The organism is Nesterenkonia ebinurensis, assembly GCF_008711175.1.
Taxonomy (GTDB): Bacteria; Actinomycetota; Actinomycetes; order Actinomycetales; family Micrococcaceae; genus Nesterenkonia; species Nesterenkonia ebinurensis.
In genome coordinates this window covers 56,088-113,537 of the sequence record NZ_VWNF01000032.1, presented here as the reverse complement: position 1 = coordinate 113,537, position 57,450 = coordinate 56,088, and the positions used below count along the sequence as shown (strand labels likewise).

52 protein-coding genes and 1 tRNA gene (1 of these 53 cut by a window edge) are annotated in these 57,450 nt (G+C 64.6%); 34 read left to right on the top strand and 19 right to left on the bottom strand.

Annotated features, from left to right (window positions below; all coding sequences use genetic code 11):
- The first annotated feature begins 60 nt into the window (after positions 1-60).
- A complete protein-coding gene (locus F0311_RS09910) occupies positions 61-843 on the top strand; it encodes an SDR family NAD(P)-dependent oxidoreductase (protein WP_150461786.1) in 783 nt (260 codons plus the stop codon).
- A gap of 241 nt (positions 844-1,084) precedes the next feature.
- Here the strand turns inward: F0311_RS09910 and F0311_RS09905 are convergent, their stop codons facing one another.
- Together F0311_RS09905 and F0311_RS09900 are read right to left on the bottom strand one after the other, a co-directional pair.
- Positions 1,085-1,378, bottom strand: coding sequence for a phosphotransferase (locus F0311_RS09905; RefSeq protein ID WP_150461785.1), 294 nt, complete (start codon positions 1,376-1,378; stop codon positions 1,085-1,087).
- A 477-nt stretch (positions 1,379-1,855) separates the two neighbouring features.
- Entirely contained in the window at positions 1,856-2,443 is a 588-nt protein-coding gene (locus F0311_RS09900; protein WP_150461784.1) for a TetR/AcrR family transcriptional regulator, read from the bottom strand.
- A gap of 90 nt (positions 2,444-2,533) precedes the next feature.
- On the opposite strand from F0311_RS09900, the gene F0311_RS09895 reads away from it, so the two are divergent.
- From F0311_RS09895 to F0311_RS09875, 5 genes are all read left to right on the top strand, one after another.
- Positions 2,534-3,382 (top strand): SDR family NAD(P)-dependent oxidoreductase, encoded by an 849-nt coding sequence (locus F0311_RS09895; protein WP_150461783.1) that lies wholly within the window; start codon positions 2,534-2,536, stop codon positions 3,380-3,382.
- Between the two features lie 305 nt (positions 3,383-3,687).
- Entirely contained in the window at positions 3,688-3,915 is a 228-nt protein-coding gene (locus tag F0311_RS09890) for a hypothetical protein (protein ID WP_150461782.1), read from the top strand.
- A 159-nt stretch (positions 3,916-4,074) separates the two neighbouring features.
- Positions 4,075-4,800: a TetR/AcrR family transcriptional regulator gene (locus tag F0311_RS09885; protein ID WP_150461781.1), complete on the top strand. Its 726-nt coding sequence runs from the start codon at positions 4,075-4,077 to the stop codon at positions 4,798-4,800.
- Complete coding sequence (locus F0311_RS09880; RefSeq protein ID WP_150461780.1) at positions 4,797-6,062, top strand: FAD-binding oxidoreductase; 1,266 nt, start codon at positions 4,797-4,799, stop codon at positions 6,060-6,062. Before F0311_RS09885 ends, F0311_RS09880 begins: the two co-directional genes overlap by 4 nt.
- Positions 6,063-6,092: 30 nt before the next feature.
- A complete protein-coding gene (locus tag F0311_RS09875) occupies positions 6,093-6,851 on the top strand; it encodes an SDR family oxidoreductase (RefSeq protein ID WP_150461779.1) in 759 nt (252 codons plus the stop codon).
- A 207-nt stretch (positions 6,852-7,058) separates the two neighbouring features.
- Here the strand turns inward: F0311_RS09875 and F0311_RS09870 are convergent, their stop codons facing one another.
- Positions 7,059-7,661, bottom strand: a complete 603-nt coding sequence (locus F0311_RS09870; protein WP_150461778.1) for a TetR/AcrR family transcriptional regulator — start codon at positions 7,659-7,661, stop codon at positions 7,059-7,061.
- Between the two features lie 168 nt (positions 7,662-7,829).
- Between F0311_RS09870 and F0311_RS09865 the strand changes: the two genes are divergently transcribed.
- Positions 7,830-8,726, top strand: a complete 897-nt coding sequence (locus F0311_RS09865) for an SDR family NAD(P)-dependent oxidoreductase (RefSeq protein WP_150461777.1) — start codon at positions 7,830-7,832, stop codon at positions 8,724-8,726.
- 163 nt (positions 8,727-8,889) lie between these two features.
- Here the strand turns inward: F0311_RS09865 and F0311_RS09860 are convergent, their stop codons facing one another.
- Positions 8,890-9,792: an NADP-dependent oxidoreductase gene (locus tag F0311_RS09860; protein ID WP_150461776.1), complete on the bottom strand. Its 903-nt coding sequence runs from the start codon at positions 9,790-9,792 to the stop codon at positions 8,890-8,892.
- Between the two features lie 253 nt (positions 9,793-10,045).
- Between F0311_RS09860 and F0311_RS09855 the strand changes: the two genes are divergently transcribed.
- The gene (locus tag F0311_RS09855; protein WP_150461775.1) at positions 10,046-10,402 is read left to right on the top strand and encodes a MerR family transcriptional regulator; all 357 of its coding nucleotides are present in this window, start codon (positions 10,046-10,048) and stop codon (positions 10,400-10,402) included.
- A 177-nt stretch (positions 10,403-10,579) separates the two neighbouring features.
- Here F0311_RS09855 and F0311_RS09850 read toward each other — a convergent pair whose 3' ends face one another.
- Positions 10,580-11,503 carry an SDR family NAD(P)-dependent oxidoreductase gene (locus F0311_RS09850; protein ID WP_150461774.1) on the bottom strand — a complete coding sequence of 308 codons (924 nt, stop codon included), beginning with the start codon at positions 11,501-11,503 and terminating at the stop codon, positions 10,580-10,582.
- A gap of 99 nt (positions 11,504-11,602) precedes the next feature.
- On the opposite strand from F0311_RS09850, the gene F0311_RS09845 reads away from it, so the two are divergent.
- From F0311_RS09845 to F0311_RS18050, 4 genes are all read left to right on the top strand, one after another.
- Positions 11,603-12,268: a TetR/AcrR family transcriptional regulator gene (locus F0311_RS09845; protein ID WP_150461773.1), complete on the top strand. Its 666-nt coding sequence runs from the start codon at positions 11,603-11,605 to the stop codon at positions 12,266-12,268.
- 175 nt (positions 12,269-12,443) lie between these two features.
- Positions 12,444-12,983 carry a nitroreductase family protein gene (locus F0311_RS09840; protein WP_191089859.1) on the top strand — a complete coding sequence of 180 codons (540 nt, stop codon included), beginning with the start codon at positions 12,444-12,446 and terminating at the stop codon, positions 12,981-12,983.
- Between the two features lie 63 nt (positions 12,984-13,046).
- A complete protein-coding gene (locus F0311_RS09835; RefSeq protein WP_223881249.1) occupies positions 13,047-13,670 on the top strand; it encodes a hypothetical protein in 624 nt (207 codons plus the stop codon).
- Between the two features lie 129 nt (positions 13,671-13,799).
- Positions 13,800-13,955, top strand: coding sequence for a hypothetical protein (locus F0311_RS18050; RefSeq protein WP_191089891.1), 156 nt, complete (start codon positions 13,800-13,802; stop codon positions 13,953-13,955).
- Positions 13,956-14,085: 130 nt separating this feature from the next.
- Here the strand turns inward: F0311_RS18050 and F0311_RS09830 are convergent, their stop codons facing one another.
- Both F0311_RS09830 and F0311_RS09825 read right to left on the bottom strand, forming a co-directional pair.
- Complete coding sequence (locus F0311_RS09830) at positions 14,086-14,643, bottom strand: CGNR zinc finger domain-containing protein (protein WP_150461771.1); 558 nt, start codon at positions 14,641-14,643, stop codon at positions 14,086-14,088.
- A gap of 73 nt (positions 14,644-14,716) precedes the next feature.
- Positions 14,717-15,613, bottom strand: coding sequence for an alpha/beta fold hydrolase (locus tag F0311_RS09825; RefSeq protein ID WP_150461770.1), 897 nt, complete (start codon positions 15,611-15,613; stop codon positions 14,717-14,719).
- Positions 15,614-15,891: 278 nt separating this feature from the next.
- On the opposite strand from F0311_RS09825, the gene F0311_RS09820 reads away from it, so the two are divergent.
- Complete coding sequence (locus tag F0311_RS09820; RefSeq protein ID WP_150461769.1) at positions 15,892-16,536, top strand: TetR/AcrR family transcriptional regulator; 645 nt, start codon at positions 15,892-15,894, stop codon at positions 16,534-16,536.
- Positions 16,537-16,692: 156 nt separating this feature from the next.
- Here F0311_RS09820 and F0311_RS09815 read toward each other — a convergent pair whose 3' ends face one another.
- Entirely contained in the window at positions 16,693-17,724 is a 1,032-nt protein-coding gene (locus tag F0311_RS09815; protein WP_150461768.1) for a 6-phosphofructokinase, read from the bottom strand.
- A gap of 115 nt (positions 17,725-17,839) precedes the next feature.
- Entirely contained in the window at positions 17,840-19,045 is a 1,206-nt protein-coding gene (locus F0311_RS09810; protein ID WP_150461767.1) for a pyridoxal phosphate-dependent aminotransferase, read from the bottom strand.
- Between the two features lie 111 nt (positions 19,046-19,156).
- Between F0311_RS09810 and F0311_RS09805 the strand changes: the two genes are divergently transcribed.
- The 5 genes from F0311_RS09805 to rplA all read left to right on the top strand — a co-directional run bounded on the left by F0311_RS09805 (position 19,157) and on the right by rplA (position 21,805).
- Positions 19,157-19,229, top strand: a tRNA-Trp gene (locus F0311_RS09805).
- A 64-nt stretch (positions 19,230-19,293) separates the two neighbouring features.
- Entirely contained in the window at positions 19,294-19,557 is a 264-nt protein-coding gene (secE, locus tag F0311_RS09800; protein WP_150461766.1) for a preprotein translocase subunit SecE, read from the top strand.
- A complete protein-coding gene (nusG, locus tag F0311_RS09795; RefSeq protein ID WP_150462013.1) occupies positions 19,503-20,312 on the top strand; it encodes a transcription termination/antitermination protein NusG in 810 nt (269 codons plus the stop codon). Before secE ends, nusG begins: the two co-directional genes overlap by 55 nt.
- 188 nt (positions 20,313-20,500) lie before the next feature.
- Positions 20,501-20,932 carry a 50S ribosomal protein L11 gene (gene rplK / locus F0311_RS09790; protein WP_150461765.1) on the top strand — a complete coding sequence of 144 codons (432 nt, stop codon included), beginning with the start codon at positions 20,501-20,503 and terminating at the stop codon, positions 20,930-20,932.
- 171 nt (positions 20,933-21,103) lie between these two features.
- Positions 21,104-21,805 carry a 50S ribosomal protein L1 gene (gene rplA, locus F0311_RS09785; protein WP_150461764.1) on the top strand — a complete coding sequence of 234 codons (702 nt, stop codon included), beginning with the start codon at positions 21,104-21,106 and terminating at the stop codon, positions 21,803-21,805.
- Between the two features lie 37 nt (positions 21,806-21,842).
- Here the strand turns inward: rplA and F0311_RS09780 are convergent, their stop codons facing one another.
- A complete protein-coding gene (locus F0311_RS09780; RefSeq protein WP_150461763.1) occupies positions 21,843-22,103 on the bottom strand; it encodes a hypothetical protein in 261 nt (86 codons plus the stop codon).
- Between the two features lie 419 nt (positions 22,104-22,522).
- Between F0311_RS09780 and rplJ the strand changes: the two genes are divergently transcribed.
- Together rplJ and rplL are read left to right on the top strand one after the other, a co-directional pair.
- Positions 22,523-23,044 carry a 50S ribosomal protein L10 gene (gene rplJ / locus F0311_RS09775; protein ID WP_150461762.1) on the top strand — a complete coding sequence of 174 codons (522 nt, stop codon included), beginning with the start codon at positions 22,523-22,525 and terminating at the stop codon, positions 23,042-23,044.
- Between the two features lie 69 nt (positions 23,045-23,113).
- Positions 23,114-23,500 carry a 50S ribosomal protein L7/L12 gene (gene rplL, locus F0311_RS09770; protein ID WP_150461761.1) on the top strand — a complete coding sequence of 129 codons (387 nt, stop codon included), beginning with the start codon at positions 23,114-23,116 and terminating at the stop codon, positions 23,498-23,500.
- 123 nt (positions 23,501-23,623) lie between these two features.
- On the opposite strand, the gene F0311_RS09765 is transcribed toward rplL, so the two are convergent.
- Both F0311_RS09765 and F0311_RS09760 read right to left on the bottom strand, forming a co-directional pair.
- Positions 23,624-24,076: a hypothetical protein gene (locus tag F0311_RS09765; protein ID WP_150461760.1), complete on the bottom strand. Its 453-nt coding sequence runs from the start codon at positions 24,074-24,076 to the stop codon at positions 23,624-23,626.
- A complete protein-coding gene (locus tag F0311_RS09760) occupies positions 24,069-25,538 on the bottom strand; it encodes a PspC domain-containing protein (RefSeq protein WP_150461759.1) in 1,470 nt (489 codons plus the stop codon). The genes F0311_RS09765 and F0311_RS09760 overlap by 8 nt, the downstream gene beginning before the upstream one ends.
- Before the next feature lie 126 nt (positions 25,539-25,664).
- Here F0311_RS09760 and F0311_RS09755 point away from each other — a divergent pair, with 126 nt between their 5' ends.
- Positions 25,665-27,062 (top strand): ATP-binding protein, encoded by a 1,398-nt coding sequence (locus F0311_RS09755; protein WP_150461758.1) that lies wholly within the window; start codon positions 25,665-25,667, stop codon positions 27,060-27,062.
- Entirely contained in the window at positions 27,049-27,720 is a 672-nt protein-coding gene (locus tag F0311_RS09750; protein ID WP_150461757.1) for a LuxR C-terminal-related transcriptional regulator, read from the top strand. The genes F0311_RS09755 and F0311_RS09750 overlap by 14 nt, the downstream gene beginning before the upstream one ends.
- A gap of 42 nt (positions 27,721-27,762) precedes the next feature.
- Here F0311_RS09750 and F0311_RS09745 read toward each other — a convergent pair whose 3' ends face one another.
- On the bottom strand, positions 27,763-29,400 hold the full coding sequence (locus F0311_RS09745; protein WP_150461756.1) for an HAD family hydrolase: 1,638 nt from the start codon (positions 29,398-29,400) through the stop codon (positions 27,763-27,765).
- Between the two features lie 170 nt (positions 29,401-29,570).
- On the opposite strand from F0311_RS09745, the gene F0311_RS09740 reads away from it, so the two are divergent.
- Entirely contained in the window at positions 29,571-30,614 is a 1,044-nt protein-coding gene (locus F0311_RS09740; RefSeq protein ID WP_150461755.1) for a LacI family DNA-binding transcriptional regulator, read from the top strand.
- Between the two features lie 4 nt (positions 30,615-30,618).
- On the opposite strand, the gene F0311_RS09735 is transcribed toward F0311_RS09740, so the two are convergent.
- From F0311_RS09735 to F0311_RS09710, 6 genes are all read right to left on the bottom strand, one after another.
- Positions 30,619-32,685 (bottom strand): dipeptide ABC transporter ATP-binding protein, encoded by a 2,067-nt coding sequence (locus F0311_RS09735; protein WP_223881247.1) that lies wholly within the window; start codon positions 32,683-32,685, stop codon positions 30,619-30,621.
- Complete coding sequence (locus F0311_RS09730; RefSeq protein ID WP_150461754.1) at positions 32,682-33,881, bottom strand: ABC transporter permease; 1,200 nt, start codon at positions 33,879-33,881, stop codon at positions 32,682-32,684. Before F0311_RS09730 ends, F0311_RS09735 begins: the two co-directional genes overlap by 4 nt.
- Positions 33,878-34,882, bottom strand: coding sequence for an ABC transporter permease (locus F0311_RS09725; RefSeq protein WP_150461753.1), 1,005 nt, complete (start codon positions 34,880-34,882; stop codon positions 33,878-33,880). Before F0311_RS09725 ends, F0311_RS09730 begins: the two co-directional genes overlap by 4 nt.
- A gap of 127 nt (positions 34,883-35,009) precedes the next feature.
- Entirely contained in the window at positions 35,010-37,139 is a 2,130-nt protein-coding gene (locus F0311_RS09720; protein WP_191089858.1) for an ABC transporter substrate-binding protein, read from the bottom strand.
- Positions 37,140-37,513: 374 nt separating this feature from the next.
- Positions 37,514-38,890: a hypothetical protein gene (locus F0311_RS09715; protein WP_150461751.1), complete on the bottom strand. Its 1,377-nt coding sequence runs from the start codon at positions 38,888-38,890 to the stop codon at positions 37,514-37,516.
- Between the two features lie 39 nt (positions 38,891-38,929).
- The gene (locus tag F0311_RS09710) at positions 38,930-41,329 is read right to left on the bottom strand and encodes an MMPL family transporter (RefSeq protein WP_150461750.1); all 2,400 of its coding nucleotides are present in this window, start codon (positions 41,327-41,329) and stop codon (positions 38,930-38,932) included.
- Positions 41,330-41,363: 34 nt separating this feature from the next.
- On the opposite strand from F0311_RS09710, the gene F0311_RS09705 reads away from it, so the two are divergent.
- The 11 genes from F0311_RS09705 to fusA all read left to right on the top strand — a co-directional run.
- On the top strand, positions 41,364-42,122 hold the full coding sequence (locus F0311_RS09705; RefSeq protein ID WP_191089857.1) for a DUF4129 domain-containing protein: 759 nt from the start codon (positions 41,364-41,366) through the stop codon (positions 42,120-42,122).
- On the top strand, positions 42,119-42,610 hold the full coding sequence (locus F0311_RS09700) for a hypothetical protein (protein WP_150461748.1): 492 nt from the start codon (positions 42,119-42,121) through the stop codon (positions 42,608-42,610). Before F0311_RS09705 ends, F0311_RS09700 begins: the two co-directional genes overlap by 4 nt.
- Before the next feature lie 166 nt (positions 42,611-42,776).
- Positions 42,777-43,757 carry an AAA family ATPase gene (locus F0311_RS09695; protein WP_223881246.1) on the top strand — a complete coding sequence of 327 codons (981 nt, stop codon included), beginning with the start codon at positions 42,777-42,779 and terminating at the stop codon, positions 43,755-43,757.
- Positions 43,754-45,082, top strand: a complete 1,329-nt coding sequence (locus F0311_RS09690) for a DUF58 domain-containing protein (RefSeq protein ID WP_150461746.1) — start codon at positions 43,754-43,756, stop codon at positions 45,080-45,082. Before F0311_RS09695 ends, F0311_RS09690 begins: the two co-directional genes overlap by 4 nt.
- On the top strand, positions 45,082-45,627 hold the full coding sequence (locus F0311_RS09685) for a hypothetical protein (RefSeq protein WP_150461745.1): 546 nt from the start codon (positions 45,082-45,084) through the stop codon (positions 45,625-45,627). The genes F0311_RS09690 and F0311_RS09685 overlap by 1 nt, the downstream gene beginning before the upstream one ends.
- A gap of 398 nt (positions 45,628-46,025) precedes the next feature.
- Positions 46,026-49,538, top strand: a complete 3,513-nt coding sequence (rpoB, locus tag F0311_RS09680; protein ID WP_150461744.1) for a DNA-directed RNA polymerase subunit beta — start codon at positions 46,026-46,028, stop codon at positions 49,536-49,538.
- A 71-nt stretch (positions 49,539-49,609) separates the two neighbouring features.
- Complete coding sequence (rpoC, locus tag F0311_RS09675) at positions 49,610-53,593, top strand: DNA-directed RNA polymerase subunit beta' (protein WP_150461743.1); 3,984 nt, start codon at positions 49,610-49,612, stop codon at positions 53,591-53,593.
- Positions 53,594-53,834: 241 nt separating this feature from the next.
- Positions 53,835-54,833, top strand: coding sequence for a DUF4349 domain-containing protein (locus F0311_RS09670; protein WP_191089856.1), 999 nt, complete (start codon positions 53,835-53,837; stop codon positions 54,831-54,833).
- A 238-nt stretch (positions 54,834-55,071) separates the two neighbouring features.
- Positions 55,072-55,446, top strand: coding sequence for a 30S ribosomal protein S12 (rpsL, locus tag F0311_RS09665; protein ID WP_120004297.1), 375 nt, complete (start codon positions 55,072-55,074; stop codon positions 55,444-55,446).
- Positions 55,446-55,916 carry a 30S ribosomal protein S7 gene (gene rpsG / locus F0311_RS09660; protein ID WP_150461741.1) on the top strand — a complete coding sequence of 157 codons (471 nt, stop codon included), beginning with the start codon at positions 55,446-55,448 and terminating at the stop codon, positions 55,914-55,916. Before rpsL ends, rpsG begins: the two co-directional genes overlap by 1 nt.
- A gap of 22 nt (positions 55,917-55,938) precedes the next feature.
- Positions 55,939-57,450, top strand: the 5' portion of a protein-coding gene (gene fusA, locus F0311_RS09655; RefSeq protein WP_317982595.1) for an elongation factor G. It continues 606 nt past the right edge of the window; 1,512 of the gene's 2,118 nt are visible here — the first part of the coding sequence; it begins with the start codon at positions 55,939-55,941; its stop codon lies beyond the right edge, outside the window.

Below are 57,450 nucleotides of genomic sequence, written 5' to 3'. Positions count from 1 at the left end.
CTCACATTGAGAGCGTGTGACCCGCGTCTTGGCGCGGATCTGGAGGAGGAAGGTCACTGAATGCGATACGAGGGAACGACTGCCCTGGTCACCGGGGCCAGTTCCGGCATCGGCGCGGAGTTCGCCAAGCGTCTGGCGAGTCGTGGGGCCGATATCGTCGCGGTGGCACGCCGGGTCGAAGAGCTCGAAGCGCTCGCCGATGACATCGGCTCCGAGACCGGGCGGCAGGTACACGTCATTCCGTTCGACCTGTCCATGGACCGTGGTGGATACCGACTCGCAGAACAACTCGCTGAGACCGGAGTGCGGGTCGGCACCGTCGTCAACTGTGCCGGGATAGGGGTGACCCGGGCGTTCGGGGACTCCACCGAGGATCAGATCCGGCGGCAACTGCGGGTCAATATCGATGCCACCGTCGAGATCTCGCATGCGTTCCTTCCGCAACTCCTCGAGTCCGGTCAAGGAGCGCTGATCAACGTAGCCAGTCTCACCGCCTACATGCCGGTGCCGGGCATGGCTGTGTACGCGGCGTCGAAGTCGTTTGTCGTGCGTTTCACCGAGGCGCTGGCCTACGAGGCGCAGACGAGCGGTCTTACCGTCATGGCCCTGTCCCCGGGGCCGACGGCGACGGAGTTCTACAGCATATCCGGGACCACCGAGAGCGGGGTAAGGTTCCAAACCCCAGATCAGGTCGTCACGACCGCGCTGGATACACTGCAGCGCAAGAATCCACCGGCCAGTGTCATCTCAGGAGCAGGCAACCGCTGGATCAAGCGGTTGATCGCGGCACTGCCACAGCGCACCGCGTTACGCCTTGCGGAGACACGCCCCGCCAGTTCCTGAGGTTCCCAGGTCCGGTATCGCCTGGAACTCCCCGGTATCGAGAGCGTCCTTCCGGATATGGCGGAGCGGTGGTCCCCGAACCTTCTACAGAGATTCACCACTATTCATCTCAAAAAGCTCATTGTCAGACCGGATTCGTGTGAGTGTGCTATGAACTGTCAGTTCTCCACCGCACTGAGTGCCGAAGAACAGGCGACCTTGTGTATTGGCCTGGCGCAGTTCCTTGATCATCGTGACCAAGTCAGCACAGAACCGTTGAGAGCCGGCCACGCTGGTTGGGGTTGTTGATCTCTCCGGGGAGCCAGGTGTGAACGGACCAGGGTAGCGGATACTCAGGTGTGGGTTCACCTGCTGCGACCACTGTGGGCACAGGGACTGAGACCGCAGAAGCGAGCTCGTCGAGAGCATCGGCCTCTCGCCGGAAGTCGCGTGCGACGTCCTTGGGGTCCGCGGCCTGGCGGCGAAACCGGGCCGCCAGGCTGTCTCCGATGCGTACGATCACGTTGACGGTTCCGGCAGACTCCAGCCACTGCACAGGCTCGTGATCTCATTGCGGGAACTGCCTGCGGATCATCGTCTCGGTAACCTCAGGTGTGCGGTGAAGGTCGTTCTGATGAGACTATGCGGCGTCTCGGACACTCACCGTTCAGGCCGATCGCCCGACTGCCAAGGTCTCCTCCGCCGTCTCCTGAGGGGCGCTAAACTCGACGGTGCATCTTGGGGTGTACTTTCCATTTGGCGACGAGGCGCGAGAGATGGCAACCGCGCCCCGAAGCCTTGTCCCCTCCGGATTTCCATGGTTCAACGCGTGGAGCCTGTGTGAATGAAGAGACAGCACGGCGTTGTGGCAGTTATTGGTCTGACATCGGTGGACATGGTCCCATCACATGTGAGGGTTCAGTGGGAGTGCCGGATCGGTCCCGGGTGGGCGGCTGAGCAGGAGGCGTCGGGTGACCGTAGACCCGGCGGGACACTTCGAGGCCGCGCGTCATCACGGCCGCGTCGGCGCCGCTTATGTGAGTGGATGGACGGCATCCATGGTGATGTCGAGCAGTGTGCTGAGTGCTCTGTGCTCGTCGGCGCTGAGCCATTGTTCCTGTGCGGTGTGGAGGCAGGCGATTGCTGCAGCGGTGAGGGACTGGGCACGAAGAGAGGCATTGGTGGCATCGCTGACAGGCAGGCGGGGCATCAGGGCTGTGGCGATCTTGGTTTGCCAAGCGGCGTCTTTACCCTGCTGTAGAGCGGGGCGTTCGAGCATGAGTCGGCCGAGAGCTTTGGCGTTGGGGTCCGTGGTGGCCTGTTCGAGCAGCGGGTCGAAAGAGCGGCGAAGGGCGGTCCAAGGCGGTTCCTCCGCCGAGTGCCCAGTGAGCGTCTTGGCAATCGTCTGGCCGATGGAGGCAAGCGCTTCGGCGAATGCTTCTTCCTTGCTGGCGAAGTAGCGGAAGTAGCTGCGTCGGGATATTCCTGCGGCCTGGGCGATCTCCTCGACCGTTGTCGTCTCAAACCCCTGGCTCAAGAACAGGCTCATGGCCGCATCGACGATCTCTGTCCGCACGGCGCGACGAGTCCGTTCACGCAACGACATTTCTTGTGCATCCATACCACCATGCTACCCTGATGAGACAGAGATAGCACTACAGTGTCACATTCAACATCACCGTGACAACATGGAGAAAGGACGGGTGGAGAGATGGTGAGACGGACGATCGTGATCACGGGTGGGTCTGACGGGATCGGGGCCGAGGCGGCGCGACAGGCCGCACGCGCCAAGCCGGAGGACCGGCTCATCCTGGTCGGGCGCTCCGCTGAGAAGACGGTAGCTATGGCGCGCGAGGTCGGAGCCGACCATTTGCTCGCGGACTTCACCAAGCTGGGCGACGTGTGCCAGCTGGCCGCGGACATCCGGCAGAGCACGGATCGAGTCGATGTGCTGGCCAACAACGCTGGCGGGGTCTTCGGGGAGCGCACGGTGACCGAGGACGGCAATGAGAAGACGTTCCAGGTCAACCTTCTCGCACCTTTCTTGCTCACGCACCTGCTCCTTGACCTGCTGCAGGCAGGCGATGGCGTGGTGGTCAACACCTCGAGTGCGTCGGCGAAGATCGTGGGGAAGGTCGATGTCGATGACCTCAATCATGAGAAGATCTACGCACCGATGCGTGCCTATGGCGATGCGAAGTTGGCGAACATCTTATTCGCCCGGGGTCTGCATGCCCGCTACCACTCCCAGGGGATCAATGCCGTCGCCTTCGATCCCGGCAACGTCCGCACCGGTTTCGGCGCAGAGAACAACGACTTCCTCACCCGGCTGCTGTACCGAACCCCGCTGTCGCGGCTGGCGCTGATCTCACCGGAGAAGGGCGGAGCGAACTTGGCGTTCTTCCTCACAGGCGTCCCCGGTGTCGACTGGGAGCCTGGACGTTTCTATGCACAGCAGAAGCCCGCTACGCAGCGGCAGACCAACAAGCAAGTGGGCGACGACGCCCTCGTTAACCAGTTCTGGCACCGAACCGCCCAGCTTGCCGGAGTGGAAAGCTGAACCGCGCACGGAAACCACGCCGCGGGTCCTCGAAGGGCCGGAGGTGTTGGCGGCGACGCTGGGGTCGTTAGAATCAGAGCACAAGTATGGAGTGCACTTTCCATTGGACGCCGAGGCGCGCGAGATGACAGTTACACCGCGTCTGGTTAATTCTTTGTGCATCCACGAATCGATCAAGTGATCGTGGCTGTTTGGCGTTCTGGCTCCGCTCTCTAGGATTGACCCATATCGACTAGATGAAGCGAGTCATCATGTGCACTCAGCAGCCTCCAGGTTTAGACGCCAACCCCCTGCAGGAGTCCTAGGTGCCCGTCATCCGTATCGAATTCGAAACTACACCTGAGAAAGCCAAGAAGTTCCACAAACGTGTCATGGCCGGTGCGCCATTCACCGGTGAGGAAGAACAAGCGATCAATGAAGCCTGGGATCGGGGTCGAACTCCCACAGGGGTTGTCCACTATCGAGGCATCAGCAACGACCAGCCCCCAGCTTTGAAGTTCGATGTTGAAGTCAGCCTGGAACTGACCCACTAATCAGCTGCCAACTTCAAAGCCAGCTGAGTTTCATGCCGTCTCAGATGAACCCCTATGGTCAGTAGCTGCAGAAGAGTGAGAGCGAAGGCCGCTGAGCAAGCGTAGCGCATGTTACGCTTACTTTCCGGAACATGAGTTCCGCTTAGGGAGGATGGGGTCGTGTCATCAGCTCAACCACGTATGCGTCGCGACGCCGCGGAGAACCTGGACCGTTGCATGGTCGCCGCCGCGGCCTTGTTCGCCACCCGGGGCCTCGACGTGCCGCAATCCAGCATCGCCGGAGAAGCTGGGGTGAGTGTTGCGACGCTGTATCGGCGCTTCGCCAACAAGGATGAAGTCATCGCTGCTGTGTACGAGTCACGTGTCGATGAAGCGGTGAGGCTTGCCGCGCGCGCCGCCGGGCATGAGGACGCCTGGGAAGGCTTGGTGTGGTTCCTGCACCAGTCCTCTGATGCGATGGCCGGCGACCGAGGCTTCCGCGAGTTCGTGCTCGGTGGCTTCGGTGAGGCGCTGGGTTGGTCGCGCTCAGCACCGGGGTGCGAGTTGGTGCGGTTGCTGCAACGGATGGATGCTGGCGTGGGGCCGTATCTGCGGGGTCTCCTGGATCGAGCGAAGACCGCAGGGCAGTTGCGCGAAGACTTCGACCTGACCGATATCCAGGTCCTTGCCGCTGCGGTGCAGGCGACGGTCGCGTTCGGCGGGGCCGAGCACCCGGACCTCTATCGGCGAACGCTGCACCTATTCCTCGATGCGCTGCAGCCTTCACGCGAGTCCGCCACCCCGCTGCCGGTGAGGGCGTTGACTGAGCATGAGCTGGACCGGCTCACCGCTCGCCCCGAGACCTACACCGAGGCAGCAAATCCTCGCGGGGACCGGGAGCGATGACGGCTGTGGACATCATTCGCCCCGGGGAGCCACGCTATCGCCAGGTCCAGCACGTGTACTCCGCGCGGGGCGCGCCCGCGGCTGTGGCTCGTGTTCGTACCCCTGCGGAGGTGCCGGAAGCGCTGGCCTTCGCGCTTGATGCCCCCGGCCCCTTCGCAGTGCGCAGCGGAGGCCATGGCATCAGCAGCATCGCCACCAATCACGGAGGCACCGTGATCGATCTGGGGCAGCTGAACTCTGTCGAATACCTCGGGCGGCGGCGTGTGCGTCTGGGCCCCGGTGCACGCTGGGGGCACGTTGCCCGGCAGCTTGCTCCGCTGGAGCTGGCGATCAGTTCGGGGGATTCCGGCGACGTCGGTGTCGGTGGGCTCTCCACCACCGGCGGAATAGGCCTCTTGGGTCGTCGGCACGGGTTGACCATCGATCATCTGGTCTCAGCAGAGATCGTGACAGCAGACGGTCGGTACCATCGTGTCTCGGAAACCGAGAATCCGGAATTGTTCTGGGCCGTCCGGGGAGCCGGGGCGAACTTCGGGATCGTGACCTCCTTTGAGTTCGAAGCCGCCGCGGTCCCCGCTGTGGTCCACACCAACCTGGCCTTCGCGCCAGGTCACCTGCCGGACCTGCTCCAGCGATGGGGTCAGGTCCTCGAAGACGCAGTTCGCGAGATCACCGCGTTCCTCTACCTGGGCCAGAGCTTCGCGCAGGCCACCGTCGTCTTCGCCGGTGACAGCATCGAGGCAGCTTCTCGTGCCCTGGAGCCCTTCACCGGCTTACCGGGGGTTGCCGGGGGCACATCTCAACGGACCTCATATGCCACGGTGCCGATGACCACAGGTGCGCCACACACAGGCCAGCAGACCGCGCGGACCCGTACCGGCCTGGTCACCCACATCGACACGGACATGGCAGTTCGGGTAGCAGAGATGCTGGCCTCTGGTGGAACGGACATGGTGCATATTCGTTCGGTCGGTGGTGCGATCAACGATCGCGCGCCCGCGGCCACCGCCTACGCGCACCGGCATCAGAACTTCTCCATCACCGCAGTCAGTACCGGACCACGTGAGGTCTTCGACGCAGCATGGGAGCCGGTCCACGCACTGATGGACGGGATGTACCTGAGCTTCGAGACCCAACACACCCCCGAGAGCGTTCACGAAGCCTTCCCTGCGCCCACTCTGCAGAGGCTGCGCAAGCTCAAAGACCGATGGGATCCCCATCATGTGTTCACCCAGAACTTCGACATCGCCCAAAGACCATGACATTGAGCAAGATCTAGGAGACCCCCAACCATGACAGCAGCGAATCACCCGCAATGGGCGCAATCAGATACGGATCTCACGGGTCGCTCCATTGCGGTCATCGGCGGGGCCGGTGGCGTCGGAGAAGGAGTGGTCCAATCGCTGTTGCATTTCGGAGCCACAGTGGTCGCGGCCGGCCGGTCGAGTGCCAATCTTGAAGGCCTTGCCACACGCAGCGGAGCTCCCACGCTCAACACGGAGGTACTCGACGCTCTGGCGCCAGACCTCGATGAAACCGCCACCCGGCTAGCCGCCAAGTACGGTGTTTTCGACGGGGTGATCGTTGCGGTCGCGTCCTGGGGAGACCAGGGACAGAAGCCTGTGCTGTCACTGTCCGATGATGAATGGGACCAACTGCTGGCTGCCAACATCACCGCAGTGTTCCGGCTCTACCGGGCGTTCATACCGCACGTGGCCCCTGGCGGGGTCCTGATCCAACTCAACGGGATGAGCGCCGAAATCCCTTTCCCGGGCAACGCCGGCGTCGCCCTGAGCGCCGCAGCCGGGAAGTCTCTGACCCGCACTCTCGCCGCGGAACTTCAGGATGCAGGTCCGCGCGTCTACGAGGTCATCCTCGGTGTCATCCGCACCCGATCCCGGCAGCTCGCGGGCATCGACGACCCTGGGTGGATACCGGCCCGTGACATAGGCGTGCACGTCGCCGAGCTTATCGGCGGCAACAGTCCGCTGGCGGGTATCGACCTGCACTATGTGGTAGACCCTGTGCAAGGTCCCCGATCCCGCCCCTGAAAAGCACCAGCGAAGAGCTTCGGCGCGGCCGCCGGGATCCGGGGCATCACGACAGCGTTCCCCGCGTTGAAACGCAGAAATCAACCGACCAGCGTCATCTCTGGCACGAGGAACCGTTGCAGCGACTGGTCACGCCGTCGCCGAGACGCACCGCTCTACGCCTCGCGGAATCACGCCCCGCCAGCTTCTACGATTCGCCATCAGCCTTCACCGTGGTCGCAGGCCGTCGATGGTCACCGATAGGAGGTGTGCGCGCTGCTCCGAGTTGGGGCCAATGTGCTCGTGCGCGCGGGAGGCCCCGACCATGAGCGCAACGAGGTCCGAAACTGTGAGGTCCCGGCGGATGCTACCGGCGTGCTGAGCACGGGCCAGCAGCACGGCTATGGCATCGTGCAGCTCTTGGACGACGTCGGGATGCGCGCTTCTGACCTCCTGCACATCGGTTCCGGAGTGGGCGAGCGCCCTGGCGAACTGGTGCTTCGTCGCAGAGAGCTCGATCCAGCGGTGGAAGAAGGCCATGAAGGCCGTGTCGGCATCCCCGGCATCGCCGAGCTCTCTGGCTTCGGCAGTCAACTGCTCGAGACGCCCGAGCACGACGGCTTCGATCAGAGCCTCCTTTGTGGGGAAGTGCCGAAACACTGTCCCGATCGACACGCCTGCCCTTCGGGCGACCTCCTCCGTGGAAGCGGTTGGGCCGATTTGTGAGAAAACGGCGTCAGCGGCGTCCAGGACGCGTTCCCGATTGCGGCGCGCGTCGGCACGCTGTGCTGTCCGCGGGGAAGCGGTGTCCGCCTGCGCTCCCGTCGTCATCGGAGACTCACATCCTTCACATCGGTCGGTCGCGCGGCAGCGCCGAGCCGGCTGTCGTCGTCACTTAGGCTACCGCGAACAGACCGATGAGCTTGCTAAGTCGAGTGATAACTCACTATAGTAAACGGAGTCGATGCTCGACTTAGTCCGACCAGGAGGGCCCATTTGATGAGAACGATCGTGATGACCGGAGGAACATCGGGATTCGGCGAGCTGACCGCGCGTGAATTCCTCGCCACCGCCGACACGCGCCTTCTGCTTGGCGCGCGCGGCTCCGCACCTGCCGGAGCGGAGGCCGTCCCGCTGGACCTGACCAGCCTGGCGAGCGTACGGTCCTTCGCCAGCGCCCTGAGCGACAGACTCGGCTCGGATGAGATCGATGCCCTGATCCTCAATGCAGGCGTCAACCCACCCGATGTCGAAGGGCGCACCTCCGACGGCTTCGAGACGGCCTTTGCCGTCAACCACCTCGCTCACTATCTCCTCGCCAGACTGCTGCTGCCGCGACTCGCAGCCAATGCCTTGGTCGTACTGACCACCAGCGGCACCCATGACCCAGCGGAGGGAGCGATGGTTCCACCCCCACGGCATGCGAACGCCGAACTGCTCGCACATCCCGAGCGGGACCCAGAGCATGACGCGAAGCCGCGCACGGCAGCTGGAAGAGCCTATTCCTCATCGAAGCTCTGCAACATTCTGACCGTTCGCGCACTCGCGATCCAGCCGGAGGCAGCAGCGAAGAACCTGACCGTCCTGGCATACGATCCCGGCCCCACGCCCGGAACCGGGCTACTGCGCAACGCACCCACGATAGGTCGAATCATGTGGCAAACCTTCGGCTCCTTGTTGCGCCGTTTAATACGCCGCTTCAACAGCAGGGAAGCAGCCGGCGGCAACCTGGCTGCGATCGCGCTTGGGAAGGTCCACCCACCCGCCGGACACTACTACGCAGCCGTCAGACACGATGAACTCACCTGGCTTGAACCCTCAGAACTCGCCCGCGACGACGAGGCACGAGACGCCATGTGGAGCGACAGCGCCTCAATGGTTGGTCTCCAACCATGATCGACACTACGACGGGTTCAGGCGGCGGTCGTCCGCTGTGGATATCGGTTGCTTTCTCCCGACTGCCTTGGTGATCTTAGACGTCATTGAGGCTTCCGCTCGTAAGTGATGATCGCACCTCGTGGCGACCAGCCGAACGCCGGAGAGTACCCCCCATCCAGGTTCAGATGGTGACGACTACTTTCCCCTGGGTTCCTCCGGCCTGGGCGAGGATATGTGCTTCCGCGATCATCTGCAAAGGGAACGACTGTGCGACTCGTGGCAGGTAAACCCCTGTCTCTCCAAGCGCTGCTGCAACCTCCAGGGTCAAAGAATCGTTTTGTGCATTGACCACTCGAACACCGATTGCATGTCCCGTCTGGTCGGCGACAGTGGTGACGCATTCTGGTGCACCTGTGATTTTCACCAGTTCGGTGAGGGAGCCCATACCGGCTGTGTCCAGTGCGAAGTCGATGCCTGTCTTCACAATCTCACCAACACGTTCTGCAAGTCCTGGACCATATGAAGTGGGGATTACACCTATTGACGCGAGAAAATCGTGGTTTGTTGGGTTGGCGGTGCCGATCACCTTCGCTCCTCGGCTAATGGCGATGGTGGCCGCTGCACTCCCTACTGAACCTGCGGCTCCGTCGATGAGCATGGTCTTCCCATCGAGACTGTCGAAAGAGCCCAAACCCCGGACCGCAGTATTTGAGGCAAGCCCGGCAGCAGCGGCCTGTTCGAAGCTCCATGTCGACGGTATATTGGCCCAGGCTGTGAGTACGGAATATTCGGCGGTAGTGTCGCTGACGCCGCCTAGCCCGAATACGGATTCACCGATTTGGATTCCTGTCACATCTTCCCCCACTTCCTCTACGATGCCGGCCGCATCACGTCCAGGAATGGCAGGAAGTTCGAGGGGAATCAGTTCCTGGGCGCGGCCAGCGCGCAAAATGGTATCTACGGGGTTCACGCTCGCCGCTCGAGTCTTGATTCGGATTCCATTCGCTGGGACCGGCGGTATCGGGGCTTCTTCAATCTGGAGGACCTCCGGTCCGCCGTATTGGTGGTAACGAGCTGCTTGCATGTAGTTCTCCTTAGAGGGGCATTTCCTGATGTCACGTCAAGGCGACCTTCGCTCCATAGGGTTAGGAGCCGTGATGAGCCCTCCTGCACGACTTACCGGTCGCGGTATCCAGGAGTTGGATGGTCAGGTGTCGCCCTAAACCTCGATCAGGGTATAACCTGACGTTGACGTCAGGTGCAAGGCTTCGATGACGGGCGTGCACCAACGTTCAGGAATATGGAAGAGCCTTGAGAAGGGACACGAGGTGGAGCGGATGAGAATCGGTGAACTTGCCCGGCAAACGGGGGTGAGTGTGCGGGCGATCAGGTACTACGAGGAACAGGGACTACTCACAAGCGACCGTACCCCTGGCGGCCAACGTGAGTATTCAGCCGACACAGTTGAGAGGGTGCTGTTCTTCCAACAGATGTACTCCGCTGGCCTGAACAGCCGCCGCATTGCTGACTTATTGCCCTGTATGGGCACCGGGACGACCAACGAAGAACAGCGGCAGATGCTCGCCGAAGACAGGGAGCGCCTGGAGGCACGAATCAGCGAACTATCCCGTGCTAAGAGCCACCTCGACAGCATTATCGCAACTGCCAACCAACGCGCTGGCAACACCGCCTGAGCAGAGCTGCTTGCTCCAGCGTTGAGCGAGCTCCGAGTGCTTTCGGAGTCGTAGGAGGCTCGAACGCACCGTAACGTATCATCATCTCGGTCCTGTATACCGCTGACTTCAGATGCCTGTGGCCAGCCGGTCGTAACTATCGCGATTTCTCTAGCACCGCTCTCTTAGAACTGTCGCTCAGGAGTCCGTCTGTTGTGGGGTCATCGCTGGGAATGTCACTCCGGTGAGTTCTTCGGAGACGGTCCAGAGGTGTTGCTGGGCGGCTTGGTCGTGGGAATCGGGGCTGGAGGTGACCAGTTTCGGGTGGCCGCGCACCTCGCCACGACCACCTGGGCCGTAGTACTGACCGCCGGTGACCGCGGGGTCGGTGGCCGCTCGGAGGGTGGGTAGGGCGCCCATCTCAGGCTTCTGGGTGAGCAGGGGTGCGAGCCAGTTGACGGGCACACGGAATACGCCGGGCGAGTTGCGCATGAGCTCGGTATTAGACACGCCGGGATGGGCGGCCACGGAGATGGTGGTGTCAAGCGGCGAAAGGCGGCGCTGCAGCTCATAGGTGAACATGAGATTGGCGAGCTTGGACTGCCCATAGGCGCCCACACGGCTGTACGAGCGTTCCCAGTGCAGGTCGTCGAAGTGGATGGCGGCCTGGATGCGGTGACCGGTGCTGCTGACCGTCACGACACGGGAACCGAGGACGGGCAGCAGGCGGTCCAGTAGCAGGCCGGTCAGGACGAAGTGGCCGAGGTGGTTGGTGCCGAACTGCAGCTCGAAGCCCTCGGCGGTGGTCTTCCTCGGTGGGTACATGACGCCCGCGTTGTTGATCAGCAGATCGATGCGTGGGTGCGTTGCGCGCAGCTCGGCGGCCGCAGAGCGGACTGAGTCCAGGGATGTCAGGTCGAGGGCCTGGACGGAAACCTCGCCGCCGATGCGGGCAGCTGCATGCTCGCCCTTCTCGACGTCACGGACCGCCAAGACCACCCGGGCACCGCGTGCGGCGAGTGCGCGGGCGGTTTCGAAGCCCAGACCGGTGTTGGCGCCGGTCACGATCGCCACCCGACCTGTCTGGTCGGGGATGTGTTGTTCTGTCCAGTTGTCGCTCATGCTGTTCTCCTAAGATACCGTCGGTCTATTACGTCTTCACATTAAGAGACTGCCGGTCTTATGTCAAGGGACCGGGGGTCTCTAAGCTAGACTGGGGGTGTGACCTTTCAGCGTGCGCGAAGCGAAGAGCAGCGCGAGATCCGCCGCAGGGCGATCCTGGACACCGCGGTGGAGATGCTCGACGAGATGCCTGTGGCTGAGGTCAGCCTCAACGAGCTCAGCAGGCGGGTGGGTCTGGCCAAGTCGAACGTGCTGCGGTACTTCGAGTCGCGCGAGGCTGTGCTGCTCGAGCTGCTGGACCTCTTCCTGCAGGACTGGCTTACCGAGTTGGCCGAAGAGTTGGCCGCGGGCATCGAGGCCCAAGCGAGCGTGGAGGTGCGGGCGGGTCGACTGGCCGAGATCCTCAGCCGGTCACTGGCGGGCCGACCAGTCTTCTGCGACCTCTTCGCCGCACAGGGCGGCGTCCTCGAGCACAACGTCTCCGTCGAGGCGGTCAAGCAGCACAAACGTTCTTCGTTGGCGCACTTGGAGACCATGGCCGAACTCATGCGTGAGCATATGCCCGAGCTCGGCGAGGACGCGCAGATATTCTGCTTGATGAGCCTGATCTCGGCCGGTGCCCTATCGACATACGTGCCACCGCCACCCAGTCTTCTTGCCGCCTACGCAGAGGAACCTGCACTCGGCGTGTTCCACCTGGACTTACAAGACGCCCTGCGGATCTCTTTGGTTTCGGCGCTGCTGGGCGTGCTACCACGCCCCTGAACCTTTCCACGCGGCGAAGGATTCGAGACAACAGTATGCCGGTCGGATGACTCTGATGTGAGTGCTTGGCCCGCTGCCTCTGTTCTATGTACAAGCAGGCGAGCAGGGGTAGCGACAGCTTGGGCAAAGCGCGCAAGTGATGGATCTACTCTTCTGCACCTGCTCTCATCTCCGAGTGACCAAGACTCGGCTGATCACCTTGGACGGGCTCAGCCCTGGAACCTATCGATATCTACCTGCGGAGCATTCCCTGGCTGTATTTGAACAGGGTGATCACCACGCTGGGTTAACGGTAGGCACGCTCGACGCGGCCTGGCTGAAAGGGTGCCCGCTCATACTGATACTTTCGGCCGATCTCACCGCCGCAGACCGTGCCTTCGAGGTTCAGGAGACTGGTCGGGGTGAACGCTTCTGCTGGTTCGAGGCAGGGCTGGTGAGCCAGAACATCTACCTGTGGGCTGCAGAGAACGGATTCGGAACTGTCTTTCTCGGCGGTCTGGACTACGCCAAGACACGTTCAGCCACGGAACGATGGATGCCTGCATCCCACACGGTGCTGGGCATGCTTCCCTTCGGCTACCCGGCCGGCCTGTCAGCATCTAGCCCTGTGAACAGGCAATGGACTGCTGGTGTGCCAAGCTTGGTGATTCTGGTCGGGTTGATGACCCATCCGGTCGAGTTCCACAAGCTCCGCATTCGGGGTCGCCTTCGCTAGCTGTTCCCCTGCCCTGGCTGAGTCATCGAATCCCGTTCCGTGACGGTGTGATGTACTGACCTGATGCGCACAACTCCCCGAGCCCTGCTGACCATCTCCCTATGCGGCATTGCTCTGACTCTTGCGGGATGTTCGCCAGAGGCGGAGGGCGACAACCCCACATCTCCGTCGTCATCACCGACGTCGGAAACGACAGCACCCACATCAGAGCCGACCCAGGAGGAGACGGCTTCCCCGTCGCCCGAGCCCACCGAGGATGCCGCGGACGCCACGTTGATCGACGGCAGCCAGGAGGTGGAGATCCAGTCGATCGCCGACACCTATCTCGCACCCACCGTCGAGGGTGGGGTGGCGTTGGTTTCCGATCCCGCAACCAACGAGGTGCCAGCGCAGTGGATCATCGGTCCTGTGGAGGCCGGCGGAGACGACTTCCAGCTCACCACCGTCGCGCTCACCGACGGCGAGCCGATGTGCCTGACGGTGCCGGCCGGCGGTGACCCTTCGCTTGCCACCTGTGATTCCGGTGACGCGAGTCAAGTGTTCAGTGTGACGACGCTCGACCGCCCCGACCAGGTGGCCGTGAGCAATGAGGCGGGGCATCTCGGTGTCGACGCTGACGGTGCATCGCTCACGGTGCACCCCACAGGCGAGGAGTTGAGCAGCACATTCACGCTCATTTCGCCCTAGCATCCAGCCCGCGTATCTAGCGGCTGGGGTATTCAGGTGCCGCAGGCGCCCTGGCCCAGGGGCATGCGAGCAGGCGCTTGCGCGCATTACGGCACTCCAAGATCGACGTGCTGGTGGCCACCGACGTCGATGGCGTCACCCACGGTCAACTACCAGTGCCCGGAGGAGGAGAAGACCTACTCGAACTCCACGTCTCCGTATGAGCAGCTGAACATCCCCGCGGGCACTAAGGGTCATCTGCCCCTCAGCGAGCGCTCCGGGGTATTAACACAGGCCGCGGTGTGAATGCTTGTCACACATCGAGGCGTCTTTTCCATTCTCGCTGAGGTACGAGAGATGGCAACCACACCTAAAGCGGCGCATCTTCGGCATTATGATGCCTTGAACTCGCCCCATGTAGGTGAATGCGTGCTCATCATGGGTGGGTGGTGCGGTAGCGGGCAGCTTTGGCCTGATTACCGCAGGTCTTCATGCTGCACCACCGGCGCCTGCGGCCCCGGGAAGAGTCGATGAAGAACCAGCCGCACCGGTCACAGGCGCGCACGCCCTGCGGTGGCGGGTTGAGAGCAAGCGTGATGCCGCTCAGCGCCACGATCGCGAGAGCACCCCGCGCGTCGTTCGAAGTCGTCGACCCGTCAGGATGAACGGCAAGGTTCGCAATCGAGCGGCGGGCTGTGTCGAGCAGGCCTGCGAGAGCTTCTGCGGGGATGGTGGTGTGCCCGTCCTTGGGGACGTCAAAGACTGTCCATAGCAGCGCTCTCAGTGCGCGGGCTTCCTCTAAAGCCGCTTCGGTGACGCTGGATTCACCGTCGGGGAGCAGGCGGGTGTGGGTGAGCCAGATGTTGAGTGTCTCGGTGTCGGTGAACAGGTCTGGGCCCGGCTCGGGCCAGCGGCGGTAGACGGTGTTGGCGAAGTCGAGTGCGAGGTTCCCGGCGATGAAGTGATCTTCGACCCATTCGGTGGTGGCGATCATCGCGGTGCCACCCCGGCCTTGCGCCTCTCGGGTGGCTCGATGGGGCAGGCCTCGACCCTCAGAGTCGCCACGGTCATGCAGCGACCCCTGCACGGTAGAAGATGTCGCGAGTGAACCTGACGAGTAGCTCGGCGACCTCCGCGGTGTGGGTCTCCAATAGGAAGTGCCCGCCGTCGAAGATGTGCGCTTCGAACGTGCTCAACGCCTGGTGATAAGCAAGCACTTCGGCGATGTCGAAGGCCGGGTCGTGTCGCCCCCACAGCACCATGCAGGGCGGCTGATGCGTGGCGTGGTATTCGGCGATCTCGTCGAAGCGTGCCACGTGATTGCGGTAGTCGTAGAAGAACTGGAAGTACACCTCGGTGTGGCCCGGCCGTGACAGGTGATTCCAGTCCAGATGCCACGACTCCGGTGGATGCAGCTCCGCGATCTCCTCGGGCAAGCCGCCCAGATAAGTATCCTTCGTGCCCTTGAAGGTCAACCAGTCCGGCAGAGCCGACCTGTTCTCCTCGGTCGGTTCGGCCCAGAACCGGCGAGCCGAGTCCCACCCCTGGCCCAAGCCTGCCTCGTGCGCGTTGCCGTTCTGCACCACCAGGCCCAGTACCCGCTCAGGGTGACGAGTGGCCAAGAAGTAGCCCACTGGCGTGCCGTAGTCCGTCACGAACAACACATACCTCTCCACACCTAGGTCATCAAGCAGCGCCTCGATCACGTGAGACAGGCCCTCATAGGTGTAGTCGTACTCCTCGACTGGCGGCGCGTCGGAGAACCCGAACCCCGGGACGTCCGGAGCAACCACATAGGCATGCGCACCCAGGATCGGGAGCACCTCACGGAAGGAGTAGGACGAGCTGGGGGCGCCGTGCAGCAGCACGACCGCCGTCGTCGAGGGCGCGCCTGCCTCCCGGTAATGCACCCGTAGACCGTTCAGTTCCCGGTCCCGGTGTCTCGTCTTGGCTTCGTGCTTCACGGGTACTCCTCTCGACTCACTGAGGGGCGATCAAAAATAACCCTACTAAAGACTTTTAACGGTTACTATAGGAAAATCGCTGTCACTGCGGCCCGGACGCTGGTGGCACGGGCTCAGTGCGGAACCATTCGAACGGGCACGACGATCATGATGAGCGCCGCCGCGACGATCGTCACAGAGATGCCGACCTTGCCCAGAAGCGGGACGACGCGGCGGTGGAGTGGGAGCATGCGAACAAAATTATCAGAGCATATACTCTATTAACTATACTCATAAGCATGGCACGCCCGATAGACCCACAACGCCACCGCGCTCGGAGGCTGCACATCATCGATGCGGGACTGACCGTCTTCGCCCGGCTGGGCTATCACCGGGCGACGACGGCCGCCATCTGCGGTGAGGCGGGCATCGGCTCTGGGACCTTCTTCCATTACTTCCCCACCAAGGACTCCCTCGCGGTCGCCATCCTGCGCGAAGGCGCCGCGGAGACCACCGCGTTCTTCGCTGAGCAAGAGGGTCGCTCCGACGCGGCGGGCGTGCTGTTCGACTACGTGCGGCACGCTCTGGACGATCTCAGCGATCCGCGGGCCGCGGGGTTCATCACCGCGATCAGCGGCCTGGGTGCGCACGAAGAGATCACCACCGTATTGCAGGATGAGGAGAGTGTTGTCCGCGAGAACCTGACGTCCTGGGTGGAACGAGCCCAGCGAGACGGTCAGATCCGTGACGATCTCAGTGTAGAGAGGATCACCGAGTGGATCCTGCTGCTCTGTGAAGGATTCGCCAGCCGGGTCACCGCCTCCGCGCGGTTCGACGTCGCCTCAGAACGGCCCCTCCTTCTGCAGCTTCTGTCCCGGTTCCTAGCACAGCCGCCGGAGAGGTGCGAATGTCCGCAACCAGGACCTGGGACAGAGCGAACGTGACGGGCAGAGACAGGGCATGGTCACGTCATTGATGGCTGATAGGACTCTTTCCGGCAGTATCTTCGCTGCGCAACGGGAGGGCTACGCTGATGCGGCGAAACCTCCTGATAGCAACGCGACAAGATCTGGGTTCCCTTAAGAGACCCTGCTGACCCACTACCTTCCGAAAAGGACTTTGGCTTCCTCGTACCGTTCCGCGGGAACCTCCTTGAGTCCGTCCAGGGCCTCAGCAAGATCCACCTTGACGATCTCTGTGCCGCGTAGTGAGGCCATATGGCCCCAGGCTTTCTCGTGGACCAGGTCGAGGGCCTTCATGCCGAACCGGGTGCCCAGCACCCGGTCGTATCCGGTGGGGTTTCCTCCGCGCTGGATGTGCCCCAAGGTGGTGTTGCGAGTCTCAATACCGGTGCGTTCCTCAATCTGAGCGGTGATGAACTCGCCGATCCCGCCCAGCCTTGGCCGCCCGTCGGCCTCCTGGCCCTTGCCGGCCAGGGCTGCTTCTGAGCCTTCGGGGATGAATCCCTCGGCGACCACCACCAGCGGTGAACGGCCGCGGGAGTGCACCTGCTCCACCCACTCGCAGACTTGGTCCACATCCACTGTCTGCTCGGGGATAAGGATTGCGTGAGCTCCGGCTGCCATCCCGGAGTGCAGCGCGATCCACCCCACATGCCGGCCCATCACCTCTGAGACCATGCACCGGTGGTGGGACTCGCCGGTGGTGCGCAGTCGGTCCATGGCATCGGTGGCGATGGAGATCGCAGTGTCGAAGCCGAAGGTGTAGTCGGTGGCCTTGAGGTCATTGTCGATGGTCTTGGGCACCCCGACCACAGGGATCCCCTCGTCGGCCAGCCGCTTGGCCCCGGCCAGAGTGCCTTCACCGCCGATGGCGATGACCGCGTCGATGTCATGGCGCTTGAGCTGTTTGGCCATATTCTCCGGGCCTCCACCGGGGTGGTTGTAGGGGTGGGTGCGGGAAGTCCCGAGAATGGTCCCGCCCTTGCGGGAGAGACCACGGACGTCATGGCGGGTGAGTTCCACATAGTCCGCCTCGATGACGCCCCTCCAACCGGCCTTGAAACCGACGAATTCATCGCCGTAGGACTTGATGCCATGCAATACCGTGGAGCGGATCACAGCGTTGAGGCCGGGGCAGTCGCCACCGGAGGTCAGCAGTCCGATGCGCATTCTCAGGTCACTTCCTTCTTGCGACGGCGATGGGTGGTCAGCCCCTGGCGTCCTCGGCAGGAGGGTTGTTTTCTCAGTCTACGATGACGCCGGCGGCGTCATTTGTGCCTCAGCGCTACTTGCTGCCCAGTAATTTCTCAATCCGGGAGATACCCTCCACCAGGTCTTCATCGCTCAGGGCGTAGGAGAGCCGTAGGTATCCGGAGGGGCCGAATGCCTCGCCGGGCACCACGGCGACCTTCGCCTTCTCCAAGATCAGCTCAGCCAACTCCGCAGATGTGGTGGGTGTGGCGCCGTCGTACTCCTTGTTCAGAGCCCTGCGGGCATCCACGTAGGCGTAGAACGCACCCTGCGGCACCGGAGTATGGAACCCGGCTACATTGTTGAGCTTCTCCACAATGAGCTTGCGCCGCCTGTCGAAAGCCTTATGCATCGCCTCAATCGGCTCCACCGGCCCGGTGACCGCGGCCAGTGCCGCCCGCTGGGACACATTGGCCACATTGGAGGTCAGATGGGTCTGCAGGGTGGTAGCCGCTTTGACCACATCGGCGGGGCCCACCATCCAACCCACCCGCCAGCCGGTCATCGCGAAGGTTTTGGCCACTCCGGAGAGGATCACCACTTGGTCGGCCAGCTCTGGGACTGAGGCGATGGAGGTGAAGGGCACACCGTCGTAGGTGAGCTTCTCGTAGATCTCATCGGTGATCACCCACAGTCCCCGCTCCGCAGCCCAGTGCCCGATCGCAGCGGTCTCTTCCGGGGAGTAGACCGCACCGGTGGGGTTGGAGGGGCTGACGAACAGCAGCGCCTTGGTCCGTTCGGTCACCGCGGCCTCCAGCTGGTCCACGGTGACCTTGTAGCCCTGCTCCGGGCCGGCGAAGACTTCCACAGTGGAGCCGCCGGCCAGTTTGATCGCCTCCGGATAAGTGGTCCAGAACGGGGAGGGCACGATCACTTCGTCGCCGGGATTCACCAGCGTGGCTAGCGAGGCGTAGACCGCCTGCTTGCCGCCGTTGGTCACAAGCACCTGGTGAGCCTCCACGGCATACCCGGAGTCCCGGGAAGTCTTCTCCGCGATGGCTTCGCGCAGCTCAGGCAGACCGGCCGCAGGGGTGTACTTATGGTTCTTGGGATCCTTGGCCGCGGTCACTGCGGCCTCGACAATATGCTCCGGGGTGGGGAAGTCCGGCTCCCCGGCGCCGAAGCCGATCACATCCTCCCCGGCTGCTTTCAGGGCTTTGGCCTTGGCATCGACCTTCATCGTGGCCGACTCGGCGATTGAGCTGATCCGGGCGGAGACTCGAGCTTGAGGTAGCACCATGGCACCAGCCTACCGTTTGGCGTTCTTATGCGCGCCGGCGTAGACTGGTCTGTCGGTGTCCAGAACACCTCTACTGGCCGTGCCCTTAGCACTTGCGCTGAGCGTGGCCATAGGGCAGTGGCGCAATTGGTAGCGCAACGGTCTCCAAAACCGTAGGTTGCAGGTTCAAGTCCTGTCTGCCCTGCGACCTCCCCGTGCCGGAACTGGTTCAGGGAGCGGCCCCTAACCCGTAAACAGATGGAGTCTTCGTGTCCCAGACACCAGTGACCGACGCCGGTGGTCCTTCCTCCGGCGGCTCGGGCCCGAAGAATCCCTTCAGCAGGACATGGCTGTTCCTCAAGCAGGTCTTCGACGAACTGCGCAAGGTCATTGTCCCCACCCGGCGGGAGCTGCTGAACTACACCCTGGTGGTTCTGGTGTTCGTGCTGATCGTCATCGGAATCGTCACCGGACTGGACTGGGTGCTGGACAACCTCGCCCAGGTGGTCTTCGGCGGCGGCACGGGCGGCTAGCACAACTACAGGACAACGACGCCGGCTCGCCGGCTTACGCACCACATCGACTTAGGAGAAACGTGTCTGATCAGGAACTGACGCAGGACGCACCCGCGGAGGCCGAGGCCCCCGAGGAGAAGTCCTACGAGGAGCGCGCCGAGGAGCTGAAGTCCAAGCTGCGCCGCGACCTCGGTGACTGGTACGTGATCCACACCTACGCCGGGTACGAAAAGTCGGTGAAGTCCAACCTGGAAACCCGCATCCAGACCCAGGACCTGGAGGACGAGATCTACGAGATCGAGGTCCCTATGGAAGAGGTCGTGGAGATCAAGAACACCCAGCGCAAAGTGGTCAACCGGGTCCGTATCCCCGGCTACGTGCTGGTGCGCATGGAACTCACCGATGAGTCCTGGGGCGTGGTGCGCCATACCCCAGGCGTCACCGGGTTCGTGGGCAACGCACACGATCCGCAGCCGTTGAGCACCGATGAGGTCTTCAACATGCTCGCCGAGCACCGCTTGGGCAAGCCCGGTGAGAAGAAGGTCGAGGTGCTCGAGGGCGAGGATGCCCCCGCCGCATCACGGGCCGAGCAGGTCAAGGTGGACTTCGAGGTCGGCGAGTCTGTCACGGTTACCGACGGCCCCTTCGCCACCCTGCCGGCTACCATCTCGGAGATCAACGCCGACTCCCGCACCCTGGTGGTGCTGGTCTCGATCTTCGAGCGCGAAACCCCGGTCACCCTGAACTTCAACCAGGTTGAAAAGATTTACTAGCGATCACGCTACTGACTGGAGGTGCCGCAGCACTTACCCTGCTGTGGCCAGATAACTGAAGCTTGCGGCGTCGTGGTTTCTGCTTTGAACCTACCGACGTCGCTCCGGGCGGCCCGGCCAGGTCCGCCCACCCCTTGCCCCTCGCTCCTGAGCGGCAAGGAAACCCGCAAGAACTGTAAGGACAGATTATGGCCCCCAAGAAAAAGGTCACCGGTCTGATCAAGCTGCAGATCCAGGCAGGTGCGGCCAACCCCGCCCCGCCCATCGGCCCTGCGCTCGGTCAGCACGGTGTCAACATCATGGAGTTCTGCAAGGCCTACAACGCTGCGACTGAGAACCAGCGTGGCAATGTGGTCCCTGTGGAGATCACGGTCTACGAGGACCGCTCCTTCACCTTCATCACCAAGACCCCGCCGGCTGCCGAGCTGATCAAGAAGGCCGCTGGGGTCAAGAAGGGCTCCGGCGTGCCGCACACCGATAAGGTCGGCAAGCTCACCAAGGCCCAGATCGAAGAGATCGCTCAGACCAAGATGGAGGACCTCAACGCCAACGACATCGAGGCTGCTGCCAAGATCGTGGCCGGCACCGCCCGCTCCATGGGCATCACCGTCGAGGCCTGATCAGAAGATCGCTCAGTGCATGATCTGTGCAGTATCTGAGGGGCAAATCCCCTGAAACTGGTGCACAAATCACGCACTCAACACCAAAAGAACAGAAGAGTCCGGATGATCCGGACAGTGGGAGGGGCCGAGCGCGGCCCGCGTACCACAACTGCTAAGGAGAAAACGCAGATGGCAAAGCGCAGCAAAGCATATAAGGCCGCAGCTGAGAAGATCGGCGAGGACAACGTCTACTCCCCGGCTGAGGCAGTGGCTCTGGCCAAGGAGACCAACCCGTCCAAGTCAGATGCCACCGTAGAGGTCGCCTTCCGGCTCTCGGTGGACCCCCGCAAGGCCGACCAGATGGTCCGCGGCACCGTGAACCTGCCCCACGGCACCGGTAAGACCGCCCGCGTGGTGGTCTTCGCCCAGGGCGACAATGTGACCAAGGCCGAGGAGGCCGGAGCTGACCACGTGGGCGGCGACGAACTGATCGCCAAGGTCGTTGAGGGCTGGACGGACTTCGACGCCGCTGTGGCCTCACCGGACATGATGGGCAAGGTCGGCCGGCTCGGTAAGGTGCTAGGTCCCCGCAACCTGATGCCCAACCCCAAGACCGGTACTGTGACCCCGGATGTGGCTAAGGCTGTGAGTGAGATCAAGGGCGGAAAGATCGACTTCCGCGTGGACAAGCACTCCAATCTTCACTTCATCATCGGTAAGACCAGCTTCGAGCCCAAGCAGCTGGCTGAGAACTACGCCGCCGCACTGGAGGAGATCCTGCGCCTGAAGCCTTCGGCTTCCAAGGGCCGATACATCCAAAAGGCCACCGTATCCACCACCTTCGGCCCCGGCATCCCTGTGGATCCCAACGTGACCAAAGTGGTGCTCTGATCCGCAGATGACGATGCCGGCGGGTTGAGTTTCCAACCTAAGGCGCAGCAGTAAGGCCCGGCTCCCACATGAAGCCGGGCCTTCTGCCGTCTGTGCCGGGTATCGTCAGGTCGGGATTCCTCAGCTCCTTCGATGTTCTGCACACCGCCTTCTCGTGGAATGCAGCCCAGTGGGCTGCCGCTTCTATGCCTATGAGAGTCACGGTGAAGAAGCTGAGGAAGGGTAGGTTCTCGTCGTCACATGCTGTCCAGATGAAGACCAGCATGCCGATGGCGACAAATACACTCAGAGTGGCCAACGGCCTTGGGTGCTTGAGGCGAAACACTCAGGCCACCTGCCTGTTGTGCTCCTGCTCGATCCTGGTGACTCGTTTCAGGATGTCCGGGAAAGGTGAGTCGATCGATTCGATTTGGTTCGGCCGCCGCGGCGCGTGTAGAGTAGCCAATTGACCAAAGACCGCCGGTCGTTCACGCCGTGAAGATCCAGTTGGCGCTGGAGCTTCGGTCACCGAAAGAACTTCGGACAACGGCAGAACTGTAAAGAACCCTCACGGGTCGTCCTGCGCAGGTGAGATAAGAGCCAACCCGCAACTGAAACCAACCGGCGAACCCGGCTTGTCCTCAGTTCTGTGAAGCCCTGTCTGCCCTGCGCAGCGGGGCATTTTTTATGCGCCAGGCACCCGTGACTCTGACCGGCACAGTAATCGGAAGGAGTGCCATGGCGAATCCTGAGAAGGCAGCAGCCGTTGCAGAGCTCAAGGAGCTCTTCAACGAGTCCAGCGCTGCTGTGCTCACGGAGTACCGCGGCCTCTCCGTGGGCCAGCTGCAGACTCTGCGCCGGTCCGTGCGGGAGAACGCAAACTACGCCGTGGTGAAGAACACGCTCACCGAGATCGCAGCCAAGGAAGTCGGCATCGAGGCCTTCGACGGCAAGATGGAAGGCCCCTCTGCGATCGCCTTCGTCCACGGAGACCCCGTGGACGTAGCCAAGGCGCTGCGTGACTTCGCCAAGGACAACCCTCAGCTCATCGTCAAGGGCGGCTACATGGATGGCAAGCCCCTGAACGAGGATGAGGTCAAGAAGCTCGCGGATCTTGAATCCCGTGAGGTTCTGCTCGGCAAGCTGGCTGGCGCCTTCATCGGCGCCCAGTCCAAGGCAGCCGGCACCTTCCAGGCCCCGATCTCCAAGATCGTACGGACCGTGGAAGCCCTGCGCACAAAGCAGGAAGAAGCTGCCTGACACCTGTCAGAGCAACACAAACGCAAGATCCGCAAAAGCATCAAGAAACAGAAGTAAGGAGCCAACCCCATGGCTAAGCTGAGCAATGACGAACTGCTTGAGCAGTTCAAGGAGATGAGCCTGATCGAGCTCTCCGAGTTCGTGAAGCTGTTCGAGGAGACCTTCGACGTCACCGCCGCCGCCCCCGTGGCAGTGGCAGGCGCTGCCCCTGCAGCAGGCGACGGCGACGACGCCGCTGAGGAGCAGACCGAGTTCGACGTGGTCCTGGAAGCCGCCGGCGACAAGAAGATCGGCGTCATCAAGGAGGTGCGCGGTCTGACCTCCCTCGGCCTGAAGGAGGCCAAGGAGCTGGTCGACGGTGCACCCAAGGCCGTGCTCGAGGGCGTGGACAAGGAAGCTGCCGAGAAGGCCAAGGAGGCCCTGGAGGGCGCAGGCGCCACCGTCACCCTGAAGTAAGAGCCTCGTCTCTCACACAAAGGGACCCCGGAGTCTTTCTCCGGGGTCCCTTTGTGTGAGAGGGAAGCCCGCGTAACGCGGCTAAGAACCGAAGGGGGTCTCCCGTCGGCGGGATCAGCACCCTCAGATGCGGGTGCCGGGTTTGGGGCGCAGGCCCGCGGCGATCAGCGCGATGCCGGCCAGCGAGCAGATCACCAGTCCCACCATCAGCGGGTCCATGCTCAGCCCGAAAGCCACTGAAGCCACCACCCAGCCCGCCAGCACCAGGGCCACCAGGGCGAAGACCATCGATCCCAGCCGGATGCCCTGTCGGTCACCGGCGGCCGAGACTGCCGCCACCTCACCGGTGAAAGCGGGACTCACTGCTCCGGGCTCCGGGGCCTGAGCCTCAGCGCGCTCCCACCATCGGGGCTTGCGCTCCGGCTCCTTCCAGGTGAAGTCAGCCTCCGACTGCGCCTTCAGCGACTCAGCGAGCAGCGCATCCACATCCTCCGGCTCAGGCGGCAGGGGAGTGGTGGGCTGGTGACTGCGGGGCACCCGCTCTGTGGCGGCGTCGTCATGGTTCTTCTTACTCATTGGTCTGCTCCTCCTCGAAGATACCCAGCTCCTCCTGCTCATAGGTGGTCTCGTCGTAGACCACCACATTGCCGAACGCATTGGCCACGCTCAGCTGCACAGTGCCGACGGCCACCTCCGGCCCGTGATCCCGGGTGGTGGCACCGATCCCGCTGTCGGACTCCCACACCTCCTGGGTGCGGATCTCGACATTGCCTAAGAAGTTCCCCGGGTCTATCTCCCAGAAGACGTCGTCGGGCAGGATCACAGTGGTGTTGGCGAAGGCGTTGTTGATCTCCACCACCGTGTGGAAGTCTCGGATGGCCAGGAACTCGGCCGACTCGGCGTCGTCGGAGAAGTCCACGGCGTCGGCCTCGGTGAACTCATCGGCCAGGTAGCGCAGATCCATCGTAGTGTTGGCGAAGGCGGTATTCGCTGTGCCCGCCTGGGTGGTGTAGTTGCCGAAGACATGGTTCGAGCTGTCCTGCAGATTTGACGGCCCCACCAGGAACACCACAAGCATTAAGGCGGTGAAGATGCCCAGCAGCCCGCCACGGCCCTTCTTGCCGCGCACCGCCGAGACCAGGTGCATCAGTGCCAGCAGGATCACCACCGCGGCCAGGCCCAGCACCACCGCATTGGTGGCAGCCAGACCGATAGTGGTGGCGAACCACATGCCGGCAGCGATCAGCGGGATCGCCAGCAGCAGCAGACCGAAGCTGACCAGCCGGCGGCGGCGCTTCTCCTCACGGATCCGGGGATCCTCCTGCGGTTTGGTCTTGGGGGCGGCCTTCACCCCTGTCGCAGGGGCGTGGGCCTGCCCGTACCCGCCTGCTGTGGGATAGGGACTGGTATAGGGCGCAGCACCCTGCTGAGCCTGCTCAGGCCCCTCCTTGGGATACCAGGCAGGTTTTCCGTCTTCCCGGCGGCTGGCATCGGCGTGCTGGCCATCTGCACCTGGCTGCTGCCCCTCTGACCCGGCCCCGCTACGCGGTTCAGAGGGTGGCGCTTTTGGGGAGCTGCCCCGGCTGCCGTGCTGGTCGGTGCCCTTCTGGTAGCTGCGGAAGATCGCCCACAGCAGCCAGGCCACCAGTCCGATGATCACCAGGTTCAGCAGGATCGCGAAGGGCCCCACAATATTGGGGGTGAACACGTTGATCGCCCCGATCCCGCCCAGAATCGCCGCTCCCCAGAACCCGGAGGGGTAGGAGCCGCGCAGCGCCTGCTGAGCGTGAATGCGTCCCTGGGCGTCCGGCAGGAACATCCAAGCCAGCCCGTAGAACAGAGCCATCGGGGAGAAGAAGATGAAGAAGGCGATCACGCCCAGGCCGCGCACCAGTGCGGTGTCCCAGCCCAGCTTGCCGGCTACTGCGGCGAACACGCCCCCGGCCCAGGCGCCCTGGGGACGGTGCAGCCCGAGGGTGCGGACCCAGTCGAAGATCTGATGGCCAGCCTCGCGGCGGCCGTGCTGTGAAGTGTTCATGGCTTAAGTCTCCCGTCCGGAACACATCCGCCGCTATGCGGGACCGCCCTGATCCGACCCTGATCCATACCCCTAAACCCTCTGCGGCCCTGCCCCAGCAGACGGTTGCCGTGACACTATGGAACGGTGGAACCCACGACGACGCCGAGCAGCCAGGTGCCCCAGCGGCCGCCACTGCGCCGCGCCTCGGACACCCCAGTGGCCGGGGTATGCCTGGGGCTCTCCCGGCATCTGGGGATCTCGGTTCCCCTGGTGAGAGTGCTCTTCATCGGGCTGGCCCTGGCCGCAGGTGTGGGACTGCTGCTCTACTGCTGGCTGTGGATCTTTGTGCCCACTGAAGAGGAGCCCACCCCAGGCGCGGCCCGGCGGGGGCTCAGCGGCCCGGCAGTGCAGGAGACCTCCCCGCCGCCAGCTGCGGGTTCCGGCAGCGGCTGGCGGGCTGCGCTGCAGCGCGGACTCGACGCCCTGACCTCCTCCCCTGAGGTGCTGCTGGGCTGTGCGTTACTGGCAGTCAGCGGCATGTTCCTGGCCCAGCTGCTGGGCTTCACCATGGACTGGCGCACAGTGGTGGCCCCGGCTGTGATCCTGGGCGGAGTGATCCTGGCCTGGACTCAGATCGACCGCACACATGCCGACAGCTCAGACCCCGCCCAGCGCAGCGCGGCGCTCTGGCAGGTCAGCTTCGGCGCCGGACTGGTGATGGTCGCCGTACTGGTGATCGCCGGCGGCCTGGTGGGCGCCGGGGAGCTGATCACTGGGCTGATCGTCGGGGCCATGCTGCTGGCCGGGCTCGCCCTGGTGCTGGCCCCATGGTTCATCAAGCTCTATCGCACCGCCCAGGTGGACCGGGAACGGGCCGCAGCCGAGGCCGAGCGCGCCGATATCGCCGCCCACCTGCACGACTCAGTGCTGCAGACCCTGGCCATGATCCAAAAGCAGAAGGCTGACCCTGCGGCAGTGGAGAGTCTGGCCCGCGGGCAGGAACGTCAGCTACGGGCTTGGCTCTACCGGCAGAACGCCCAGGCCACCGGCAGTCTGAAGGACCAGGTTATGGCAGTGGCCGCCGAGCTGGAGGAACTGCACTCAGTGCCGGTGGAGGTAGTGACCGTGGGTGAATCCCGGCGGAACTACCACCAACCACTGGTAGCGGCTACCCGGGAGGCCATCCTCAACGCGATCAGACATGCTGGACCGGCCTCGGTGTACATCGAATCCACCCACGGCGAGGATGCTGTGTTCGTCCGCGACCGCGGGCAGGGCTTCGACCTGGAGGGTATCGCCGAGGACCGGATGGGGGTGCGGGAGTCCATCATCGGCCGGATGGACCGAGCTGGTGGGAGCGCCCGAATCAGATCCACCGAGCGCGGCACCGAGGTCCAGCTGTTCCTGCCCCATGATGCTCATGCGGCTTCCCACAATCGTCCCGGCGATGAAGGCGCTTCTTCATCTCGCTCGACCCAATCGTCCACCCCGATGCAGGCCCAGCCCACCCCCAACGGCAGAGAGGTGCATGATGATCACTGAGACCAGCAGGCGGCGTCACGTGGTGATTGTTGACGACCACGGCATCTTCCGGTCCGGGCTCAAGGCCGAGCTGGGCGATGCCGTGGAGGTGGTCGGTGAGGCGCCCACCGTGGACGAGGCCGCACAGATGATCCGCCACACCAGACCCGAGGTAGTGCTGTTGGATGTGCACTTACCCGGCGGCACCGGCGGCGGCGGGGCTGAGGTGGTCAAGCTCTGTCGCGACCTGCTGGAAGAGGTGCGTTTCTTGGCGATCAGCGTCTCGGACGAGGCCACCGATGTCGTCTCAGTGATCCGTGCCGGAGCCAGGGGCTATGTCACCAAGACCATCAGCACCCAGGAGCTGATCAGCGCCATCGATGCTGTGGCAGCCGGCGACGCCGTCTTCTCACCACGTCTGGCAGGTTTCGTTCTGGACGCCTTCGGCACCTCCGGGCTGGTGGAGGATGTCCGTGACGAGGAGCTGGATCGGCTCTCGGCCAGAGAGGTGGAGGTGATGCGGCTGATCGCCCGCGGCTACACCTACCGGGAGATAGCCTCCGAGCTGTTCATCTCGATCAAAACTGTGGAGACCCATGTGTCCAAGGTGCTGCGCAAACTGCAGCTGAGCTCCCGCCACGAACTCACCCGCTGGGCGGAGCAGAGAAGGATCGTCTGAGGAAAGCCGCCGGACCAGCTCTGAGCAGGCGCCGGGGCAGTCTCAGCGGAGCAGGGCGGGGATCTGGCCGGGGTGGTCCACCACATCGGTGATCCAACCGGTGTTCAGGCCGCGGGCGATCTCGCCATCGTCCCCGGAGCCGCCGCGGGTGATGATCCGCCGGCTGATTCCCACCCCCTGAGCGCCGAAGGCGTCGTTGAAGGGCTTATCGCCGACCATCACCGCATGTTCCGGGGCAGCTCCGGCCATCTGAAGTGCGTATTGGAAGATCGCCGGATGAGGCTTCTTCAGCCCGAACTCGTTGGAGCACACCCAGCCGGCGATGTGCTCCCCCAGCCTGTAGCCGCGGATGATGCTGCGCACCCCGGGACCGCAGATGGTGTTGGAGACTACGATGACGCGGCGCCCGGTCTCTGAGCAGAACTCCAGCAGTTCCCGGATCCCCTCCCGTTCGGTCTTCACCGACTTGGACTGGTACAGGGCCATCTGCAGCTGCTCGGCCTCAGCCAGCAGCGCCTGATGCTGCTGCTCGGAAACCAGCCCATCGGTGAACTCACCCCAGTACTGGCGGGCGGTGATCTCCCGGTAGCTGGCCTCCTCATCCTGGGAGCCCTTGTGCAGCTTGTACCGCTCATGGGCCGCTCGCACAATTTCCAGCCCGCGGCCGGGCTGCACCGGTGCGCCGGCCTGGCGCAGCACGGCTTCCAGGGCATCGGCGGCAGTCGCGAAGGGGGCCTGCGGCTTCGCCGAATGGGAGACCACCCCGCCGTGGTCCAGCAGAATCACCTGGTTCTGCACCTGCGGCAGGGTGGAGGACGGCCACGCCGGGCTGGTACTGGGCGCCGACAGCGGGGTTCCGTTCGCGGCAGGGGAGGGCCGGGCGGCGTCGTCGTTCTCTGCTGCCGACCTCAGCAGCTCAAGCAGCTCAGCAGGATCCTCCACCACAGCCTCCGGGATGTCCGGCACCGGGAAGGGCGGTTCATCGGTGTGCTGGGAGCGGGTGAGCACCACTGCGCCCACCCCGGCACGGCGCCCGGCGACCAGGTCGCGGTCCAGGGTGTCACCCACGTACCAGCAGTCGGTCAGCTCAGCGCCGAGTGCCGTCGCGGCGCGGCGGAGCATATCCGGATGAGGTTTGCGGATGCCCGCCTCATCGGAGTAGATCTGCACGCCGAAAGCTTCATCGAGTCCCAGCTGGGAAAGGATGCGGCGGTGACTGCGCCCGGAATGCGCATTGGACACCACGCCCAGTGCTATGCCCTGCTGCTGGGCGTAAGCGATGAGTTCTGCGGCTCCAGGGCGCAGATTGTGCTCGGTGAGCGCGGTGGCCATGGTGTCCAGCAGATCTGCGCCGTCACCGCTGAGCACCGCACGAGCCGTCTCCGGCAGCTCGGCGAAGTAGAACTCCAGAATCTCCGCCACCGTCAGCTCACGCGGGCTCCGGCGGCGGGAGGCGGCATGCTTCCAGTGCTTCAGCGCAGTGGACCCAGCGCCCAGAGCCTCCTCCAGTTGGGCGGCAGGAACCTCAATCCCCGCGGCGGCCAGGCGCTGCTGGAGCAACCGGGCGAATTCGGCCCGGCCCTCGGGACGCTTGGCGGTCAGGATGATCACCCCGCCGAAGTCCAGCAGCAGAGCCTTGGGGCGGCGTTCCAGTGGGCGGGGCAGAGCAGTGTCGGTCATGGGAGCCTTTCAGCTGGAACGGTTCAGAAGCACAACGAGGCTGAAAGTACGAACGCGCGGTGACACGTGAGCGGACGGTGGGTAAACAGTCGTGGAACGTTCCACAACAATCTGCTGGAACGCAACAGTTGGGCACGATTTCGCTACTTCCGCCGCCTAATCTGACCCTCATGGCCAGCCTTACGACCTCCGCGGCTCAGCGCCGACGCGCCGGGCGCAAACCCACCATTCACGACGTCGCCGAGGCAGCCGGGGTCTCCAAATCAGCAGTCAGTCTGGCCATCCGTAACCAGCGCGGAGTTTCCGAGGCCACCCGGGAGCACATTCTGCAGGTGGCCCAGGAGCTGGGCTACCGATCTAATGTGTGGGCCCGCTCCCTGGTGCAGGGCCGCACCGGACTGATTGGGATTCTGCTGCAGGACCTGGGCAACAGCTACCACCGCGACGTCACCGCAGGGGTGGAGGACGCCGCGGTGCAGAATAACCTGCGCCTGGTGATCGGACACGGGCGCCGAGATGCCAAACGTCTGCAGGCTGAACTGGACTCACTGCTGGCTCTGGGGGTTGAGGGCGTGGTGATCGTCTCCTCCTGGGTGCCTCCGCACTATCTGGAGAAGGTGGGCAAGCGGGTCCCACTGGTGGTGGTCGGACGGCTGCCGTACCGGGTGCCCGGGGTGGACACGGTGGCCAACCGGGATGAGGAGGGTGCCAAGCAGGCGGTGCAGCACCTGATCGGGCTGGGGCACGCCCGGATGGCCCACCTGACCGGCTCGTCCAGACCGGCGGCCATGCACCGGCGGGCGGCCTTCAGCGAAATGATGCGTCGGATGCTGCCGGATGTGGACCCGCAGGTGGAGGGCCCGGAGCAGCTTGAAGCCGCCATCAAGTACCTGGTGTTCCAGATCCAGCAGGAGAAGGGCGCTCCCACCGCGGTGTTCACTCAGAACGACCGGGTGGCCGCCGACCTGGTGGGAGCCTGTCTGGACGCCGGGCTCCGACTGCCGGGGCAGCTGAGCATCGTGGGCTATGACAACTCCAGTGTCTGCCGGATGCTCCGCCCACAGCTGACCAGCGTGGACCAGCCGCGGGCCCGGATGGGGGAGCTGGCCCTGGAGATGCTCAGCGAGCGGATCGCCGGCCGGGCTGAAGATAGGCACATCACCATCGCTCCCAAACTGGTGGTCAGGGAGTCCACCACGACGCCGCGGGACTGAGAACCTACCGGAGAATCCCGGTCAGTTGAAGCTGCTCGGCGAAGTGGCAGGCGGTCTGGCGGCCCTCACCGGTCCCTCGCAGCGGGGGAGTCTCGGTGGCGCAGATCTCCTGGGCGAACCGGCAGCGGCTGCGGAAGGGGCAGCCGGAGGGCTTCTCCGTGGGGTCCGGAAGCTCCCCGGAGATCTCGATGCGCGCACGCCCGCGCTGCCTCACCGGGTCCGCGATAGGCACCGCGGAGAGCAGGGTCTCGGTATAGGGGTGCATGGGCCGGGTGAACAGTTCCGCGGTGGGGGCGGTCTCCACCAGCTTGCCCAGGTACATCACCGCCACCCGGTCGCTGAGGTGCTCCACGGTGGACATGTCATGGGAGATGAACAGGTAGCTCAGTCCCCGCTCGGCCTGCAGCCTGGCCATCAGGTCCAGCACCTGGGCGCGCACCGAGACGTCCAGGGCGGAGACCGCCTCATCTGCCACCAGCACCTGCGGGTCGGTGGCGATGGCCCGGGCGATCCCGATCCGCTGGCGCTGGCCCCCGGAGAAGGCGTGGGGGTAGCGCTCGAGGTGCTCGGACTCCAGGCCCACCAGCTCCAGCAGCTCCACCAACCAGTTGTCAGAGATCGGCCCGTCCCCGCGGACCGGCTCCAGCAGGATGTCCCGCACCGTCATCCGAGGGTTCAGCGAGGCGAAGGGGTCCTGGAACACCATCCGCATCTGGCGGCGGTACTCGCGCAGCTGGCGCTCCGGCACCGCCGCCACATCCCCCGTGACATGTGTGGTCAGCCGCTGGAGGACGGTGCCGCCGGTGGGCTTCTCCACCCGCAGCAGGCATTTGGCCAGCGTGGACTTCCCGCAGCCGGACTCACCCACCAGGCCGAGGGTCTCCCCGGCGTAGATGTCCAGGTCCACCCCGTCCACCGCGCGCAGCTGGTTGCGCTGCAGTCCTAGCGCACCGGACTTCAGGATGAAGGAGCGGGTCAGGTTCCGCACCTCCACCAGCGGCTTGGCCGCATCTGCCGCGGCTGTCGTCGTCGCGCTGCCCCTGACGGTGGCCACGGAGGCCGACGTTATGGCTCCGAAACCAGTAGAACTGTGGGCGTTGGTGCCCACCGAACGGAAAGGGGCAAGGGGTGGGGATCCAGGACGCTCCGTGGGCACCCGGAGCTTGGGGGTGGCCTTCAGCAGCATCTGCGTATAGGAGTGCTCCGCGGCGGCGAAGAGATCATGGACCTCGCGGTGCTCCACCACCTCGCCGCGGCGCATCACCGAGACCTCATCGGCCATCTCGGCCACCACGCCCAGGTCATGGGTGATGAACAGGATCGCCATATCGCGCTCGGCCTGGATCTCCCGCAGCAGGTCCAGGATCTGAGCCTGGGTGGTGACATCCAGGGCGGTGGTGGGCTCATCGGCGATCAGCAGACGCGGCTGACCGGCCAGAGCGATGGCGATCATCGCCCGCTGCCGCATGCCTCCGGAGAGCTCAAAGGGATAGGACTTGGCGCGCAGCTCTGAGCGGGGGATGCGCACTGCGCGCAGCGCCTCCACCGCCGCCTCCCAGGACTCCTTCTTGGTCAGTCCCCGGTGCAGGCGCATGGCCTCGGCGATCTGGAATCCCACAGTGTGCAGGGGGGAGAGACTGCGCGCCGGCTCCTGGAAGATCATCCCGATCTCCCCGCCGCGGATATGCCGCATCCGCCGGCCACGGGGCTTGAGGTCAGCCAGGTCCAGCACCTGGCCGTCAGACTGGTGGAAGAGCATCTGCCCGCCGGCCACCCTTCCCGGCGGGTCCAGCAGCCCCAGAGCGGCACGTGCGGTCTGCGACTTCCCGGAGCCGGATTCTCCCACCAGACAGTGCACCTGGTTCTCCCGGATGGTCAGGTCTGCCGCGGCCACTGCGGTGACCAGCCGCTCCTCGGTGGGGAACTCCACAGTCAGCCCGCTGATCTCCAGCAGCGGAGCAGGGGCAGAAAGATGAGAGGACGGCGTCGTCATCAATGTCTCGGTCATCACCTCCGTTGGCTCGCTTCCCGCTGCATCATGCGGCTGGGTGGCATCCTGCGGCTGTCTCATCGTGCGCCTCCATAGGGGTCGGCGGCGTCGCGCAGCCCGTCGCCCAGGAAGTTCAGCGCCAGGGTGGCGATGACCACCGCGGCGGAAGGAACGATCAGCAGCCAGGGAGCGGTGATCACGCTGCGGATGTTCTGCGCCTCCTGCAGCAGCACACCCCAGGAAACGATCGGCGGCTGCAATCCCAGGCCCAGGAAGCTCAGGGATGTCTCGGCCAGAATCATCGCCGGCACCGCCAAGGTCACCGAGGCAATGATGTGGCTGGTCAGACTAGGCAGGATATGCCGGCGGATCACCCGGAACCGACTGACCCCGTCCAACCGGGCGGCCACCACATAGTCCTCGCTGCGCAGGGAGAGCACACGACCTCGCACCTCGCGGGAGAGTGAGGTCCAGCCGATCAGGGAGAGCAGCACGGTGATCGCGAAGTAGATGGTCAGCGGTCCCCACTCCCTGGGGATCGCCGCGGCCAGGGCCATCCACAGCGGGATCGAGGGCAGCGACATGAACAGTTCGGTGATGCGCTGGATGAAGGCATCGATGGGCCCGCGGAAGAACCCCGCCACGGCCCCCAGGGTGATGCCGATGACCAGGCTCAGCGCCACCCCGATCAGACCGATGGACATCGAGACCTGGGTGCCGTAGACGACCCGGGAGAAGATATCTCGCCCATTGGCGTCGGCGCCCATCAGGAAGAACGGCGCATCGGCCTCCTGGGGAGCGAAGAGCTTGCGGTCTGTGGTGAACAGGCCCAGGAACCGATAGTCATGCCCGGAGGAGACGAAAAACCCGAGCTTGTGCAGCTCATCGGGGTCCTGGGTGTAGTAGCGGTTCCAGGAGACCGGGTCGATCTCCTGGGTGTAGCCGTGCACATAGAGGCCGAAACCCCGGCCGTCCCCAGGATCGGTGAGGGTGATCGACTGCGGTGCAACATAGGGGTAGTCAGGGTTGTAGTCCCCCGCCGGCCGCGGAGCGATGACATCGGCGAAGATCGCGATGAGGTACACGCCGACGATGATCCATAGGGAGACCACCGCCAACTTATGCCGTTTGAACCGCCGCCAGACCAGAGAACGGGAGGAGCGAGTGCCCACGTCCTTCTTCGAGGACGCCGCCGCCTGCTCACCCTGACTGCCCTCGGCATTGTCGGCGTCACGGTTGAAGGAGTCTTCGGGGATAGGCCCTTCGAGTGTGGTCATTGTGCGGCTCCTGAATGCTGGCGCCGGACCCGGGGGTCTGCCCAGGCGAGCACCAGATCCGAGATCACGGTGCCGATCACGGTCAGCACCCCGAGGATGAGCAGAAAGCTGCCGGCCAAGTACATGTCCTGGTTACGCAGCGCCCCCAGCAGGACCGGTCCGGTGGTGGGTAGGGAGAGGACCGAGGAGACGATGACCTCCCCAGAGATTACCGAGGGGATCGCGTATCCGATGGTGGAGATGAAGGGATTCATCGCGGCCCGCACCGGGTACCGCATCAGCAGTACGTTCTCGCGCTGGCCGCGGGCCCGGGCGGCCATCACATAGGGCTGGGCAAGCTCGTCGGAGAGATTGGCCCGGGTGATCCGGATCAGCCCGGCGGTGCCTGCGGTGGCGATGATCAGCGCAGGCACCGCCAGGTTCTGCAGCAGGTCCAGCACTCGGGCCGCTGACCAGTCAGCCTCTACATACTCCGGGGAGAACAGCCCGCCTACGCTCATGTCGAAGTAGCGGAAGGCCACATACATGAAGACCAGGGCAAGCACGAAATTCGGCACGGAGAGACCGATGAATCCGACGAAGGTCCAGAAGTAGTCACCGATGGAGTAGCGCTTCACCGCGGTGTAGATACCGATGCCGAAGGCGATGATCCAGGTGAGAAACATTGAACCGCCGGCCAGCAGCAGGGTGAAGGGCAGGTGCTCCATGATCACATCGGTAGCAGGCCGGTTCCATCTGAAGGAGTAGCCGAAGTCGAACTCGGTGAGGATGCCCCAGATCCAGGCCCAGTACTGGGCGTACCAGGGCTGGTCCAGGTTGTACCGCTCTCGCAGCACATCGACCTGCTGGGCGGTCAGGCGCCGGCCGTCTGCCTCCGCGTTGGCCATCAGCACGGAGACGAAGTCCCCCGGAGGGGCCTGGATGATGAAGAAGCAGACCAGGGAGATCAGCCAAACGGTCAGCAGCGACCAGCCGATGCGGCGGATCATGAACTGCAGCATGTGTCCCTCACTCTGTTGGTCCCAGCAGCACGCGCAGGTCGTGCTCGCGTCGCGGTCGAGTTGCCTCGGCCTTCACGCCCAAAACAGGTAGGAGGGACCTGGAGGCAGGCCCCTCCTACGCCTGTCCTCACTGATCGCTCGGGAGGTCTTCACCTTCGTACTCGTCGATATAGTCCTGGGCCTCGTCCTCATCGTCGGCCACCGCCTCATCCGGGTTCTCCCACCACCACACGGCGGGGTAGGAGGGTCCCGGATTCTGGTAGGCGGAGGCTTCGTAGAGCTCATGCGGGGCATTGCGCAGGTCGTTGTGCACCACTCCGGCGCGGTTGGGACTGGTGGAGAGACCGATGGTCCAGAAGGCTTCGGCGGAGACATCCAGCAGCTTCTCCATCAGGCGAGCCTGCTCATCCGGATCTGCGGTGACCAGGATTTCGCCGTAGAGCTCCCACTGGCGCCAGGCCGGGGACTCCTCAGGTGGGGCTTCACCGGCATCCTCACCGTCCAGGTAGTAGGAGCCCCAGGACCAAGCGTAGGCGCCGGAGTCACCGAAGGGCATGTACCAGTGCGGGCGCAGGATGGCGTCCTGCAGCCCCGCAGAGCCGTCGCGGACGTAGACGTCGAACTCTCCGGCGTCGCGGCGCTCATTGCGCAGGTCGCGGTCCATGGACTGGATCTCCATGGTGATGCCGACCTCGGCCCAATGAGCCTGGACCAGCTCGAGCACCCTGGCGTGCTCCACCGAGCGGTCGGTGGCCACATCGACGTCGAAGGTGAACGGCTGACCATCTGGTCCGAGCCGGTTGCCGTTCTCATCGGTCTCAGGCAGCACCTGGTCCAGGTAGTCGTTGGCCTGATCGAGGTCGAACTCCAGGTATTGGGTGGCCAGCTCCTCGTGGTAGTAGGGTGAGCCCTCGCGCGGGGAAGCCTGCGAGGGCTCACCCTGGCCGAAGTAGACCAGCTCGATGATCTCCTCGCGGTTCATGGCGTGACTCAGCCCTGCTTTGAAGTTGAGATCGGTGAATACCTCCCGCATCTGCTCATCCGGGTGGATGTGGTTGAAGTTGAACAGCAGAGTGTTCATATCGGTGGAGGTCACATCGATCAGGGAGAAGTCGTTGTCCTCCATGGACTCGGCCAGTAGGGGCCGGAAGTCGTGGTCGAAGTGCCGGTCCTGGTAGGAGATATTCCCGGCGGCCGCACGGAAGGCGATCACCTCAGCGGAGTCGAACACATCGAAGACCAGACGGTCGATATAGGGCAGTTGGTTGCCCTGCTCATCCACCTTCCAGTAGTAGGGGTTCCGCACGGCGGTGACCCGGGTGCCCTCATAGGCAGGGGTCTCGATGATGTAGGGATTGATCTGCGGGAGCTCAGGGTTCATCCACCGGGAGTCGAAGCCGGTGCCCAGGGTCACCCAGCCCTTGGAGGTGAACATGTCCGCCCAGTCCTCGTAGCCCTCCTCGGCGGCCAGGGCCTCGGCGTCGTCGTTGTAGTCGATGTGGAACTGCTCCAGGTAGTGCCGTGGAAACCGGTGGAACTTGCCGTCCTCCTCAGCACGGGCCAACTGGTAGAGGAAGAGGCCGTGCGGGACCTCGAACTCAAGGGTGATGGTGTAGTCACCATCGGTGGTGATGGTCGGCCAATTGCCCTCCGGATCCATGAGGTATTCGGTGGGCCCAGGGGTCAGCTCATCGTTCATCAGGACATCTTCGTATCCGAAGACGATGTCATCGGCGGTGAAGGGCTCCCCGTCTGACCAGCGGATGCCCTCCTCCAGGTGGAAGGTGTAGGTGGTGGCGTCCTCGGAGACCACCCAGTCACGGGCCACCCCTGGGGTCAGCTCGGAGGACCAGTCGCCGTCCCACCGGGCCATCGGCTCATAGGCAGCGTAGCGGCGGATCAGAGAGTCGTCGTCGTTGCCGTTCATGGCCATCTGCAGCTCGCCGCCGTACTGGCCGACTCCGTCCTTGCCGATGATGGTCACGGCCGCTTCGGGGACTCGCTGGTCAACCGGCGGGAGATCCCCTGCTTCCACGAGCTCCGCCAGGTCGGGGGCCTCACCGGTGGGGGCGGTGCGTTCACCGGCAAGGGAGGGGGCGCCGGTGGCCATCCCGGTGTCCAAGGAGCCGGCGGCTGCTGCGCCGCTGACGTTGTCTGACCCCTCTGATGTGCTGTTGTCAGGGTTCCCGCCTCCGCAGGCGGTCAGGACCAGGGCCGCGAGGGCAATCCCGGTGGTGGTTCGTGCCGCGTATCGCATGGCTGTGCCTCTCCAAGGGGTCTGGGGTAACGGGCACGGTGCCAGACACGCGGTCTGGACCGTTCCATGCGACGAGGCTAAGAACACCGGATGACCTGATGGTGAACCCTGAGGTGACATCCGGGGAAATAGTGCGGCGATTTCACTGGATCGTTCCAGTGCGGAACCCGGGTCGGGCGCGCCATGAGGTGACCTGCACCAATGCAGAGCATTGGCACGGGGCCCTGACGTCACGGTTCCCATCCCGGCCGGCAAAGCCTTGCCTGTCTCCGCACCGTCAAGTCGGCGCATCGTTCGCTCGCGCCTCACCCGTACACAGAAGGGGCCGGCGCCGGGGAGCCCCAGCACCGGCCCCTTCTGCCAGGAAGATTCGTTCAGTCGTCGAGGCCGCTGGAGAGATTCTCCAGCTGGGCGTCGAGCACTGCGTAGAAGTCGTCCTCGGTGAGGCTGCCGCCGAAGTCCCCGCCCTGGGTGGTGGTCATGATCACGGTGACGATGTTGTTGCCGTGGTCCATGGTGGCGAACCAGTAGTCGCTGCTGGCCTGGTCCTGGCAGCCTAGTCCGGTCTCGAACTCCAGGTCGGCGCAGATCATGTCCAGCTCACGGCGCAGCTCGGCCTCCAGCTCAGGGCGGATCTGCTGGTACTCGGCGCGAGCCTGCTGGTACTCCTGCAGCCACTGCTGGTACTCGGCCTGAGCCTGTGGGTCATCCAGTGGCAGCTCATCCGGCAGGTTCTCCGGCAGGGTGTCAGGAAGGGAGACCTCATTGAGGTTGAACTCCACAGCCTGAGTCTGGCGGAAACCGGTGAACCCCTGGTAGTCCACCTGCGCAATCTCCTGGCTGACCCCGAAACCGTCCTGCACATAGCGGATCTCATCGCCGGCGCAGCCGTCCAGCAAGGTGTCCACGTGGCGCTCCATCTGCTGGCCCTCCTCATAGCTGAGGATGGTCACCACCACAGCCTCAGCCTCGAACTCATCCCCAGCTACCAGGGCAGAGCCGGAGTAGGGCTCCTGAGCGAGGTCATCGTAGACGTCGCTGTTGGTGGCCAGCCGGTCCACGGCTTCGAAGCAGGCCTCGTTGTAGTCGATCTCGAACTCATCCAGGGTCTGGCGCACCTCGGCGGAGGTGGACTGCCATTCCTGCATAAAGGTGTCCAGATCGTCGTCGATCTCAGACCAGGCCTGGTCCCATTCGCCGCCGATATCGGTGCGGTCGAAGGACTCGCTCTCCACCAGCGGGAAGCTCAGGCCGATCTCGCTGAGATCCTCCGAGGAGAGCAGCAGGTGGCTGGCCTGGTCGGCCTCCAGCGTCTCCTGGGTCTCATCATCGCCCAGCAGGAACCACAGCAGTGCGACGATACCGCCGCCGATCACCACCACCGCAGCTGCGGCGATTACCCAGGGCAGCGCTGATCTCTTCCTGCCGCCCTGCGGATTCTGCTCCGGGTAGTAGGGTCCCTGCTGCGGCGGATAGCCTCCGGGCGGTTGGCCGCCCCCTGGCCCGGGATAGCCCTGCTGCGGATACTGGCCGGGCTGCTGGGGATACTGCCCGCCCTGCGGGTGCTGCTGCCACCCCGGCTGCTGAGGCTGGCCTCCGTATTGCGGCTGCTGGGGGTGAGGCCCGCCCTGACCGGACTGCTGGCTCTGTGCCGGAGGCTGCGGTACCTGACCTGGTGGTGGCCCGCCCTGCGGGTCGCCCCCGTAGGGCTGATTCGGGTGTTGATTGCCGTCCTGCGGAGGCTGAGACATATTCCGTTCCTCGTTTCGATGACGTTGTCACGCAGTCGTTCAGCTGCGCACCGCTCCATTATGCCCAAGACTCCCGCCCACCGACTGCGGCCGCCGGAACCGCCAGGCTCGCTCGCCCAGCAGCTGCAGCGCAGCAGGCACCATCACGCTGCGCACCACAAAGGCCTCCAACGCCACTCCCACCGCGAAGGCAAAGCTCATCTGCCGCACCGGGGACAGCTCAGCGGAGACGAAGCCCACGAACACCGAGACCATGATCAGCCCGCAGGCCAGCACCACCGGCCGGGACCGGCGCAGCCCCTCATTGACCACCGCCCAACCCGGAATCCCCTCCCGCCGGGCATCCTGCATCCCGGAGGTGATGAACAGCTGATAGTCAATGGCCAGACCGAACAGCAGCCCGGAGAGCAGCACCGGCAAGAAGGCCACAGTGACACCGGGCTCGGCAATCCCCAGCAGCGAAGCCCCATAGCCCCACTGCACCACAGCGACGACGACGCCCACCGTGGCTGCCAGGCTCAGCAGGTAGCCGGCCACTGTCAGCAGCGGGATCCACAGTGACCGGAATATTGTGGTGACCACCGCCAGGCAGACCAGCACCACCGCCCCCAGGTAGAGCGGAAGCACCCGCAGCAGCAGGTCAGAGAGCTCCACATCAGCGACCACTCGGCCGGTGTAGCCCAGTGAGTCCAGCCCCCGGTCGGCTGCCAGAGTCTCCCGGCCGGATATCAGGTCCTCAGCCAGCTGAGCAGCCTCAGGATCCTCCGGGCCCACCGAGGGCACCAGGTGGATAAGCCGCCAGCGGCCGTCCTCGCTGGCGCCCAGTGGCATCGCTTGGGAGATCCGCCGGTCCTGGGCGTAGACCCGAGCCATATCCATCACCTCAATGAACTGCTGGTTCTCATTGAGCTGCTCATCCAGCTCCACCAGTACGAGAATCCGGCCGTTCTCGCCCGCTCCGAAATGCTCCCGCATCCCGTCGAAGTGTTGGTAGGCGGTGGAGGACTCAGCCTCCTCGGCCCCGGTGGGCAAGGTCAGCCGCAACCCGGCAGCCGGCAGCGCGATGATCACCAGCAGCAGTGTGGTTGCCACGAGGCAGACCACCGGGTGCCGCACCACAAAACTGATCCGCGGCGTCCTCGGCTGCTGCTCAGGCACGGCGGGGTCATGTGTCGGCAGTGGACGAGGGCGGGCGATCCTGCCGCCCACCAGCCCCACCGCCGCCGGGGTGACCGTGAGTACCGCAAGGGTCAGGGTGCCGATGGTCAGCGCGCTCACCGCGCCCATCGTGGCCATAAACGGCAGTCCGGTCAGGCCCAGGGCCAGCAGAGCGACCATATTGGTCACTGCAGCGAAGAACACCGTGCGACCAGCGGTGCCGGAGGTAACGGCGATCGCCTGGTGGACCTCCAGTCCGCCATTGCGGCGCAGTCCCCGGTATCGGTAGAGCCACAGCAGCATATAGTCCACACCCATGGCCAGGCCCAGCATCAGCGCCAGCATCAGATCGGTGGAGGTCATATCCAGCACCAGAGTCAGTCCGTAGGCCAGAGTGACCCCGACGCCGACCCCCAACCCGGCCACCATCAGCGGGAGACCTGCGGCCAGCACCGAGCGCAGCATCAGTGCCAGCACCAGGGCGGCGAAGAGCAGGCCCAGGATCTCGGTGACTCCTAGCAGGTCGGTGAAGTCCTGGACCAGCTCCAGACCGAACTCGGCACTGACTCCGGCCGGCAGATGCTCCTCCACAGTGCTGATGATCTCGGCGCGTTCGTCGGCAGACATATTCAGCGCCTGGTCGTTCAGCTGCAGGGTGAGAAGCCCCGCAGAACTGTCCGCAGTGACCGTATTGGCATCCTCCAGCAGTCGCACGAAGCGCTCACCCATCCGCAGGGTGTCCAGAGCCTCCACCGCCTCACGCACATCAGCGCTGGTGAACCTCTGGCCCGAAGTGTGCTGCTCATCCAGAGTGCCGGACTGCACTTCGGCCAGCAGCTCCTCCCGGTTCAGCCCGGTCTGCTCCTGATAGTCGTTGAGCTGGGCCTCCACCTCCTGCCAGCCTTCATTGAGGTCCCGGTAGCCCTCCACAATCTGCTGGCCCATGGCAAAGGGATCAGCGGCCCCGCTGACCTGCTCCAACTCGCCCAGGCGCTCAGTGAGGCGCTCCAGCTGAGCGCGCTGGGCATCAGAGAACGCAGTGCCGTCATCGGTGGTGACCAGCACCCGCGAGTTCCCGCCGCCGGCCTCCGGAATCTGGGCCTCCACCTGCTCGCCTACGGTCTGGAACTGCGCACCGGGGGCGCTGTAGGAGCCGGAGGGCCCGCGACCCATCAGCAGGGCACCGCCCAAGGCCAGCACTGCGATGATCAGCCAGCCGCCCAGCACCCGCCAGGGTCGCTGGGCGCACCAGCTCCCCGTCCGTTCAAGAATCCGTTCCACTGCAAATAAGGGTATATCCGGTACGTTTGTGGCGATGGACACCACCAAGGCCCGGGCGGCAGCTGTGCTCAGCGTGCTGGGTCTGTTCCTGCTGGTGGTGGCCTCCGCGGCCCCGATCCCGCGCTACAGCGGCCCCCTGCCGTTCTTAGACCGCGACGGGGACGGCTCCGCAGACGAACCCCAGGGGCTGCCCTGTCCCAGCGACCCGGAGTCAGCCGAGGAGATTCCCGCCTGGTGCGACTTCGATCAGGAGCTCCCGGAGGAGGCCCCGGACCTTGAAGAACAGCTCGGTGACAGCGCCACCCTGGATCTCAGCTGGCTGGAGCCGGTCTTTGCAGTCATCGCCCTGCTCAGCGTTCTCGGCCTGCTGATCTTCGGCAGCTATGTGCTGCTGACGTGGCTCCGGGAGCGCGGCAGTCACCGCGCCGACCCGGTGGAGGTCATCGAAGACCTCAAGTATGCGGCAGAAACCACCAGCAAGGCCCGGGGGCGCGCGCTCGTTGAAGGCTCCCCGCCCAACGCGGTGGTGGCCTGCTGGGTAGCTCTGGAGGATGCCGCTGAGGGCGCCGGGCTGCACCGCACCGGCTCCGAGACCGCCCAGGAGTTCACCGAACGGGTACTGGCTCACTGGGAGGTCGACGCTGCCACCATCACCGAGCTGGCCGAGCTCTACCGCGCAGCACGCTTCTCCCGCCAGGAGCTCACCGAAGATCACCGGCAGCGCGCTGCCGCCTGCCTGGAGAAGGTGCACTCAGCCATCCAGGACCGCCGCAACCAGCAGGAGGTGCCGTGAAGCGTGTAGTGACCGTGGGGACAGCCGCCCTGGTCTGCGGCGTCGTACTGTTCATCGCCCTCTCGGCTGGTGACCTGCTGCCCCATCCCTGGCAGCTGGGACTGGCCGTCTGCCTGGTCCTGGTGCTGGCAGCCTTCACGGTGACCGCCACGGTGCTGAACTTTGATGAGCTCACCACCCAGGTGCACTGGTTCAGCCCAGATCCGGTGGAGCCTGATCCGGTGTTCGGGGCTGCCGATCCAAGGCTGCGCCGGATCCGCAGGATGCTGCACGGAACCGACGACGCCTACTTCCGTGCCGAGCTGCACCGGTCGCTGACTCTGCTCGCCACAGAGCGAGCGGCTGCCCACGGGGTGGACACTGAGGACCCAGAAGCTCTGCGCGCCGCACTGGGACCGCAGCTGGCCGACTATCTGGCGGCCGGCCCACCCCACCGGGCCACCGCCCGAACGCTCTCCGATGTGATCCAAAGGATAGAGAACCTGTAGTGGAAAGAGCTCGCCACATTTTAGGTGTGAAGGCCGGCAAAGTCTTGCCGGCCGAGAGGTGCGCGCGGCAAGGGCCCCTGATGTTGGGGACCCGTGCAGGCACTCTGGCGTTTGAGCGGGCCACGTCAGGGAGGCGCCGCCGGGACCAACGCAGAATCGAGGAATTGTGACTGAAACAACCCAACAGCTGGCCCAGAAGGTTCTCGACCAGGTGGAGACTGCCGTGGTGGGCAAGCGCGAGCCGCTCACCCTTACCCTGGCCGCGATCCTGGCCGGCGGTCATGTGCTGTTGGAGGACCTGCCGGGCCTGGGCAAGACCCTGACCGCCCGCTCCTTCGCCCAGGCGCTGGGCCTGGACTTCGCCCGCGCACAGTTCACCCCCGACCTGCTGCCGGCCGATCTTACCGGCGCCTATGTCTACGATCAGTCCTCCGGGCAGTTCCAATTCCGCAGAGGCCCACTGTTCACCGGCCTGATGCTGGCCGATGAGATCAACCGCACCCCGCCCAAGACCCAGTCGGCACTGCTGGAGGCGATGGCTGAGAAGCAGGTCACCGTGGAGGGCCGAACCTTCACCCTGGACCGCCCCTTCCACGTGCTGGCCACCTCCAACCCGGTGGAGTATGAGGGCACCTATCCGCTGCCCGAGGCTCAGCTGGACCGGTTCCTGCTCCGGCTGAGCTTCGGCTACCCGGAGGCAGGGGATGAGCAGGAGATACTACGACGCCGCCTGGCACGTCAGCGCGAAGAGCTCACCCTGGAGCCGGCCACTGACGCCGCCGGGCTGCTGGCGATGCAGCAGGCGGTGGAGGCGATTCCGGTGGAGGATGACATCTCCGCCTACTGCGTGCGGCTGGCCGCAGCCACCCGCCGGGCCCCAGGGGTCCAGGTTGGCGCCTCCCCGCGCGGCTCCCTCGCCCTGATCCTGGTAGCCCGGGCCTATGCGGTGATCAGCGGCCGGGACTACATCATCCCGGAGGACGTCAAAGCCGTAGCCCACCCGGTGCTGGACCACCGCATTGTGCTCAAGCCGGAGCTGTGGATGTCCGACACCCGGCCGGCCCAGATCACCCAGAAGGTGCTCAGTGAGGTGCCGGTGCCCGCCGCACGGGCCGCAGACGCTGTTGCCGGAGACGCCCAGGGATGAGCGGGACGGTGGAGTCGGATCCGGAAGGGCCCAGCACAGCCAGCAGTGGTCGCTGGCTGCTCACTCACGCTCACCTGCGGGCCGTACTGATCGCCACCCTGGGCATATTCATCGCGTTGGTGGCCGCACGGCCTGATGCGCTCATCCTGGTGGCGCCCCTGGCGCTCGCAGCCGCCTGGGCGGTGCTGGCCCGGCCTGCCGGGAAACCCTGGGCCACTGCCCGGCTGGCTCGGCAGCGCACTGCTGAGGGTGAGCACAACGAGGTCATCGTGCAAGGCCACGGCCTGCAGGGCGCAGATCTGGCCGTGGCCAGCCTGGCGCCCACTGCCTGGATGCAGCGCCGCCCGCATCACGGCTCCCAGGTGCACATAGTGGAGGGCAGCGATGCGCAGCTCACAGTGGGAGCGGATCCGCTGCGCTGGGGCAACCGCAGCTACGGCACCACCCTGGTGGGCGCGGTGGGCCCGTGGGGAGCGCACTGCTGGGGCCCGGTGCCGCTGACCGGAAGACAGCAGAAGGTGCTGCCGGCCGCCGAGCACTTCGACACTTCCGCCCCTGCCCCGCACCCCCGCGGACTGGTGGGCCACCACCGTTCGACCCGCCCAGGGCAGGGCAGTGAGTTCGCCAGCATCCGGCACTTCCAGTGGGGTGACAGGCTGAAGAACATCCACTGGCCCCGCTCGCTGCGCACCGGCGAACTGCATGTCACCTCCTCCTACGCGGATCAGGACACCCATGTTGCTCTGATCCTGGACGCCCAGAACGATCTGGGCAGCTCCGAGGGCACGGGCGGAATCTCCTCAACCTTGGACAGTTCGGTCCGGGCCGCGGCCGCAATTGGGGAGCACTTCACCCACCAGGGTGACCGGGTCAGCCTTCAGGTCATCTCCGGTGCTATGCCCCAGCGGCTGAACCCCGGCACCGGGCCCAAGCACTACCGCCGGCTGCTCGATGTGCTGGCCGCAGCCGTCCCGGCCCCGGAGCGGAGGATCGAACCGGAGAAGATCCGCCTGGGCCTGCGCGCCGGCACCTTGGTGGTGATCGTCTCTGCACTGGTCTCCGAGGCCATCCTCACCCGGGCCGCCGCCCTGGCCCGCAGCGGGATGACCGTGCTGGCCGTGGACGTGCTCAGCGGAACCGACCCTCAGCTGAAGGAGGCCGATGCCTACGATCAGCTGGCCTGGCGACTGCGGATGCTGGAGCGCGAGCGCGAAATCCGCCGGGCCGTCCAGGCCGGAGTGGCTGTGGTGGACTGGCGCGGACCCGGCACTATGGACACCGTGCTGCGGATGCTCAGCAGACGCGGCAGGGCAGGGGCGCGCTGATGCGTCAACTCATCCGTCATGGCTCGGCCGCCCAGCTGCTGCTGCGGGGACTCATCGCGCTGTCCGGACTGAGCTTCACCGCCTTGCTCGCCCTGGTCTCCGAACGCGGCATCACCGACTTCTGGACCGCCCTGGTCCCTGCCGCCGGAAGTCTTGCCGCAGCTCTCTGGCCGCGAGACCTGGTGCCCCTGAGCATGCTCGCCTACGCAGTGATCGCCTGGGTATCAGTCAACGACGACGCCCGCTCCTTCTGGACACTGCCTGCCGCGGCGTTTCTGCTGATCCTGCATACCGGCTGCGCAGCCGCCGCGGTGCTGCCGGTGGCTGCACCTGTGCCGACCCAGCTGTGGATCCGCTGGGCCGGCAGGGCCGCCGCCGTCTTCGCGGTGACTGTGGTGGCCTGGATGCTGGCTCGGGTGGTGAGCGGGGTGCTGATCCCCGGTGCCGCGTTCATCCTGTTGGCGGCTGCCCTGCTGGCGGCCGCCGCCGCTCTGGCCCACACCCGCTGGGTGCGCATCCGGGTGGTCCAGGTATCTGCTTCCTGACCCTTGCCGCGGACGGAATTACCCGGCAGATGTTTCATTCCGCCCCCTATTTTCGGCACTTTGTGAAACAACGGCCGGGCAGGTTGCTGGTGGGTCGGGCGGCGTCGCGATGCTGATCCCGCGTTGCCGCGGCCCGCAGGTCCTCACCTGTGCAGCAGGCACTTGACACGCTCGGGCCTCGCGGAGGCGGCTCGGCCTCGTCGTGAGGTATTGTGTACGGCATCACCCCGGTCTGGGGCTCTTTGTGGTGCGCACTTGCGCGCGCCTGGATTCTCTGTGTATCCTAAAACTTCGCGTTTCCCCACTTTCTTCGTGCCTTCATATAGCGGTGGCGCACGTATGTTGCGTGGAAGCGATCCGGTACGCATAACGAATACAGGTCTGTGGAAGGATCCCTCTTGGTCGCCTCGAGCACCTCACCAAATACCGCTGCATCGGCCCGCACTCCCGAATACGCCGGCCGTCTCTCATTCGCAAAGATCCACGAACCCCTCGATGTCCCGGAGCTGCTGGCTCTGCAGATTGAGTCATTTGACCGTCTGGTGGGCAATGAGGCCTGGGCCGCCCGTGTGGCCGAGGCCAAGGAGAAGGGCATCAAGGGCGTCTCCGATACCTCCGGGCTGGCTGACATCTTCGAGGAGATGTCCCCCATCGAGGACTTCCAGGAGACGATGAGCCTGAGCTTCTCCGACCCGGAGTTCGCGGACCCCAAGTACACCGTGGAGGAGTGCAAGGACCACGACATCACCTACTCGGCCCCGCTGTACGTCAAAGCCGAGTTCATGAACCACAACACCGGTGAGATCAAGCAGCAGACCGTGTTCATGGGCGACTTCCCGCTGATGACCTCCCGCGGCACCTTTATCATCAACGGCACCGAGCGTGTAGTGGTCTCCCAGCTGGTCCGCTCACCGGGCGCCTACTTCGAGTCCGCCCAGGACAAGACCACCGATAAGGAGATCTTCACCGCCAAGGTGATCCCCTCCCGCGGTGCCTGGTTCGAACTCGAGATCGACAAGCGCGACCAGGTCGGCGTGCGCCTGGACCGCAAGCGTAAGCAGCCGGTGACCGCGCTGCTGAAGGCCATCGGCTGGCCCGAGTCCCGGATCCTGGAGGAGTTCGGCGGCTACGACTCCATCCGCGCCACTCTCGAGAAGGACACCTTCGAGACCCAGGAAGAGGCGCTGCTGGACATCTACCGCAAGCTGCGCCCGGGTGAGCCGCCCACAGTCGAGGCCGGCCGCTCCCTGCTGGAGTCCCTCTACTTCAGCTCAAAGCGCTACGACCTGGCCAAGGTGGGCCGCTACAAGCTCAACCGCAAGCTGGGCGTGGACAAGGAGTTCACCGACTCGGTGCTCACCGAAGAGGACATCACCGCGATGATCCACTACCTGTGTGCCCTGCACGCCGGTCAGAAGACCATCAAGGGCAACCGTGACGGCAAAGAGATCGAGCTGCCGGTCACCGTTGATGACATCGACCACTTCGGCAACCGCCGCATCCGCGCGGTGGGCGAGCTCATCGAGAACCAGGTGCGCACCGGTCTGTCCCGCATGGAGCGCGTGGTCCGTGAGCGGATGACCACTCAGGACGTGGAGGCCATCACCCCGCAGACCCTGATCAACATCCGGCCCGTGGTGGCCTCCATCAAGGAGTTCTTCGGAACCTCCCAGCTGTCCCAGTTCATGGACCAGAACAACCCGCTGGCCGGGCTGACCCACAAGCGGCGCCTGTCCGCACTGGGCCCGGGCGGCCTCTCCCGCGACCGCGCCGGCATGGAAGTCCGCGACGTGCACCCCAGCCACTACGGCCGCATGTGCCCCATCGAGACTCCGGAAGGTCCCAACATCGGCCTGATCGGCTCGCTGGCCACCTACGGGCGGATCAACAACTTCGGCTTCATCGAGACCCCCTACCGGGTGGTCAAGGGCGGCAAGGTCACCGAGCAGATCGAGTACCTCACCGCCGATGACGAGCTGGTGGCCAATATCGCCCAGGCCAACGCGCCGCTGAACCAGGACGGCTCCTTCACAGAAGACGTGGTGCTCTGCCGCGGTGACGCCTCCTCCGGCGAGCAGGGTGAGCCCATACTGGTCTCCCCGGCCGATATCCACTACATGGACGTCTCCCCGCGCCAGATGGTGTCAGTGGCCACCGCCCTGATCCCGTTCCTGGAGCACGACGACGCCAACCGCGCCCTGATGGGTGCCAATATGCAGCGCCAGGCTGTGCCGCTGCTGGAGTCCGAGTCCCCGCTGGTGGGCACCGGCATGGAGAAGTACGCTGCGATCGACGCCGGCGACTCCGTGGTCGCCACCAAGGCCGGTGTGGTCACCAAGGTGGCCGCCGACCTGGTCATCGTCCAGAACGACGACGGCTCCTACACCAACTACCCGATCATGAAGTTCCAGCGCTCCAACCAGGGCAACGCCTATAACCAGGTGGTCCGGGTGGCCGAGGGCGACCGGGTGGAGCGCCAGTCGATCATCGCCGACGGGCCTTCCACCGAGCTCGGCGAGCTGGCCCTGGGCAAGAACCTGCTGGTGGCCTTCATGTCCTGGGAGGGTCACAACTTCGAGGACGCGATCATCCTGTCCCAGCGTCTGGTGGCAGACGATGTGCTCACCTCCATCCACATTGAGGAGCACGAGGTCGATGCCCGCGACACCAAGCTCGGTGCAGAGGAGATCACCCGGGACATCCCCAACGTCTCCGAGGAGATGCTCGCCCAGCTCGACGAGCGCGGCATCATCCACGTGGGCGCTGAAGTGGAGTCCGGCGATATCCTGGTCGGCCGCGTCACGCCTAAGGGTGAGACCGAGCTGACCCCGGAGGAGCGGCTGCTGCGCGCCATCTTCGGCGAGAAGTCCCGCGAGGTCCGCGACACCTCCCTGAAGGTGCCTCACGGCGAGGCCGGCACCGTGATCGGTGTGCGCATCCTCGACGCCGAGGACGACGACCACGAGCTGCCCCCAGGCGTGAACCAGGTGGTCCGGGTCTACGTGGCCCAGAAGCGTAAGATCACCGACGGTGACAAGCTGGCCGGCCGCCACGGCAACAAGGGTGTCATCTCCAAGATCCTGCCGGTCGAGGACATGCCCTTCCTGCCCGACGGAACCCCGGTCGACGTCGTACTGAACCCCATGGGCGTGCCCGGCCGTATGAACATCGGCCAGGTCATGGAGCTGCACCTGGGCTGGGCGGCAGCCAACGGCTGGAAGATCGAGGGCAATCCCGAGTGGCTCAAGAATCTGCCCAACCTGCCCAAGGAGATCGGACCCACCAAGGTGGCCACCCCGGTGTTCGACGGCGCGGAGCCCGAGGAGCTCACCGGCATCCTGGAGGCCACCACCCCTTCCCGTGACGGCGAGCAGCTGGTCGGCTCCGACGGCAAGGCCCAGCTGTTCGACGGCCGCTCCGGCGAGCCCTTCCCGGACCCGGTCTCCGTGGGCTACATGTACATCCTGAAGCTCCACCACCTGGTGGACGACAAGATCCACGCCCGCTCCACCGGACCGTACTCCATGATCACCCAGCAGCCGCTGGGCGGTAAGGCGCAGTTCGGCGGCCAGCGCTTCGGTGAGATGGAGGTCTGGGCCCTGGAGGCCTACGGCTCCGCCTACACCCTGCAGGAGCTGCTGACCATCAAATCCGATGACATCCACGGCCGCGTGAAGGTCTACGAGGCCATCGTCAAGGGCGAGGACATCCCGGAGCCCGGTGTTCCGGAGTCCTTCAAGGTGCTCATCAAGGAGATGCAGTCGCTGTGCCTGAACGTCGAGGTGCTCAACGAGCACGGTGACGCCTTCCACATGCGCGACGCCGATTCCGAGGACTCCGGCTTCACCGCCGCTGAGGAACTCGGCATCGATCTCTCCCGGGCTGAGCCCAGCTCGGTCGAAGAAGTCTGACCCGCCTCAGACTGCTTCCGACTCACATACGCTTGACGAATTTTTAGAGAAGAAAAGAGAGATACCGGACTATGTCCACTGAATCCTCATTCGACACCATGCGCATCGGGCTGGCCACCACCGACGACATCCTGGCCTGGTCCAAGGGCGAGGTGAAGAAGCCCGAGACCATCAACTACCGCACCCTGAAGCCGGAGAAGGACGGCCTGTTCTGCGAGAAGATCTTCGGACCTTCCCGTGACTGGGAGTGCTACTGCGGCAAGTACAAGCGGGTGCGCTTCAAGGGCATCACCTGTGAGCGCTGCGGTGTGGAGGTCACCCGCTCCAAGGTCCGCCGCGAACGGATGGGCCACATCGAGCTGGCTGCCCCGGTCACCCACATCTGGTACTTCAAGGGAGTGCCCTCCCGCCTGGGCTACCTGCTGGACCTGGCGCCGAAGGACCTGGAGAAGGTCATCTACTTCGCCGCGTACATGATCACCTCCGTGGATGAGGACCGCCGCCACGAGGACCAGCCCAACCTGCAGGCCGAGGTGGACCAGGAGATCAACCACCTGACCTCCCAGCGCGACGCTGATATCGCCGCGATCGCCAAGGAGCTCGAGGACGGTCTGGCCGAGCTGGAGTCCGAGGGTGCGAAGGCCGCCGAGAAGAAGAAGTTCCGCGAGACCAAAGAGAAGCAGATGGGCCAGGTGCGCAAGCGCGCCGACGCCGAGATTGAGCAGATCCAGAACGTCTGGGACCGGTTCAAGAACATCACCGTGGGCCATCTGGAGGGCGATGAGACCCTCTTCCGCGAGATGCGCGCCAAGTACGGCCAGTACTTCGAGGGCTACATGGGTGCTGAGGCCATCCAGAAGCGCCTGCAGACCTTTGACATGGCCGCCGAGGCTGAGAAGCTGCGCGAGACCATCGCCACCGGCAAGGGCCAGCGCAAGACCCGCGCCCTGAAGCGGCTGAAGGTGCTCAACGCCTTCCTGGTCAACGGCAACTCTCCCACCGGCATGGTGCTGGAGGCAGTTCCGGTGATCCCGCCGGAGATCCGCCCGATGGTCCAGCTGGACGGCGGCCGGTTCGCCACCAGTGACCTCAACGATCTCTACCGCCGGGTGATCAACCGCAACAACCGGCTCAAGCGGCTGCTGGACCTCGGTGCCCCCGAGATCATCATCAACAATGAGAAGCGCATGCTGCAGGAGTCGGTGGACTCCCTGTTCGACAACGGCCGCCGCGGCCGCCCGGTCACCGGACCGGGCAACCGTCCGCTGAAGTCGCTCTCCGACATGCTCAAGGGCAAGCAGGGCCGGTTCCGCCAGAACCTGCTCGGCAAGCGCGTGGACTACTCCGGCCGCTCGGTCATCGTGGTGGGCCCGCAGCTGAAGCTGCACGAGTGCGGCCTGCCCAAGCAGATGGCCCTGGAGCTGTTCAAGCCGTTTGTGATGAAGCGGCTGGTGGACCTCAACCACGCTCAGAACATCAAATCCGCCAAGCGGATGGTGGAGCGCCAGCGCTCCGCAGTCTGGGACGTGCTCGAGGAAGTCATCACCGAGCACCCGGTGCTGCTCAACCGTGCACCCACCCTGCACCGCTTGGGCATCCAGGCCTTCGAGCCGCAGCTGGTGGAGGGCAAGGCCCTGCAGCTGCACCCGCTGGTCTGTGCTGCGTTCAACGCCGACTTCGACGGGGACCAGATGGCAGTGCACCTGCCGCTGGGACCGGAGGCTCAGGCCGAGGCGCGCATCCTGATGCTCTCATCCAACAACATCCTCAAGCCCTCCGACGGTCGCCCGGTGGCCCTGCCCGCACAGGACATGATCATCGGCCTGCACCACCTGACCACCGTGCGTGAGGACGAGACCGGCACCGGCCGGGTCTTCTCCTCACTGGGTGAGGCCCAGATGGCCTTCGACCTCAAGGAGCTGCACCTCAACGCTCCGGTGAGGATTCAGGTCACCGGCTTCGTGCCCTCCAAAGAGGTCGCTGCACCTGAGGGCTGGGAGGAAGGTCAGCCTGCGCTGATCGAGACCACCCTGGGCAAGGTGCTGTTCAACGAGCTGCTGCCCGAGGACTACCCCTGGCAGAACAAGGCCGCAGATAAGAAGGCCCTGGGCTCGCTGATCAACGACATCTCCGAGCGGTACTCCACCGTGCAGGTCGCCCAGACCCTGGACAACCTTAAGGACGCCGGCTTCTACTGGTCCACCCGCTCCGGTGTGACCGTAGCCATCTCCGATATCACATCCAACTTCGACAAGGCCTCCATCATGGAGAAGTACGAGGCCCAGGTCGCTAAGGTGGAGGAGGAGTACGGCCTCGGCTTCATCGGCAAGGAGAACCGCACCCAGGAGCTGCAGGAGATCTGGGGCAAGGCCACCTCCGAGATCGAGAAGGCGATGATGGAGGGAATGGACTCCCTCAACAACATCAACCGCACGGTGACCTCCGGAGCCCGAGGCAACTGGAACCAGATCCGCCAGATCGCCGGTATCCGTGGCCTGGTGACCAACCCCAAGGGTGACATCATCCCGCGGCCCATCAAGTCCTCCTACCGCGAGGGCCTGACCGTGCTGGAGTACTTCATCGCCACCCATGGCGCCCGCAAGGGTCTGGCCGACACGGCGCTGAAGACCGCCAACTCGGGTTACCTGACCCGTCGCCTGGTGGACGTCTCACAGGATGTGATCGTCCGCGACGAGGACTGCGGCACCACCCGCGGACTCACCGTGCCGATCGCCCAGCCCAAGTACTACGCCCACGATGACGACCTGCGCCCCGACGGCGTGCTGGTCAAGTCCGGCCGGAAGTATGTCTCCGACGAGCTGGAGGGCCTGGAGGTGGAGCTGCACAAGATGGTGGAGACCTCCGCCTACTCCCGCACCCTGGCTGAGGCTGTGGCCGACGATAACGGCGAGGTGCTGGCCGAGGCCGGCACGGAGGTGGGCGATGTGCTCATCGATAAGCTGTTCGACGCCGGGGTCAAGACCATCAAGGTCCGCTCCGTGCTGACCTGTGAGTCCCCGGTCGGCACCTGTGCGGCCTGCTATGGGCGCTCCATGGCAGCTGGCCACCGAGTCGACGTCGGGGAGGCTGTGGGTATTATCGCCGCCCAGTCCATCGGTGAGCCCGGCACCCAGCTGACCATGCGTACCTTCCACTCCGGTGGTGTGGCCTCGGCTGATGACATCACCCAGGGTCTGCCCCGTATCCAGGAGCTCTTCGAGGCCCGCACGCCTAAGGGTGTGGCCCCGATCGCCGAGTCCACCGGACGGGTCCGTTACGAGGAGGACGAGAAGCAGGCTCGCCTGGTGCTGGTTCCGGACGACGGCTCCGAGGAGCAGGTCTACCCGATCCTGCGCCGTGCCCGTCTGCTGATCGACCTCGGCGAGGACAACTCCGGTTCTACCCATGTGGAGGTCGGCACCCAGCTGGTCCGCGGTCACGTGGACCCCAAGCAGGTGCTGCGAGTGCTCGGCCCCCGAGCTGCCCAGAAGTTCCTGGTGGCCGAGGTGCAGGAGGTGTACCAGTCCCAGGGCGTGGGCATCCACGACAAGCACGTGGAGGTCATCGTCCGGCAGATGCTGCGCCGGATCACCGTGATCGAGTCCGGCGAGACCAATCTGCTGCCCGGCGAGCTGGCTGATCGGTTCCGCTTTCAGCAGGCCAATAAGGCAGCCTTTGAGCAGAGCAAGCGCCCGGCCTCCGGACGCGACGAGCTCATGGGCATCACCAAGGCCTCACTGGCCACCGACTCCTGGCTCTCGGCTGCTTCCTTCCAGGAGACCACCCGGGTGCTCACCCAGGCGGCTATGGAGGGTAAGTCGGATCCGCTGCTGGGCCTGAAGGAGAACGTGATCATCGGTAAGCTCATCCCGGCCGGCACCGGCCTGGACCGCTACACCCAGACCGTGGTGGAGCCCACCGAGGACGCCAAGGCCAACCTGTTCACCGGCCCGAGCCTCTACGGCTCCAGCTTCGACTACGCAGGTGCCGACGGGGACAGCGAGTTCCACGCTATCCCGCTGGAGGACTACAACACCGACGTGGATTTTCGGTGACAATCTAATCTGAGCACCGAAGATTCAACAGACGACCCTGCCCGGGCCCCGGATCGCCGCGAAGCGGCGGTCTGGGCAGACCGGCGGGGATAGCACTGTCACGACGCCGCCGAACGGCCCGGGTGCCCACTGCCAGACTAGGCAGGGCACCCGGGCCGTTCGCATGTCCGCCAGTCACAGTGCCGTTACGATCTGGCCGAGACCTTGCACACCGGTAATTTGCAATCGTAAACTCGTGGGCATGGAACGGATACTGAAGAGCTTCACCGCACTGCTTCTGGCGCTGTTTCTGCTCAGCGCCTGCGGCTCCGCCCTTGATTCGGACGACGGGGCGGTGGCTGACCATGACATGGAAGTCGCCGATGATGCTGCCGAGGCGGCGCCGGAGGAGGCCCAAGACCAGGATGCGAGCGGGGGAGTCCTCGAAGGTGGGACCAGCGCTGCAGAGCGTCAGGTCATCACCACTGCCTCTGCAGTGGTGGAGGTCGACGACACCCGCGAGGCTGTACGCCAGGTGGTGGGCCTGGCCACCGGCTACGGCGGCTACGTAGAGGCCCGGGAGGAGTCCACTGACGATGACGGCGAGCCTGTATACGCCAGCGTGACCCTCCGCCTGCCCCAGGACAATCTGGATGAGCTCATCGAACAGCTCAATGACTACGGGGAGGTTACCGATCTCACCGAGTCCGCCCAGGACGTCACCAGCACCTACCGGGACCTCAACGCCCGGATCAATGCCCTGGAGACCTCAGTGGACCGACTGATCGAGATCATGTCCGAGGCCGATTCTGCTGAGGAGCTGCTGCAGATTGAGACTACGCTCAGCGAGCGCCAGGCCTCCCTGGAGTCCCTGCAGGCAGAGCTGAATGCCCTGGAGGACCAGATCTCGCTCTCCACTGTGCATATCAGCTTCACCACCGAACCGATCACTGAGGTGGACCGCGACGGGTTCATGGGTGGTTTGCAGTCCGGCTGGAACGCCCTGGTGGGCTTCATCAACGGGTTCCTGGTGGTGGCAGGCGCCCTGGTGCCCTGGCTGGCCGTACTGGCGGTCCCCGGCGTCGTCGTTCTTCTGCTGCTGCACCGACACCGGAAGAAGCGGGCAGCGAACCCGCGCCCGGCAGCCTCCGAGCAGCCTGCGGTTCAGGAGGATCCGGAGCCCGGCGCCGCCGACTACAGCAAGCAGCCTGCAGGTCCGGAAAATGCCTCCGATGAGCAACCCCCGCATGAGCGCGGATGAGCGTGCATTCGCATCAATCCGCGGCAGCTGGTATTGTTGACTTGATTGTTTCTGTGTGGCAGTAGGACTCGGTCCGGGTTGCGGGGAAGGTGCGCAACAAATGCCACATATTTTCATGCTTAGGTGCCGCTGCGATCAGCGCGGCCCCCAAACCTGAAACTGTGGCGGAACTTCCCCAGCGCAGAGACGTGCCCGGCCGGTCACGGCCACAAGACCTGACAACAATGGAGATTGCATAGTGCCTACTATTCAGCAGCTGGTGCGCAAGGGGCGCAGCCCCAAGGCCGCCAAGAACGCCACTCCTGCCCTGCAGGGGTCCCCGATGCGCCGCGGGGTGTGCACCCGCGTGTACACCACCACGCCCAAGAAGCCGAACTCCGCACTGCGCAAGGTGGCCCGCGTCCGCCTGGGCGGCGGCGTGGAGGTTACCGCATACATCCCCGGTGAGGGACACAACCTGCAGGAGCACTCCATCGTGCTGGTGCGCGGCGGCCGTGTGAAGGACCTCCCCGGTGTCCGCTACAAGATTGTTCGCGGCGCCCTCGACACCCAGGGCGTCAAGGGCCGCGGCCAGGCCCGCAGCCGCTACGGCGCCAAGAAGGAGAAGAAGTAATGCCACGTAAGGGACCCGCTGCTAAGCGCCCACTCGTCCAGGACCCCGTCCACGGCTCCCCGCTGGTCACCCAGCTGATCAACAAGGTGCTCGTCGACGGCAAGAAGTCCACCGCTGAGCGCATCGTCTACGGCGCTCTCGACGGGGTGGCCAAGAAGACCGGCGAGAACTCCGTGGAAATCCTCAAGACCGCCATGGACAACGTCCGCCCCGCACTGGAGGTCCGCTCCCGCCGTGTCGGCGGCGCCACCTACCAGGTGCCCGTGGAGGTCAAGCCCGGCCGCGCCACCGCCCTCGCCCTGCGCTGGCTGGTCGGCTACGCCAAGGATCGCCGCGAGAAGACCATGACCGACCGCCTGATGAACGAGATCCTCGACGCCTCCAACGGCCTCGGTGCTGCAGTCAAGCGCCGCGAGGACACTCACAAGATGGCCGAAGCCAACAAGGCCTTCGCCCACTACCGCTGGTAATAAGGAATAGGGGATAACTACCGTGGCACAACAAGAGGTGCTCACTGACCTGAAGAAGGTCCGCAACATCGGCATCATGGCCCACATCGATGCCGGCAAGACCACCACCACCGAGCGCATCCTGTTCTACACAGGCATCAACCACAAGATCGGTGAGACCCACGACGGTGCGTCGACCACGGACTGGATGGAGCAGGAGAAGGAGCGCGGCATCACCATCACCTCCGCCGCGGTGACCTGCTTCTGGGAGAACAACCAGATCAACATCATCGATACCCCCGGCCACGTGGACTTCACCGTTGAGGTGGAACGCTCACTGCGCGTGCTCGACGGCGCAGTGGCAGTCTTCGACGGCAAGGAAGGCGTGGAGCCCCAGTCCGAGACCGTGTGGCGCCAGGCAGACAAGTACAACGTGCCGCGCATCTGCTTCGTCAACAAGATGGACAAGCTCGGTGCTGACTTCTACTTCACCGTGGACACTATCAAGTCCCGACTGGGCGCCAAGCCGATGGTGATGCAGCTGCCGATCGGTGCTGAGAACGATTTCGTCGGCGTCATCGACCTGCTCTACATGCGCGCACTGGTCTGGCCAGGCGATGCCAAGGGTGATGTGACCATGGGTGCCGAGTATGAGATCCAGGAGATCCCCGCCGATCTCAAGGAACGTGCCGAGGAGTACCGCAACGAGCTCATCGAATCGGTCGCCGAGGCTGATGAGGAACTCATGGAGAAGTACCTCGAGGGTGAGGAGCTCACCCCCGAGGAGCTCAAGGAAGGCATCCGCAAGCTGACTGTGGAGGGTGAGGCCTACCCGGTCTTCTGCGGCTCCGCATTCAAGAACCGCGGAGTCCAGCCCATGCTCGACGCCGTGGTGGACTACCTGCCCTCCCCGGCAGATGTGGAGTCCATGGAAGGCCACAAGCCTGGTGATGAGGAGGAGATCCTCACCCGTAAGCCCTCCAAGGACGAGCCCTTCTCCGCACTGGCATTCAAGATCGCCTCCCACCCGTTCTTCGGCACGCTGACCTTCATCCGCGTGTACTCCGGCAAACTGGCCTCAGGCGCCCAGGTGGTCAACTCCACCAAGGGTAAGAAGGAGCGCATCGGAAAGCTCTTCCAGATGCACGCCAACAAGGAGAACCCGGTGGAGGAGATCCAGGCCGGCCACATCTACGCGGTGATCGGCCTGAAGGACACCACCACCGGTGACACCCTCTGCAACCCCGATCACCCGATCGTCCTGGAGTCCATGAGCTTCCCGGAGCCGGTGATCAACGTGGCCATCGAGCCCAAGTCCAAGGGTGACCAGGAGAAGCTCTCCACTGCCATCCAGAAGCTGGTTGCTGAGGACCCGACCTTCACCGTGTCCCTGGACGAGGAGACCGGCCAGACCGTCATCGGCGGTATGGGCGAGCTCCACCTGGACGTCTTCGTGGACCGCATGAAGCGTGAGTTCAAGGTGGAGGCCAACGTCGGCAAGCCTCAGGTGGCCTACCGCGAGACCATCAAGAAGAAGGTCGAGAAGGTCGAATAC

Excerpts from the sequence above, each read along its gene's own strand:
- F0311_RS09910 (WP_150461786.1), top strand. The coding sequence starts at position 61 with ATGCGATACGAGGGAACGACTGCCCTGGTCACCGGGGCCAGTTCCGGC.
- F0311_RS09900 (WP_150461784.1), bottom strand. The coding sequence starts at position 2,443 with ATGGATGCACAAGAAATGTCGTTGCGTGAACGGACTCGTCGCGCCGTG.
- F0311_RS09895 (WP_150461783.1), top strand. The coding sequence starts at position 2,534 with ATGGTGAGACGGACGATCGTGATCACGGGTGGGTCTGACGGGATCGGG.
- F0311_RS09880 (WP_150461780.1), top strand. The coding sequence starts at position 4,797 with ATGACGGCTGTGGACATCATTCGCCCCGGGGAGCCACGCTATCGCCAG.
- F0311_RS09875 (WP_150461779.1), top strand. The coding sequence starts at position 6,093 with ATGACAGCAGCGAATCACCCGCAATGGGCGCAATCAGATACGGATCTC.
- F0311_RS09870 (WP_150461778.1), bottom strand. The coding sequence starts at position 7,661 with ATGACGACGGGAGCGCAGGCGGACACCGCTTCCCCGCGGACAGCACAG.
- F0311_RS09865 (WP_150461777.1), top strand. The coding sequence starts at position 7,830 with ATGAGAACGATCGTGATGACCGGAGGAACATCGGGATTCGGCGAGCTG.
- F0311_RS09860 (WP_150461776.1), bottom strand. The coding sequence starts at position 9,792 with ATGCAAGCAGCTCGTTACCACCAATACGGCGGACCGGAGGTCCTCCAG.
- F0311_RS09855 (WP_150461775.1), top strand. The coding sequence starts at position 10,046 with ATGAGAATCGGTGAACTTGCCCGGCAAACGGGGGTGAGTGTGCGGGCG.
- F0311_RS09850 (WP_150461774.1), bottom strand. The coding sequence starts at position 11,503 with ATGAGCGACAACTGGACAGAACAACACATCCCCGACCAGACAGGTCGG.
- F0311_RS09835 (WP_223881249.1), top strand. The coding sequence starts at position 13,047 with ATGCGCACAACTCCCCGAGCCCTGCTGACCATCTCCCTATGCGGCATT.
- F0311_RS18050 (WP_191089891.1), top strand. The coding sequence starts at position 13,800 with ATGGCGTCACCCACGGTCAACTACCAGTGCCCGGAGGAGGAGAAGACC.
- F0311_RS09830 (WP_150461771.1), bottom strand. The coding sequence starts at position 14,643 with ATGATCGCCACCACCGAATGGGTCGAAGATCACTTCATCGCCGGGAAC.
- F0311_RS09820 (WP_150461769.1), top strand. The coding sequence starts at position 15,892 with ATGGCACGCCCGATAGACCCACAACGCCACCGCGCTCGGAGGCTGCAC.
- F0311_RS09815 (WP_150461768.1), bottom strand. The coding sequence starts at position 17,724 with ATGCGCATCGGACTGCTGACCTCCGGTGGCGACTGCCCCGGCCTCAAC.
- F0311_RS09810 (WP_150461767.1), bottom strand. The coding sequence starts at position 19,045 with ATGGTGCTACCTCAAGCTCGAGTCTCCGCCCGGATCAGCTCAATCGCC.
- rplK (WP_150461765.1), top strand. The coding sequence starts at position 20,501 with ATGGCCCCCAAGAAAAAGGTCACCGGTCTGATCAAGCTGCAGATCCAG.
- rplA (WP_150461764.1), top strand. The coding sequence starts at position 21,104 with ATGGCAAAGCGCAGCAAAGCATATAAGGCCGCAGCTGAGAAGATCGGC.
- rplJ (WP_150461762.1), top strand. The coding sequence starts at position 22,523 with ATGGCGAATCCTGAGAAGGCAGCAGCCGTTGCAGAGCTCAAGGAGCTC.
- rplL (WP_150461761.1), top strand. The coding sequence starts at position 23,114 with ATGGCTAAGCTGAGCAATGACGAACTGCTTGAGCAGTTCAAGGAGATG.
- F0311_RS09765 (WP_150461760.1), bottom strand. The coding sequence starts at position 24,076 with ATGAGTAAGAAGAACCATGACGACGCCGCCACAGAGCGGGTGCCCCGC.
- F0311_RS09760 (WP_150461759.1), bottom strand. The coding sequence starts at position 25,538 with ATGAACACTTCACAGCACGGCCGCCGCGAGGCTGGCCATCAGATCTTC.
- F0311_RS09750 (WP_150461757.1), top strand. The coding sequence starts at position 27,049 with ATGATGATCACTGAGACCAGCAGGCGGCGTCACGTGGTGATTGTTGAC.
- F0311_RS09745 (WP_150461756.1), bottom strand. The coding sequence starts at position 29,400 with ATGACCGACACTGCTCTGCCCCGCCCACTGGAACGCCGCCCCAAGGCT.
- F0311_RS09740 (WP_150461755.1), top strand. The coding sequence starts at position 29,571 with ATGGCCAGCCTTACGACCTCCGCGGCTCAGCGCCGACGCGCCGGGCGC.
- F0311_RS09735 (WP_223881247.1), bottom strand. The coding sequence starts at position 32,685 with ATGAGACAGCCGCAGGATGCCACCCAGCCGCATGATGCAGCGGGAAGC.
- F0311_RS09730 (WP_150461754.1), bottom strand. The coding sequence starts at position 33,881 with ATGACCACACTCGAAGGGCCTATCCCCGAAGACTCCTTCAACCGTGAC.
- F0311_RS09725 (WP_150461753.1), bottom strand. The coding sequence starts at position 34,882 with ATGCTGCAGTTCATGATCCGCCGCATCGGCTGGTCGCTGCTGACCGTT.
- F0311_RS09720 (WP_191089858.1), bottom strand. The coding sequence starts at position 37,139 with ATGCGATACGCGGCACGAACCACCACCGGGATTGCCCTCGCGGCCCTG.
- F0311_RS09715 (WP_150461751.1), bottom strand. The coding sequence starts at position 38,890 with ATGTCTCAGCCTCCGCAGGACGGCAATCAACACCCGAATCAGCCCTAC.
- F0311_RS09705 (WP_191089857.1), top strand. The coding sequence starts at position 41,364 with ATGGACACCACCAAGGCCCGGGCGGCAGCTGTGCTCAGCGTGCTGGGT.
- F0311_RS09690 (WP_150461746.1), top strand. The coding sequence starts at position 43,754 with ATGAGCGGGACGGTGGAGTCGGATCCGGAAGGGCCCAGCACAGCCAGC.
- F0311_RS09685 (WP_150461745.1), top strand. The coding sequence starts at position 45,082 with ATGCGTCAACTCATCCGTCATGGCTCGGCCGCCCAGCTGCTGCTGCGG.
- rpoC (WP_150461743.1), top strand. The coding sequence starts at position 49,610 with ATGTCCACTGAATCCTCATTCGACACCATGCGCATCGGGCTGGCCACC.
- F0311_RS09670 (WP_191089856.1), top strand. The coding sequence starts at position 53,835 with ATGGAACGGATACTGAAGAGCTTCACCGCACTGCTTCTGGCGCTGTTT.
- rpsG (WP_150461741.1), top strand. The coding sequence starts at position 55,446 with ATGCCACGTAAGGGACCCGCTGCTAAGCGCCCACTCGTCCAGGACCCC.